The 57,671-nt window shown below is 72.2% G+C and carries 45 protein-coding genes (1 of these 45 cut by a window edge); 16 read left to right on the top strand and 29 right to left on the bottom strand.

Features of this window, described 5'->3' with window-relative positions; all coding sequences use genetic code 11:
- Nucleotides 1-550 carry the 5' portion of an AraC family transcriptional regulator gene (locus AB0B96_RS22590; protein ID WP_362901461.1) on the bottom strand. The gene continues 293 nt to the left of window position 1, outside the view, so the window shows 550 of its 843 coding nt (coding positions 1-550); the start codon lies at nucleotides 548-550; its stop codon lies off the left edge, out of view.
- A gap of 66 nt (nucleotides 551-616) precedes the next feature.
- On the opposite strand from AB0B96_RS22590, the gene AB0B96_RS22585 reads away from it, so the two are divergent.
- Nucleotides 617-1,027 carry a DUF2000 domain-containing protein gene (locus AB0B96_RS22585; RefSeq protein WP_362901459.1) on the top strand — a complete coding sequence of 137 codons (411 nt, stop codon included), beginning with the start codon at nucleotides 617-619 and terminating at the stop codon, nucleotides 1,025-1,027.
- Nucleotides 1,028-1,126: 99 nt separating this feature from the next.
- Here AB0B96_RS22585 and AB0B96_RS22580 read toward each other — a convergent pair whose 3' ends face one another.
- The 4 genes from AB0B96_RS22580 to AB0B96_RS22565 all read right to left on the bottom strand — a co-directional run bounded on the left by AB0B96_RS22580 (nucleotide 1,127) and on the right by AB0B96_RS22565 (nucleotide 16,687).
- Nucleotides 1,127-1,447 carry a hypothetical protein gene (locus AB0B96_RS22580; protein WP_362901457.1) on the bottom strand — a complete coding sequence of 107 codons (321 nt, stop codon included), beginning with the start codon at nucleotides 1,445-1,447 and terminating at the stop codon, nucleotides 1,127-1,129.
- Between the two features lie 123 nt (nucleotides 1,448-1,570).
- Nucleotides 1,571-2,845 (bottom strand): SidA/IucD/PvdA family monooxygenase, encoded by a 1,275-nt coding sequence (locus AB0B96_RS22575; protein WP_362901455.1) that lies wholly within the window; start codon nucleotides 2,843-2,845, stop codon nucleotides 1,571-1,573.
- A 76-nt stretch (nucleotides 2,846-2,921) separates the two neighbouring features.
- Nucleotides 2,922-3,953 carry an iron-siderophore ABC transporter substrate-binding protein gene (locus AB0B96_RS22570; protein ID WP_362901453.1) on the bottom strand — a complete coding sequence of 344 codons (1,032 nt, stop codon included), beginning with the start codon at nucleotides 3,951-3,953 and terminating at the stop codon, nucleotides 2,922-2,924.
- Between the two features lie 92 nt (nucleotides 3,954-4,045).
- On the bottom strand, nucleotides 4,046-16,687 hold the full coding sequence (locus tag AB0B96_RS22565; RefSeq protein WP_362901451.1) for an amino acid adenylation domain-containing protein: 12,642 nt from the start codon (nucleotides 16,685-16,687) through the stop codon (nucleotides 4,046-4,048).
- A 94-nt stretch (nucleotides 16,688-16,781) separates the two neighbouring features.
- On the opposite strand from AB0B96_RS22565, the gene AB0B96_RS22560 reads away from it, so the two are divergent.
- Nucleotides 16,782-18,185, top strand: coding sequence for a salicylate synthase (locus AB0B96_RS22560; RefSeq protein WP_362901449.1), 1,404 nt, complete (start codon nucleotides 16,782-16,784; stop codon nucleotides 18,183-18,185).
- A 13-nt stretch (nucleotides 18,186-18,198) separates the two neighbouring features.
- Here AB0B96_RS22560 and AB0B96_RS22555 read toward each other — a convergent pair whose 3' ends face one another.
- Nucleotides 18,199-19,842, bottom strand: a complete 1,644-nt coding sequence (locus AB0B96_RS22555) for an AMP-binding protein (RefSeq protein WP_362901447.1) — start codon at nucleotides 19,840-19,842, stop codon at nucleotides 18,199-18,201.
- Between the two features lie 3 nt (nucleotides 19,843-19,845).
- Nucleotides 19,846-20,253 carry an aspartate 1-decarboxylase gene (gene panD, locus AB0B96_RS22550; protein ID WP_362901445.1) on the bottom strand — a complete coding sequence of 136 codons (408 nt, stop codon included), beginning with the start codon at nucleotides 20,251-20,253 and terminating at the stop codon, nucleotides 19,846-19,848.
- A 60-nt stretch (nucleotides 20,254-20,313) separates the two neighbouring features.
- On the opposite strand from panD, the gene entS reads away from it, so the two are divergent.
- Together entS and AB0B96_RS22540 are read left to right on the top strand one after the other, a co-directional pair.
- Entirely contained in the window at nucleotides 20,314-21,621 is a 1,308-nt protein-coding gene (gene entS, locus AB0B96_RS22545; RefSeq protein WP_362901443.1) for an enterobactin transporter EntS, read from the top strand.
- 181 nt (nucleotides 21,622-21,802) lie between these two features.
- Complete coding sequence (locus AB0B96_RS22540; RefSeq protein ID WP_362901441.1) at nucleotides 21,803-22,231, top strand: hypothetical protein; 429 nt, start codon at nucleotides 21,803-21,805, stop codon at nucleotides 22,229-22,231.
- A gap of 124 nt (nucleotides 22,232-22,355) precedes the next feature.
- Here the strand turns inward: AB0B96_RS22540 and AB0B96_RS22535 are convergent, their stop codons facing one another.
- From AB0B96_RS22535 to AB0B96_RS22525, 3 genes are all read right to left on the bottom strand, one after another.
- A complete protein-coding gene (locus AB0B96_RS22535; protein WP_362901439.1) occupies nucleotides 22,356-26,024 on the bottom strand; it encodes an amino acid adenylation domain-containing protein in 3,669 nt (1,222 codons plus the stop codon).
- 149 nt (nucleotides 26,025-26,173) lie between these two features.
- The gene (locus tag AB0B96_RS22530; protein ID WP_362901437.1) at nucleotides 26,174-27,202 is read right to left on the bottom strand and encodes an iron chelate uptake ABC transporter family permease subunit; all 1,029 of its coding nucleotides are present in this window, start codon (nucleotides 27,200-27,202) and stop codon (nucleotides 26,174-26,176) included.
- Nucleotides 27,199-28,218: an iron chelate uptake ABC transporter family permease subunit gene (locus tag AB0B96_RS22525; RefSeq protein ID WP_362901435.1), complete on the bottom strand. Its 1,020-nt coding sequence runs from the start codon at nucleotides 28,216-28,218 to the stop codon at nucleotides 27,199-27,201. The genes AB0B96_RS22530 and AB0B96_RS22525 overlap by 4 nt, the downstream gene beginning before the upstream one ends.
- 173 nt (nucleotides 28,219-28,391) lie before the next feature.
- Between AB0B96_RS22525 and AB0B96_RS22520 the strand changes: the two genes are divergently transcribed.
- Nucleotides 28,392-29,033, top strand: a complete 642-nt coding sequence (locus AB0B96_RS22520) for a response regulator transcription factor (protein ID WP_350947273.1) — start codon at nucleotides 28,392-28,394, stop codon at nucleotides 29,031-29,033.
- A 150-nt stretch (nucleotides 29,034-29,183) separates the two neighbouring features.
- Here AB0B96_RS22520 and AB0B96_RS22515 read toward each other — a convergent pair whose 3' ends face one another.
- The 5 genes from AB0B96_RS22515 to AB0B96_RS22495 all read right to left on the bottom strand — a co-directional run bounded on the left by AB0B96_RS22515 (nucleotide 29,184) and on the right by AB0B96_RS22495 (nucleotide 33,752).
- Nucleotides 29,184-30,002, bottom strand: a complete 819-nt coding sequence (locus tag AB0B96_RS22515) for a maleylpyruvate isomerase family mycothiol-dependent enzyme (RefSeq protein WP_362901520.1) — start codon at nucleotides 30,000-30,002, stop codon at nucleotides 29,184-29,186.
- Nucleotides 29,884-30,588: a hypothetical protein gene (locus tag AB0B96_RS22510; protein WP_362901433.1), complete on the bottom strand. Its 705-nt coding sequence runs from the start codon at nucleotides 30,586-30,588 to the stop codon at nucleotides 29,884-29,886. Before AB0B96_RS22510 ends, AB0B96_RS22515 begins: the two co-directional genes overlap by 119 nt.
- 497 nt (nucleotides 30,589-31,085) lie before the next feature.
- Nucleotides 31,086-32,489, bottom strand: a complete 1,404-nt coding sequence (locus tag AB0B96_RS22505; RefSeq protein ID WP_362901431.1) for a helix-turn-helix transcriptional regulator — start codon at nucleotides 32,487-32,489, stop codon at nucleotides 31,086-31,088.
- A gap of 270 nt (nucleotides 32,490-32,759) precedes the next feature.
- Nucleotides 32,760-33,188 carry a nitroreductase family deazaflavin-dependent oxidoreductase gene (locus AB0B96_RS22500; protein WP_350947270.1) on the bottom strand — a complete coding sequence of 143 codons (429 nt, stop codon included), beginning with the start codon at nucleotides 33,186-33,188 and terminating at the stop codon, nucleotides 32,760-32,762.
- Nucleotides 33,189-33,335: 147 nt separating this feature from the next.
- Nucleotides 33,336-33,752 (bottom strand): helix-turn-helix domain-containing protein, encoded by a 417-nt coding sequence (locus tag AB0B96_RS22495; protein WP_362901428.1) that lies wholly within the window; start codon nucleotides 33,750-33,752, stop codon nucleotides 33,336-33,338.
- A 115-nt stretch (nucleotides 33,753-33,867) separates the two neighbouring features.
- Here AB0B96_RS22495 and AB0B96_RS22490 point away from each other — a divergent pair, with 115 nt between their 5' ends.
- Nucleotides 33,868-34,725: an NAD(P)H-binding protein gene (locus AB0B96_RS22490; RefSeq protein ID WP_362901426.1), complete on the top strand. Its 858-nt coding sequence runs from the start codon at nucleotides 33,868-33,870 to the stop codon at nucleotides 34,723-34,725.
- 93 nt (nucleotides 34,726-34,818) lie between these two features.
- Here AB0B96_RS22490 and AB0B96_RS22485 read toward each other — a convergent pair whose 3' ends face one another.
- Complete coding sequence (locus AB0B96_RS22485; RefSeq protein WP_362901424.1) at nucleotides 34,819-36,273, bottom strand: PLP-dependent aminotransferase family protein; 1,455 nt, start codon at nucleotides 36,271-36,273, stop codon at nucleotides 34,819-34,821.
- Between the two features lie 46 nt (nucleotides 36,274-36,319).
- On the opposite strand from AB0B96_RS22485, the gene AB0B96_RS22480 reads away from it, so the two are divergent.
- Together AB0B96_RS22480 and AB0B96_RS22475 are read left to right on the top strand one after the other, a co-directional pair.
- The gene (locus tag AB0B96_RS22480) at nucleotides 36,320-37,741 is read left to right on the top strand and encodes an MFS transporter (protein WP_362901422.1); all 1,422 of its coding nucleotides are present in this window, start codon (nucleotides 36,320-36,322) and stop codon (nucleotides 37,739-37,741) included.
- Nucleotides 37,742-37,808: 67 nt separating this feature from the next.
- A complete protein-coding gene (locus AB0B96_RS22475) occupies nucleotides 37,809-38,384 on the top strand; it encodes a dihydrofolate reductase family protein (RefSeq protein WP_362901518.1) in 576 nt (191 codons plus the stop codon).
- Nucleotides 38,385-38,424: 40 nt separating this feature from the next.
- On the opposite strand, the gene AB0B96_RS22470 is transcribed toward AB0B96_RS22475, so the two are convergent.
- From AB0B96_RS22470 to AB0B96_RS22460, 3 genes are all read right to left on the bottom strand, one after another.
- Complete coding sequence (locus tag AB0B96_RS22470) at nucleotides 38,425-39,186, bottom strand: SRPBCC domain-containing protein (protein WP_362901420.1); 762 nt, start codon at nucleotides 39,184-39,186, stop codon at nucleotides 38,425-38,427.
- A 49-nt stretch (nucleotides 39,187-39,235) separates the two neighbouring features.
- Nucleotides 39,236-39,979 (bottom strand): helix-turn-helix domain-containing protein, encoded by a 744-nt coding sequence (locus AB0B96_RS22465; RefSeq protein WP_362901418.1) that lies wholly within the window; start codon nucleotides 39,977-39,979, stop codon nucleotides 39,236-39,238.
- A gap of 115 nt (nucleotides 39,980-40,094) precedes the next feature.
- Nucleotides 40,095-40,451, bottom strand: coding sequence for a metalloregulator ArsR/SmtB family transcription factor (locus tag AB0B96_RS22460; RefSeq protein WP_362901416.1), 357 nt, complete (start codon nucleotides 40,449-40,451; stop codon nucleotides 40,095-40,097).
- A 48-nt stretch (nucleotides 40,452-40,499) separates the two neighbouring features.
- On the opposite strand from AB0B96_RS22460, the gene AB0B96_RS22455 reads away from it, so the two are divergent.
- The 5 genes from AB0B96_RS22455 to AB0B96_RS22435 all read left to right on the top strand — a co-directional run bounded on the left by AB0B96_RS22455 (nucleotide 40,500) and on the right by AB0B96_RS22435 (nucleotide 44,257).
- Nucleotides 40,500-41,663 carry a cation diffusion facilitator family transporter gene (locus AB0B96_RS22455; RefSeq protein WP_362901414.1) on the top strand — a complete coding sequence of 388 codons (1,164 nt, stop codon included), beginning with the start codon at nucleotides 40,500-40,502 and terminating at the stop codon, nucleotides 41,661-41,663.
- Nucleotides 41,664-41,922: 259 nt separating this feature from the next.
- The gene (locus tag AB0B96_RS22450) at nucleotides 41,923-42,522 is read left to right on the top strand and encodes a hypothetical protein (protein WP_362901412.1); all 600 of its coding nucleotides are present in this window, start codon (nucleotides 41,923-41,925) and stop codon (nucleotides 42,520-42,522) included.
- 74 nt (nucleotides 42,523-42,596) lie between these two features.
- The gene (locus tag AB0B96_RS22445; protein WP_350947260.1) at nucleotides 42,597-42,824 is read left to right on the top strand and encodes a hypothetical protein; all 228 of its coding nucleotides are present in this window, start codon (nucleotides 42,597-42,599) and stop codon (nucleotides 42,822-42,824) included.
- A 22-nt stretch (nucleotides 42,825-42,846) separates the two neighbouring features.
- Nucleotides 42,847-43,440 carry a hypothetical protein gene (locus AB0B96_RS22440; RefSeq protein WP_362901410.1) on the top strand — a complete coding sequence of 198 codons (594 nt, stop codon included), beginning with the start codon at nucleotides 42,847-42,849 and terminating at the stop codon, nucleotides 43,438-43,440.
- Between the two features lie 238 nt (nucleotides 43,441-43,678).
- The gene (locus tag AB0B96_RS22435; RefSeq protein ID WP_362901408.1) at nucleotides 43,679-44,257 is read left to right on the top strand and encodes an HAD-IA family hydrolase; all 579 of its coding nucleotides are present in this window, start codon (nucleotides 43,679-43,681) and stop codon (nucleotides 44,255-44,257) included.
- A 78-nt stretch (nucleotides 44,258-44,335) separates the two neighbouring features.
- Here AB0B96_RS22435 and AB0B96_RS22430 read toward each other — a convergent pair whose 3' ends face one another.
- From AB0B96_RS22430 to AB0B96_RS22390, 9 genes are read right to left on the bottom strand one after another with little or no spacing between them, the layout of a single operon-like run.
- Nucleotides 44,336-45,571 carry an MSMEG_0565 family glycosyltransferase gene (locus tag AB0B96_RS22430; protein ID WP_362901406.1) on the bottom strand — a complete coding sequence of 412 codons (1,236 nt, stop codon included), beginning with the start codon at nucleotides 45,569-45,571 and terminating at the stop codon, nucleotides 44,336-44,338.
- Entirely contained in the window at nucleotides 45,568-46,395 is an 828-nt protein-coding gene (locus AB0B96_RS22425) for a carbon-nitrogen hydrolase family protein (protein WP_362901404.1), read from the bottom strand. Before AB0B96_RS22425 ends, AB0B96_RS22430 begins: the two co-directional genes overlap by 4 nt.
- 3 nt (nucleotides 46,396-46,398) lie before the next feature.
- Complete coding sequence (locus AB0B96_RS22420; RefSeq protein WP_350947255.1) at nucleotides 46,399-47,241, bottom strand: carbon-nitrogen hydrolase family protein; 843 nt, start codon at nucleotides 47,239-47,241, stop codon at nucleotides 46,399-46,401.
- Nucleotides 47,238-48,767, bottom strand: a complete 1,530-nt coding sequence (locus tag AB0B96_RS22415; RefSeq protein ID WP_362901402.1) for an MSMEG_0567/sll0787 family protein — start codon at nucleotides 48,765-48,767, stop codon at nucleotides 47,238-47,240. Before AB0B96_RS22415 ends, AB0B96_RS22420 begins: the two co-directional genes overlap by 4 nt.
- Before the next feature lie 7 nt (nucleotides 48,768-48,774).
- Nucleotides 48,775-49,827: an MSMEG_0568 family radical SAM protein gene (locus AB0B96_RS22410; RefSeq protein ID WP_350947253.1), complete on the bottom strand. Its 1,053-nt coding sequence runs from the start codon at nucleotides 49,825-49,827 to the stop codon at nucleotides 48,775-48,777.
- 10 nt (nucleotides 49,828-49,837) lie between these two features.
- Nucleotides 49,838-50,350, bottom strand: coding sequence for an MSMEG_0572/Sll0783 family nitrogen starvation response protein (locus AB0B96_RS22405; RefSeq protein WP_350947252.1), 513 nt, complete (start codon nucleotides 50,348-50,350; stop codon nucleotides 49,838-49,840).
- 13 nt (nucleotides 50,351-50,363) lie between these two features.
- On the bottom strand, nucleotides 50,364-51,179 hold the full coding sequence (locus tag AB0B96_RS22400) for an amidohydrolase family protein (protein ID WP_362901399.1): 816 nt from the start codon (nucleotides 51,177-51,179) through the stop codon (nucleotides 50,364-50,366).
- A 1-nt stretch (nucleotide 51,180) separates the two neighbouring features.
- Nucleotides 51,181-52,527 (bottom strand): MSMEG_0569 family flavin-dependent oxidoreductase, encoded by a 1,347-nt coding sequence (locus tag AB0B96_RS22395; RefSeq protein ID WP_362901397.1) that lies wholly within the window; start codon nucleotides 52,525-52,527, stop codon nucleotides 51,181-51,183.
- Nucleotides 52,524-52,805 (bottom strand): MSMEG_0570 family nitrogen starvation response protein, encoded by a 282-nt coding sequence (locus AB0B96_RS22390; RefSeq protein ID WP_362901395.1) that lies wholly within the window; start codon nucleotides 52,803-52,805, stop codon nucleotides 52,524-52,526. Before AB0B96_RS22390 ends, AB0B96_RS22395 begins: the two co-directional genes overlap by 4 nt.
- Before the next feature lie 310 nt (nucleotides 52,806-53,115).
- Between AB0B96_RS22390 and AB0B96_RS22385 the strand changes: the two genes are divergently transcribed.
- Together AB0B96_RS22385 and AB0B96_RS22380 are read left to right on the top strand one after the other, a co-directional pair.
- A complete protein-coding gene (locus tag AB0B96_RS22385) occupies nucleotides 53,116-53,613 on the top strand; it encodes a pyridoxamine 5'-phosphate oxidase family protein (protein ID WP_362901393.1) in 498 nt (165 codons plus the stop codon).
- Between the two features lie 80 nt (nucleotides 53,614-53,693).
- Nucleotides 53,694-54,764, top strand: a complete 1,071-nt coding sequence (locus AB0B96_RS22380) for a zinc-binding alcohol dehydrogenase family protein (RefSeq protein ID WP_362901391.1) — start codon at nucleotides 53,694-53,696, stop codon at nucleotides 54,762-54,764.
- A 78-nt stretch (nucleotides 54,765-54,842) separates the two neighbouring features.
- Here the strand turns inward: AB0B96_RS22380 and rox are convergent, their stop codons facing one another.
- Complete coding sequence (gene rox, locus AB0B96_RS22375) at nucleotides 54,843-56,390, bottom strand: rifampin monooxygenase (RefSeq protein ID WP_362901389.1); 1,548 nt, start codon at nucleotides 56,388-56,390, stop codon at nucleotides 54,843-54,845.
- Between the two features lie 287 nt (nucleotides 56,391-56,677).
- Here rox and AB0B96_RS22370 point away from each other — a divergent pair, with 287 nt between their 5' ends.
- Entirely contained in the window at nucleotides 56,678-57,538 is an 861-nt protein-coding gene (locus AB0B96_RS22370; RefSeq protein ID WP_362901387.1) for an aldo/keto reductase, read from the top strand.
- The last annotated feature ends 133 nt before the right edge of the window (nucleotides 57,539-57,671 follow it).

Below are 57,671 nucleotides of genomic sequence, written 5' to 3'. Positions count from 1 at the left end.
GTTCCGCCGCGCGCCTCGCGAGGCCCGCCGTGCCCCGGCCTCCCGCCCGGAACCTCGGGCTTCTCGTGACGGGACCGCTGAGGGCCGCGCGGCGGACCAGGGCGGGGACGACCGCGTCCAGCAGCTCGTCCGCGACCAGGGCCGGGGCTCCGCCGAGGATCGCTGTGTGCAGACGGCCCAGCCCTCCTACGAGCACCGGGTCGTGGACGACCGGCTCTGCGAACAGCGGCAGCCCGACCGCGCGGTCCGCGACCCCGGCCAGCGCGGCGGAGACGAGCTCGGGGCCGATGTGCACGATCCGGTAGGTGAAACCCAGCTCGTCGGCCGCCCAGCCGTCGTGCGGGTCGTCCGGGTTGAACGCCATCACCATCCCCGGCGTGCTCGTGTGGCCCGCCCCCCGGCAGGTGAACGCCTGCCTGCCGTCGTCGGTGATCCCGAAGGAGTAGGTCTCGTGACTGTGCCGGTGGTAGGTGTGCCGCTCGAAGTGGGCGTGCATCGCCTCCAGCCCCAGCCGGGGCGAGCGCCAGTAGCGCGACCAGTCACCGGACATGGACCCATTCTCGCGCCGCACGAGCGTTCAAGCCCCGGCGAGGCGGTTGCGGCGATGCTGCCTGGCATGCGTTTCGACACGAAGATCGGCATTGTGGTGCGTGCGGACCTCGCCGTCTGGCAGAAGCTCAACGTCACCGCGTTCCTGGCCAGCGGTGTGGCGGGCGGCGGGCCCGAGGTGATGGGCGAACCGTACGCCGACGGGTCAGGCAACCGTTATCTGGCGATGTTCCGACAGCCCGTCCTGGTCTACGCCGCGGACGAACCCGGCCTCGCCGCGGCGCACGCCCGCGCGCTGGCACGCGGGCTGGAGGTGGCCCTGTACACGGAGGAACTGTTCAAGACCGACCACGACGAGGACAACCGGGCCGCGGTGCGCGCTGTGCCCTCCGACAGGCTTCGCCTGGTCGGGCTCGCGGTGCACGGGCCGCGCAACGGGGTCGACAAGGTGCTCAAGGGGCTCGCCCTGCACCCCTGAGCCAAGGCGGAGCCTCCGTCCACACCGCGAGCCCTCGCGGTGTGGACGGCACGGCCACGCGGATCCGGTCCACGGTCCGCCGCCGCGCGGCTCACCCGGTCAGGGCCTGGTGATCTGTGTGGGAGGTTTCCCCTCGGGCTTGGGAACACGGACGGTCTCGGAAGGCTTCTCCCCCATGTTGCGCGCGGTCAGGGTCGGATAGCAGTCGTAATAGCAGTAATAGCTGTCGCAGTAGCGTAGAAAGCAGATCCAGCGATCGTCACCCGTGTCCGAGCAGACCGCCGCCGCCGGTGTGACCTGGGGCGACACGGCGGGCGACCCGGCGTGGGCGGCGGTCATGGGAAGCAGGCCGAACAGGCCGGTGCCGGCCAGAACCGCCCCTGCCAGGCCGATACCGGCACTGCGGATCAAGGTATTCATGACTCTCCCCGGTTACCTATGGAACACAACGCCACCAAAGGTAGTCAAATAAATACACAGAGTCACGTAGCCGCTCACCCTCGTGTCGGGACGCCCCTGAGACCGCAGGCCACATACGGGCGGTCACGACTCGGCTCCCTGGGGGACCTGCGCCGAGCGCCGGGCGATGGAGCGCACGATCTCCCCGGTGCGGACGGCGGTCATGGACAGCAGCGAGGAGGCGATCCCGTGGGTGCCCTCGGTCGCCCCCTGGAGGTAGACACCCCAGGTCCACCCGGGAGCGGTGGCGACCCGGTAGTCGCGCTCCACTCTCAGTTCGCCCTTCTCCCCCGTGAGGCAGTGCTCGCCCGCCTCGCCGAGCAGGTCTCGCGGGTCGCGCTCGCGGTAGCCGGTGGCGCAGACGACCGCGTCGGCCTCGATCGCGCTCACCTCGCCCGTGGGCAGGAAGCACACCCGGACGCGGGCGGTGTCGCCGTCGTCGTGCACACCGAGCAGGCGGGAGGCGTTCAGCATGCGCAGCCGCTGGACCCCGGCGACCTTCTCGGCGTAGGAGCGCCGGTAGAGCTCGTCGATGAGATCGAGGTCCACCACCGAGTAGTTGGTGTTGCGGGAGTAGGCGAGCAGCATGTGCTTCACCTCCTCGGGCGCGGTGAAGAAGTGGTCGACGGCCTGCGGGTCGAAGATGCGGTTGGCGAAGGGGCTGTCGTCGGCCGGCGAGTAGCCGTACCGGGTGAAGACCGCGCAGACCTCCGCCGACGGGTAGGTCCGGTGCAGGTGCTCGACGGCCTCGGCCGCGCTCTGCCCGGCACCGACCACGACGAACCGTGTGGGCTCGCGCCCGCCGAGGGTTTCGAGCCGGGTCAGCAGTTCCTCGGTGTGCCAGATCCGCTCGCCCTGCCGTACCCCTTCGGGGAGTACGGGGTCGAGTCCGACCGCGATCACGAGGTTGCGGGCCAGGCAGGTGTGCAGCTCGTCGCCGTGTTGCACGACGACCTCAAGGGTGTCGTCGTCGTGCGGACGCACCGCGACGACCTCGGAGTCGTAGCGCACCAGGCCGGCGAAGGAGGCCGCGGTCCACTCCAGGTAGTCATGGAACTCCAGCCGGGTGGGGAACATGGTCTTGTGGTTGATGAAGTCGACCAGTCTCCCCTTCTCCTGGAGATAGGATAGGAAGGAGTAGGGGCTGGCGGGGTTGCGCAGGGTGACCAGGTCCTTGAGGAAGTGGACCTGCATCGTGGCGCCCTCGATGAGCATGTCGCGGTGCCAGCCGAACCTCGGCTGCCTCTCGAAGAAGACCGCGTTCACGCCGGAGCCGTACTCCTCCTCCAGGGCCACCGCGAGCGCGAGGTTGGAAGGGCCGAAACCGATGCCCACGACGTCATAGACCGGGCTCGACATGTTCGCCTCTCACGTGCTGAAGGGGTGGTCCCCCGCGGCCGGGACGGCGGCGGGGGCGGTGTGGAACGGGGGTGTTTCAGGCGGCGTCCGCGGCCTTGGCCGCCTTGGCGAGCTGGGGCACGACCTGGTCGATCACGTAGGGGACCGCGAGCGGCGTCGGTGTGCGCAGCGGCCAGAACGCCTTGAGGTCCAGCGGCACGTACGAGCCGCGCCTGACCACGTCGAGGCCGGCGAACAGCTTGCCGGCCTCGATCTTCCGCTGCGTGGCGGCGTCGTCGTTGTAGTGGCTGAGCAGCAGGTCGACGTCGAGGACCTTCACCTTCTCCATGCTCAGCTCGGCCGCGAAGCCCTCCCCGGGAAGCGCCTTGATCTCTTCGGGCAGCGCGAGCCCGAACTGGCCCAGCAGCTTGACGCTGATGTCGGTGTCGGACTTCATCACGCCGATGTTCCCCGAAGGGAAGACGCTGGTCAGCGCGAACTTCTTACCGGCCAGCTCGGGGTGGGCGGTCTTCACCGAGGCGATCTTCGCCTCGACGTCGGCGACGAGCCTCTCCCCCTCGTCCGTCCTGCCGACCGCCTTGGCGACCTGGCGGGCCACCGTCTGCCAGGAGTCCTCCGCGGGACCGGTCTCGTAGGCGGTGGTCGGCGCGAGCTGGGAGAGGTTGGCGTACTCCTTGTCGATGTAGTAGTCGCCGCCCGCGAGGATCAGGTCGGGTTCGAGCGCGGCGATCTGCTCCAGCGAGAAGCCCGCCTCCCCGGCCTTCAGCAGCGTCGGCGCGGTGCCGGAGAGCTTCGGGGCGCTCCAGGGGGTGAGCCCGTCGTCCTGGATACCGGTGAGCTCCGCCATGGCGACGGGCTGCACGCCCAGGGCGAGCAGGGTGTCCTGGTCGGCCTCGCCGAGGGCGACGATGCGCTGGGGGGCGGATTCGATCGTGGTGGTTCCGAGTTTGTGCGTGATGGTGACCGGGAATCCGGGGGCGGCCTGGGCCGCGGGGGCGTTCGCGGCGGGCTGTCCGGCTCCGCCGCTCTCACCGGCGCACGCGCCCACCAGGCCGAGGCCGAGCAGCAGCGTTCCGGTCGCGGCCAGGCGGCGCATCGTGTCGCGCATGGGTATGGGTGTCCTTCCGAGGCCCGAGAGGGCACTAAGAGTTAGGTTAGCCTCGCCTAAGTTAACAAGCTTTGGCGATTGGGGGAAGCGCCTCATTCCAGGTGATTCAGGAGTTCCGCGACGGTCTGGGCCGTCATGAGCGTCGCGACCTTCACTCCGCCGCATCCCGGCTCCCGCCGGATGCGGCGCACCAACCCCATGACGAGCAGCGAGTGCCCGCCCAGGTCGAAGAAGTTGTCGTGCGGGCCGACCGCGTCCACCTCCAGGACCTCGGCGAACGCCCTGCACAGCATCGCCTCGCGGTCGTCGTCGCGCCGAGTCGCGCCACCGCCACCGTCGGCGCCGCCGTGTCCGTGGCCGGTGACCGTACGGGCCGTGAGCGTCACGGGCAGGTCGCTCAGACGCGTCCCGGGGTCGGCCGCGACGGTCTCCAGCACGCCGACGAGCGCCTCGATCATCGTGTCGATCGTGGCCCGGTCGAACAGGTCGGCCGAGTAGTCGACGACCAGATGGAGCCCCTCCCCCCTCTCCCGGAAGATGAAGTCGAGATCGAACTTCGCCGCGGGCGGGCTGAAGAGCGCCTCCCGCTGCCGCAGCCCGGGAAAGCGCACGTCGCCCATCGACTGGTTCTCATAGCCGACCATCACCTGGAACAGCGGGTTGCGGCCGGGGACCCGAGGTGGCCGCAGGGCCTCGACGAGCACCTCGAACGGCAGGTCCTGGTTGGCGAGCCCGGCCAGGTCGGTGTCACGGACCCGGGCGAGCAGTTCGGCGAAGGAGGGGTCCCCCGAGGTGTCGGCGCGCAGTACGAGCGTGTTGACGAAGAAGCCGACCAAATCACCGGCCGCCTCGTCGGTACGACCCGCGACCGGGCTGCCCAGCGGGATGTCCTCCCCCGCTCCCGTGCGGTGCAACAGCGCGGCGACCGCGCTCTGGCAGACCATGAACATGCTCACCTGGGCATCGCGCGCCAGCTCGCGGAGCCGCCCGACCAGCGGAGGCGGCAGCCGCCTGGTCGTGGACCCGCCGCGCTGGCCGACGGTGGCGGGCCTGGGCCGGTCCACCGGCAGCGGGATCTCCTCCGGCATGCCCGCCAGGGCCCCGGTCCAGTAGGCGAGCTGGCGGGCGTGCGGGCTGCCCGGGTCGGCGGGGTCACCGAGCAGCTCACGCTGCCAGAGCGTGTAGTCGGCGTACTGCACGGCGGGCGGCTTCCACCCCGGCGTGCCGTCCGGCCCCTCGTCCGGCGCCCTTCCCTCCAGCCTCGCGGCGTAGGCGCGCGCCACATCCCTGGCGAACGGCCCGAACGACCACTCGTCGAACGCGATGTGATGGAAGACGGCGAGCAGTAGGTGCTCCTCCTCCCCGTCCGATTCCGCGGTTCCCCCGAACACCTCGGCCCTCGTGAGCTCTTCGGTTTCCGTGAACTCGGCGGACCTCGCGGCCTCCACAGCCTCCACGGCCTCGGCGGACCTCGCGGACCTCGCGGACCTCGCGGGAATGAGCGCGACTCGCAACGGGATCTCGGTGGCGAGGTCGAACGGCCGCGCGATCACCTCCTCGGGCGAGCAGGTGGTGATCTCCAAGACGGGACGCGCGGCCTCGGGCGGCAGGATCCGCTGGTAGGGCACCCCCTCGTGCTCGGCGAAGACGGTACGCAGGCTCTCGTGCCGCGCCGTCACGTCGCCGATCGCGGCCCGCAGCGCGTCCACGTCCAGCTCGCCGCTCAGGTGCACGGCCAGCGGCAGGTGGTACGCCTCGCGCGGCCCGTCGTCCTCGCGCAGGATCTGGTCGAGCAGCCAGAGCCTGCGCTGCGCGTACGACAGCGGGACGCGCTCCGGCCGTTTTCCCGGCACCAGCGGGGGCCTGAGCGTGACACCGGCCCTGTCGTGCAGCCGGGTGGTCAGCTCGGCGACGTTCGGCGCCTCGAACAGGTCACGGATCGCGAGCTCGGTGCGCAGCACCGCGCGGACCCTGCCGACGAGCCGGGTCGCCAGCAGCGAGTGCCCGCCCAGGTCGAAGAAGTCGTCGTCCACGCCGACGCCGGGGACGTCGAGCACCTCACCGAACAGGGTGCACAGCAGGTGTTCCACGGCGGTCCTGGCCGCGCGCCCCGACCCGCGCGGCCCCTGCCGGTCGGGGGCGGGCAGCGCCCGCCGGTCCAGCTTGCCGTTGACGGTGAGCGGCAGCGCGTCCAGCGTGACGACCGCGCTCGGCACCATGTAGCCGGGCAGCCGCCTCCTGAGTCCTTCGCGCACTCGCGCGGCGAGCGCCCCGTGGTCGCGGGCCGCCGCCGGGTTGTTCGCGTAGGACGCGGGCCCGCGCTCCGGGTCCGCGGGGAGAAAGGCGGCCCCTCCGCCGAAGACGGCGTCGTAGTGGCCGATCTCGTCCGACGGGGTGGTCACCACACCGGCATCGAGCGCGTACATCAGTTCGGGCTCGATCCCTCTCGGGGGGTCCTGGAGCAGCTCGCGCGCCTCCCGGTGCGGGGCGCCGCCCTCCAGCGCGCGCAGCGCGGCGAGTTCGGCCGAAAGCCTGGGGTCGGGGATGGCACGCACCCGCAGCGGCCCGGAGCGAGCGGCGAGGCGGGCCGTCAGGTCCTCCATCCCCGCCCAGTCCACGACCGTGGTCCCCGCGGGCGACGCGACCGGACGCGCACCGGTCCGCGGGTCGGTCTGTAGGTCGAGCGGTGCGCCGGTCCGCGCGGCGAGGTTCGCGGCGGGGTTCACGGCAAGGTTCGCGGTGGGGTTCGCGGCGGGTGACTTCCAGAGGGTCACGTCGTAGCGGTGCCTGCTGAGCTCGTTGTGGTGGACGCCCCGCTTGGTGCGGATCTCCACCCGCGTGGCCAGGCCGAGGGCGGTGAAGAACGCGGGGTCGAGCAGGAGCTCCTTCTCCATCCGCACGGCCCGGTCGATCGCCGCCGTACCGACACCGGAACCGTCGTCGTCGCCCCGGCCGAGCCGGATCGCCGCGTGCAGGCAGCGCACCGACCGCAGGTCACGCACGTCGCCCACGAACAACGCGCCACCGGGGGCGAGCAGGTCCATCGCGGCGGCGATCACGTCGGCGAGGTATCCGGCGCTCGGGAAGTACTGGACCACGGAGTTGACGACGATCGTGTCGAAGTGGCCCGCGGGCAGGCCGGTGGTGTCGTGCGCGGCCTGGCAGCTCAGGCGTACCGGCGAGCCGGGGCCGAGGTCGGCCCGGAGCTTGGCGATGACGGGCGCCGCGAAGTCGGTGCCCCAGTACTCGTCGCAGCCGGGGGCGAGCCGCGACAGCAGCAGGCCGGTGCCGACGCCGATCTCCAGCACCCGCCGAGGGCCGAGGGCCTCGACACGGGCCACGGTGGTGTCACGCCACTCGCGCATGTGCTCCAGCGGGATCGGTGACCCGTCGTAGCTGCTGTCCCAGCCCGCGAAGTCCTCGGTGTGGACGGCGGTGCCGATCTCGGTGTACTCGGCGTCGTAGATCTGCCGCCACTCGGCCAGGTGCTCGCGCTCGGCGTCGGGCCGCGCGGCTCCGTCGGGCACCACGTAGCCGATGAGGCGCTTCACGCCGGGCACCTCGGTACCGACAGCGACAACGGCGGCCTGCCCCACACCCGGCTCGGCGGCGAGCGCGGTCTCGACCTCCTCCAGCTCGACCCGGTAACCGCGGATCTTCACCTGCTCGTCGGTACGGCCGAGGAAGTCGATGTTGCCGTCCCGGCGCACCCGTACGAGGTCTCCGGTGCGATACATCCGGCCGCCGCCGAACGGGTCGGCGACGAACCGCTCGGCGGTCAGGCCCGGCCGGTCGAGGTAGCCCCTGGCCAGACCCGCCCCGGAGATGTAGAGCTCTCCCGGCGTGCCGGGCGGTACCGGGCGCAGCCAGCCGTCGAGCACGTAGCCCCGGGTGTTCCAGATCGGCCTGCCGACCGTGGGGGTGGCGCTGTCCTCGGTCCCGCCGCCCAGCGTGTTGATGGTGTACTCGGTCGGGCCGTAGAGGTTGTAGCCCAGCACCCCCTCGGCCTCCGCGAGCCGGTCCCACACGGCGGCCGGGACGGCCTCGCCGCCCAGCAGCACGAGCGGCGGGCGGTGCTCGCCGTCCAGCAGCCCCTCCTCCAGGAGCTGCTGGGCGTAGGTCGGCGTCACGTTGACGACGTCGACGCGGTGACGCCGCAGGTATTCGGTGAGCGCCTCGGCGTCGCGCCGCAGCTCCTCGTCGCAGACGTGCACCTCGTGGCCCTCGATGAGCCAGAGGAGTTCCTCCCACGACATGTCGAAGGAGAACGACACGGTGTGCGCGATCCGCAGCCGCCGTCCGGCCGAGGCCACCACCGGGTCGAAGATGTTGGCCCGGTGGTTGAACTGCATGTTGGTCAGACCTCGGTAGGGGGTGACCACCCCCTTGGGACGTCCGGTCGACCCCGAGGTGTAGATCACATATGCCGGGTGCTCCAGCCGTCCCGGCGCGTCCCTGCCGAAGCCGGGCAGTTCCTCGTCCGTCAGCCCGGTGCCGGGCAGGCCCGCCAGCGTCTCCCGTACGGCGGGGTCGTCGAGCGGGATCGAGGCGCCGGGGTTCGCCAGCCCGGCGGCGATGTCGCGGTGCGAGACCAGGCAGACCGGGGCGGCGTCGGCCAGCATGAAGTCGAGCCGCTCGGCCGGGTAGTCCAGCTCCAGGGGAAGGTAGGCGGCGCCCGTCTTGAGCACCGCGAACAGCGCGACGACCATCTCGGCGGAGCGGGGCAGGGCGAGGGCGACCACCCGTTCCGGGCCCGCGCCGTGCGCCTTCAGCAGCCGGGCGAGGCGGTTGGCGGCGGCGTCCAGCTCGGCGTAGGTGAGTCGCGTGTCCGGCTGGGAGACCAGGGCGAGCTCGTCCGGGGTGCGCGTGGCCTGCTCGGCGAGGAGTTCGGCGATGGTGAGGTCGGGGACGGACCGTTCGGCCTCGGCCCAGTCGCGGCGCAGCCGGTCGTGCTCGTCGGGCAGGAGCGGGTCGAGCCGGTGGCAGGGGGTGTCGGGTTCGGCGGCGACGGTCTCCAGGAGGCGTACGTACCGGTCGGTGAGACGCCTCGCCTCGGTCTCGGTGAAGGCGTCGCCCCGATACATGACCCGCAGGCCGGCGCCGGGCTCGACGACCATGGTGAGCGGGTAGTGGGTCGCGTCGCGCACCTGACGGCCGGTCACCCGCACGTCGCCGCCGGGGCCGAAGCCGCGTCCGGTGGGCATGCCGGGGAAGTTCTGGAACACGAAGAGGGTGTCGAAGAGGGTCCCGAGGCCCGCCACCCGCTGCACGTCGGCGAGCGCGACGTAGGAATGGTCGAACAGCTCCGAGGTGAACGTCTGCACCCGTTCCAGGACGGTGCGCAGCGGATCGGCCGCCGAGGCGCGCATCCGGACCGGGACGGTGTTGAACAGCAGGCCGACGACGGACTCGACGCCGTCGACGTCGGGGTGGCGGCCGGACACCGAGACGCCGAAGACCACGTCGTCGCGGCCGGTGAGCGCGGTCAGGAGCAGCCCCCAGGCGCTCTCGTACAGGGTGCCGAGGGTGAGGCCGGACTCGCGGGCGCGGGCGTCGAGCCGGGCGGCGAGGCCGTCGGGAAGCGCACGGTGGATCTCCCCCGCGGTGGTGAGGTCGGCGGGCCGGTCGATCAGGTCCGGCCGCAGCAGGGTCGGCTCGTCGAGCCCTTCGAGGGCACGGCCCCACGTCTTGATCGTGGCCTGCCGGTCCTGCCCGTTCACCCAGTCGAGGTAGGCGTGGAAGGGGGTCACGGGCCGGGCGCGCTCGGCGCCGGCGTCGGTGTAGAACTCCAGCAGCGAGGTGACGAGCAGGCCGCCCGACCAGCCGTCCAGCAGGATCAGCTCGGAGGTGAGCACCAGCCGGAAGTCGTCCTCGCCCACCCTGGCCAGCGCGAAGCGGATCAGCGGCGGCTCGCCGGGGACGAACGGCCGGGCGCGCTGGGCCTCGACGAACTCCTCCAGCGCCCGCTGGTCACCGGTCTCGGCGTAGGTCCAGTCGACCTCGAAGCGTTCGGGGACGAACTGCACGCTGCGGCCGCCGTCGGTGCGGAATCCGGCCCGCAGGTTGGGGAACTTCAGCAGCACCTCGCGCGCGGCTCCGGCCAGCCGGTCGGGATCGACCGGCCCCGCCAGGGTCACCACGGCCTGCTGGACGTAGATGTCGCGGTCCCCACCGGCCAGCATCAGGTGGAAGAGCAGTCCTTCCTGCAAAGGCGAGAGCGGCAGCTCGGCCCGCGCCCGCACCGGACCGTCCGCCACGACCTCGGCGGGCGGTCGGGAAAGGTCCGCGACCTTGGCCAGGGCCTCGACGGTACGCAGCCGGAAGACGTCACGGACGGCGAAGGGGAACCCGGCCCGGCGGGCACGTCCCACCAGCAGGGCCGCGCTGATGCTGTCGCCACCGGTGCGGAAGAAGTCGTCGTCGGCGTTGACGCCGTCCCGCCCGAGGGTCTCGGCGACGAGCCGGGCGACGGCGCGCTCGGTGCCGGTTCGCGGCGCCCTGCCCTCGCGGACGGCGGGCTCGGGCAGCGCGCGGCGGTCGAGCTTGCCGTTGGGAGTGCGCGGCAGCCGGTCGAGGCCGACGAGCACGGCGGGGACGAGGTGATCCGGCAGGATCTCTTCGAGCCGGAGCCGCAGCGCGTCGAGGTCGGGTTCGGAACCGGGGTCACCCACGACGTAGCCGACGAGGCGCGGCCCCGAGCGGGCCGCCACGGCCGCCTGGCGCACGCCGGGCTGTGCGGCGAGCACCGCCTCGACCTCTCCCGGTTCGACGCGGAAGCCTCGGATCTTGACCTGGTCGTCGGCCCGGCCCAGGAAGTCCAGGCCGCCGTCGCGGCGGCGGCGCACCCGGTCGCCGGTGCGGTAGAGCCGCGATCCCGGCGGGCCGAAGGGGCTGGCCACGAACCGCTCGGCGGTGCGGGCCGGGTCCTTGAGATACCCGCGCGCCAGGCCGTCCCCGGCGAGGTAGAGCTCACCGACCGCGACCTCGCGGAGCCCGGCGTCCAGGACGTACGCCACGGTGTTGGCGATCGGGACCAGTCCGCCGCCGCCCTCGGCGATCAGGCTGTCCCCGGCCGCCTCCGAGCAGCCGTACAGGTTGACCAGCCGGGCGGGGACCCGCCGGGCCAGGGTGGCGGGCAGCGCCTCGCCGCTGCTCACCCAGGTGGTCACCGAGCCGAGCCTCCCGCTCGGCGCGCTCTTCCCGGGCTCCCGATACTCCCGAGGCTCCTCGGCTTCTCCGACTTCCCCGTTGCGCGCGCTCTCCCCGGGCTCACCGTTTTCTCCGGGCCGTTCGTCGCGTGCGGCCTCCCCCGTCTTCTCCCTCTCCTCGTTCTCCATGAGCGCGGCCAGCAGGCTCGGCACGACCGTCACCAGGTTCACACCGTGGCGATGGATCAGCTCGGCGAGGGCGACCGCGTCGGTGGCGGTGTCGTCGTCCGCGACGACGACGGTGTCGCCGGCGACGAGGCCGCCGAGCAGCTCGGTGCTGCCGTCGATGAAGGCCGGTGAGCTCTTGGCGACCCGCACGCCGACGGTGGCGAGGTCCGCACCCCAGGCGAGCCGGTTGGCCAGGGCCCGCTGGGTGCCGACGACGGCCTTCGGGGTCCCGGTGGACCCCGAGGTGAAGATCACGTACGCGGGGTGGTCGGGGAGGATCGGAGTCCTCGCGCGAGGCGGGGCGTCCGATGGTGGCTCGTCTGCGCCGAGGACGAGCAGGGGCCCGGCGGTGTCGAGCATCAGGTCGATCCTGGAGCGTGGGTAGGTCGTGTCGATCGGCAGGTAGGCCGCGCCGGTCTTGAGCACGGCGAGCAGGGCGACGACGAACTCGGCCGAGCGGGGCAGCGCGATCGCGACGATCTCCTCGGGACCCGCCCCCGCCGCGGCGAGCCGGTCGGCGAGGGCCTCGGCGCGCTCGTCGAGCTCGGCGTAGCTGAGCGTGATCCCGCCGTCGCCACAGACATCACTGCGGACGTCACCGCAGACGACGGCGGTGGCGTGCGGGGTGCGCGCCACCTGCGCCTCGATCCGCTGGGCGACGGTGAGCGGGGCGAACTCGTCCACGGGGCCGGGTCCCGCGAGTGGCCCGAGCGGGGCGCGGAGCGACGACAGGCGCCGCGCCGGATCCTCGGTGACTCGGTCGAGCAGTTCGCCGAGGTCGGCGATCATGCCGGTGACGGTCTCGGCGTCGAAGAGGTCCGTGGCGTAGGCGACGAACCCCTCGATCAGTTCCTCGCCCTCGGCGAAGTAGACGTCCAGGTCGAACTTGACGCCGCCGGTCTCGGGAAGGAACGGTTCCGCGCGCACGCCGGGCAGCCGCAGCCGGACGTCCTCCAGCCGCTGATGGACGATCATCACCTGGAACAGCGGGCTGCGGGCGAGCGAGCGTTCGGGGGCGAGCCGCTCCACCACCTGCTCGAACGGCACGTCCGCGTTGGAGAACGCGGCCAGGTCGGTGCGGCGGACCCGCTCCAGGAGTTCGGTGAAGGTGGGGTCGCCGGTCAGGTCGGTGCGCAGCACGACGAGGTTGACGAACACGCCGACCAGGTCCGCGAGGTCCGCGTCGGTACGGCCCGCGACGGGCGAGCCGAGCGCCACGTCGTCGCCCGCTCCGGCCCGGTGCAGGAGCGCGGCGACGGCGGCGTGCAGGACCATGAAGACGCTGGTGCCGGTCTCCAGGGCGAGCCGTCGCGCCCCGGCCGAAGGCAGCCGGAACGGTACCAGCCCGCCCCGGTGGCTCGCCTCGGCGGGGCGGGGCCGGTCGGCAGGTGGCGTGCTCTCCTCGGGCAGCCCGCGCAGTGTCCGTTCCCAGAAGTCGAGCCGGTCCGCGGGAGCCGGGGACTCGTTCCGCCAGACGGCGTAGTCGGCGTACCGCACGGGCAGCGGCGCCCAGTCGGGCGCGGTGCCCGTCCTGCGGGCGGCGTAGGCGCGTGACAGGTCGGCGAGCAGCGGGGTGAACGACCACTCGTCGGCGGCGGCGTGGTGCTGGAGTATCACCAGCACGGACTCCTCGGCACGGACCCGCAGCAGGGTGGCCCGGATGGGCAGGTCGGTCCCGAGGTCGAAGACGTGCGAGGCGGCCCTCGTCTCGGCCGCGCGCACCCGTTCCTCCGGCCGGCCGCGCGCGTCCACCACGTCGAAGGCGACCTCGAAGGTGTCGAGGACGCGCTGGACCGGCAGCCCGTCGGGGCCCTCCTCCAGCAGGGTGCGCAGCGCCTCGTGCCGGGTGACGACGTCGGCGAACGCGGCGCGCAGCGCGTCGACGTCAACCGGCCCGTACAGGCGCAGGCCCAGCGGCAGCGCGTCGGCGGCCGAGGGGCCGCGCAGGCGTTCCTCGAACCAGAAGCCGCGCTGGGCGGGAGAGGCGGGCACGATCTCGGGCCTGCTCACGTCGCGGACCCTCGGCCGGGTCCCCCGTACCAGCCTGGGCGCGAGCGTGGCGACCGTGGGCGCCTCGAAGACGTCGGCGATGGTGAGCTCGGCGTCGAGCGCGGCGCGCACCCGCCCGGCGAGGCGGGTGGCCAGCAGGGAGTGGCCGCCCAGGGCGAAGAAGTCGTCGTCGATGCCCACGGTGCGCAGGCCGAGGGTCTCGGCGAAGACCGCGCACAGCGCCGCCTCTCGGTCGTCGCGCGGACCTCGGCTCGACACCCGCGCCTCGGGCGCGGGCAGCGCGGCCCGGTCGAGCTTGCCGTTGACGGTACGAGGCAGTGCCTCAAGCCGGACGATCGCCGAGGGAAGCATGTACTCGGGCAGCGCCTCGGCCGCCGTCGCCCGAAGGTCCGCCTCCTCGAGGTCATCGAGGTCTCCGTCCGGCACCACGTACGCGACGAGCCGCTTCTCGCCGGGCGCGTCCTCGCGGACCACGACGGCGGCCTGGACGACGCCGGGGTGGGCGGCGAGCACGGCCTGCACCTCGGCGGGCTCGATGCGGAACCCGCGGATCTTCACCTGGTCGTCGGTGCGTCCCAGGTATTCCAGCGATCCGTCGCGGCACCGGCGTGCCAGGTCGCCGGTGCGGTACATGCGCTCGCCCGGCGGGCCGAAGGGGTCGGCGAGGAAGCGTTCCGCGGTGAGGTCCGGCCTGCCCGCGTAGCCGCGCGCCAGCTGCGTCCCGGCGAGGTAGAGCTCGCCGGGGACACCGATCGGGGCGGGGCGCAGCGCGGCGTCCAGGACGTAGGCGCGGGTGTTGGGGAACGGCCTGCCGATCCCCGAGGACGGCAGCTCGGCGGAGGTCGCCCAGATCGTCGCCTCGGTCGGCCCGTACACGTTGACGGCCGACGCCGCCACCGCGCGGAGGGTGCCGGCGAGCGCCGCCGGAAGGGCCTCACCGCCGACGAGCACCCGCAGCCCGCGCAGCGCGGCCGGGTCCAGCGAGCCCAGCAGTGACGGGGTGCCCTGGACGATCGTCGCCCCGGTGAGCAGCGCGCCCAGCGCCGCCGGGTCACGCACGCTCTCGCGACCGGCGAGCACGACGGTCGCGCCGCTGATCAGCGGCACGTACAGCTCCAGCGCGGCGATGTCGAACGCGATCGTGGTCACCGCGACCAGCCGGTCGGCGGCGTCCAGGGCGAGACGCTCCCTCATGGTGAGCAGGAACGCGGTGAGCGCGGTGTGCGGGACGGCCACGCCCTTGGGCCGGCCGGTCGAACCCGAGGTGTAGATGACGTACGCCAGGTCGCCGCCTCGGACCGGATACGGCTCCTGGCCTGCGGTCGGCTCGGAGGATGTTCCGGGGGGCGCGTCGGGGAACGTGTCGTCCGGTGTCGGCGCCTCGGCGCGGGGGGCGGCGAGCACCGGGGGGACATGGGCGGGGCCGAGCGCGCCGCCCGGCGTCAGAGTCTCGGTTGTCAGCGTCTGGGGTGTCAGCGTCTCGGTTCCCCGTGGGATGAGGGCGGCCGTCTCCGGGGTCGCGATCGCGCAGAGCGGGGCGGCGTCCCGGATCATGTAGGCGATCCGGTCGGCCGGGTGCTCCAGGTCCAGCGGCAGGTAGGCGGCGCCGGACTTCAGCACGGCGAGCAGCGCGACCACCAGGTCGGGGGTGCGGGGCAGGGCCAGGGCGACGACCCGGCCGGGTCCCGCGCCGCGCTCGCGCAGCACCCGGGCGAGGGCCGAGGCCCGCAGGTCCAGCTCGGCGTAGGTGAGCGTGGCCCCGCCAGTGCCATCGCCAGTGCCCTCGACGGCGACCGCGCCGGGAGTGCGGGCGGCCTGCTCCTCGAACAGGGAGGTCACCGTCGTGTCCTCGACGGGCCGCGCGGTGTCGTTCCACTCCTCCAGCAGGGCCGCCTCGGCCGCACCGAGCAGCTTCAGGTCGGCGATCCGCCGGTCCGGGCGGCTCACCGCGTCGCCGAGCAGCGTCTCCAGATGGCCGAGGAGCGCGTCGATGCGCTCGTCGTCGAACAGCTCGCGACGGAAGGTGGCCTCGACGGTCATCCCCTGGGGCCTGACGAATGCCTCCAGCGACAGGTCGAAGTGGGTGGTGCCGTTGTGGATGTGCGTCCAGCTCGTGGTGACGCCCGGTAGGTCCAGGTCACCGATCTCCTGGGCGAGAAAGAGCAGCATGGTGTCGAAGAACGGCGAGCCGCCGCGCCTGCGGGCGGGCCGCAGCTCCCGCACGATCGTGTCGTAGGGCAGTGTCCGGTGCGCGAACCCCTCGGTGCAGGTGTCGCGGACCCGGCGCAGGACCTCGCGGAAGGTGGGCGCGCCGGACAGGTCGGTGCGCAGCACGAGGGTGTTGCCGAAGTTCCCGGCCAGCCGCTCGATCTCGGTGTGCTCGCGGTTCATAACCGCCGAACCGATCGCGATGTCGGTCGCGCCGGTGTAGCGGTGCAGGAGCACGGCGTGGGCGGCGAGCATCACCATGTACGGGGTGAGGTTCTCCCCGGCGGCCAGTTTCCGCATGCCGTCGGTGACGGTGTCGTCGAAGCGGCGGGCCCTGCGTCCGCCGCGCTCGGAGGCGGTCGCGCCGCGCGGGCGGTCGGCGGGCAGGTCCAGGGGCGCGGGCGGCGGGTCGAGGCGCCGCCGCCAGTAGTCCATCTCCTCGGCCGGGTGCGGGCGGTTCTGCTCCCAGTCGGCGTAGTCGGGATAGTGGACGGTGAGCGTGGGCAGGCCGTCCGGCTCACCGGAGACGGCCGCGCGGTACAGGGCCGACAGGTCCCGTGAGAGCGAACCCCAGGTCATGCCGTCCCAGGCGATGTGGTGCACGACCAGGACCAGGGCGTAATCGTCGATGCCGAGCCTGAGCAGTTCGAGCCGGATCGGCCGCTCTGCGCGCAGGTCGAAGGGGAGCGCCGCGAGCCGCTCGGCGTACGCCTCGGCGTCGTCCTCCACGTGGTCACGCACCGGCAGGTCGAGGGAGTCGTCGGCGAGGACGCACTGCATCGGCGTACCGTCGTCGTTCTCGTCGTAGACGGTGCGCAGCACGGCGTGCCTGCGCAGGAGCGCGCGCAGCGCCTCGCGGAGCGCCTCGGGGTCGAGCTCGCCCGACATGCGTACCAGCAGGCAGACGTTGTAGGCGGGGCTGGAGGGGAACGTCCGGTGGTGCAGCCACATGCTCTGCTGCGCGTACGACAGCGGGGCGGGGCCGTCACCGGCGCGTGGGGTGATCCGGTCCCTGCCGGGTCCGAGCCCCGCCTCGGTCATCATCCGCCGCATCAGTTCGCGCCGCTGCGCGACGTCCTGCCGCTGTTCCCGCACGCTCAACGTCCTTAGTGGCCGGGGGTCGGGCACTCTGTCCCGCATCGCGACTTAGGTTAGCCTTGCCTCTTAAATCCACACAAGGTTAGCCTTACCTAAATTGCTGGAAGTTGTCCGGTTTCATAAAGGGGTGGGTTCCTTGTCCTCTGGTGTCCGCACGGATCAGACGCGCACGGAGATAGTCGTCGAGAGCGCGGCCGACCCGTTGCGCCTGGTCACCCACCTGGCCCGGTCCGGGCTGTTCGACGACTACGTCGTGTACGAGCGGCCGGGCCTGTGGACCTTCGCGGGCGGGGTGGCGGGTGAGGTGATCCTCGAACCCGGAGTCGTCCGCAGCCGCTGGCTGGACGCCCCCTCCCCGGCCTCCGCCGGCCCCGGGCACGCGCCGGACCCCCTGGACCCGCTGGACCCGTTGCACGCACTGGACCCGCTCGATCCGGTGGACCGGTTCGACGAGCCGTGGTCGGGCCGACCGGCCGCGGCGCTGGAGGCGGCGCTGCGGACCGCCCCGTGGCCGGTGTGGAACGCCTACGGCTGGATCGCGTTCGAGTTCGCCGCGCTCGCCCCGGCGGGCAGGCTCGCCCACCTGGTCGTGCCGCGCACCGAGGTGCGCGTCGAGGCGGGGCGCGCGCTGGTGGTGAGCACGGACGCCGAGGAGGCCGAGCGGGTCGCCGAGCTGCTGTCCGGCCAGGTCGTCCCCGGATCGCCGTCGTCGCCGTCGCCGGTCGACGTACGCACCGGCGGCGACCTCTACAGGTCGCGGGTCGCCCAGGCGATCTCCGAGATCGACGCCGGGCTCTACGAGAAGGTCATCGTCTCCCGGCGGCTGCCGATCCCGTTCCCCGTCGACGTCGTCGCGACGTACGCGTGCGGCCGTGCCGCCAACACCCCGGCCCGCTCGTTCCTCCTCGACCTGGAAGGCTTCCAGGCCGCCGGGTTCAGTCCCGAGGTGCTGGCGAGCGTCGACGGGCACGGCACGGTGACGACCCAGCCACTCGCCGGCACGCGCGCCTTCGGCCAAGGTGAGAACGTGGACTCGCGGACCCGCCGCGAGCTGGAGAACGACCCCAAGGAGATCTTCGAGCACGCGGTATCCGTACGCGCGTCGCAGGACGAGCTGTACCGGGTGTGCGTGCCCGGCACGGTCCGGGTCACCGGCTTCATGGCGGTGAAGGAACGCGGCAGCGTGCAGCACCTGGGATCAAGTGTCAGCGGTGAGCTGGCGCCCGGCCGCACCGGCTGGGACGCGCTCGACGCGCTGTTTCCCGGCGTGACCGCCTCCGGCATCCCCAAGCCGGCGGCCGTCGACGCGATCGCCAGACTTGAGGAGCCCCGAGGGCTCTACGCCGGAGCCGTCCTCGCTGTCTCACACGACGGGGCGATGGACGCCGCCTTGGTGCTGCGCGCCGTCTACAGCGAGAACGGCCGGGCCTGGCTGCGGGCCGGCGCCGGCATCGTGTCCGGTTCGACGCCGGAACGGGAGTACGAGGAGACCTGCGAGAAGCTCTCCAGCATCGCCCCGTACGTGGTCCCGCGCACCTGAGAAGCGGAGGAGCTCAGCGCAGGCTCGCGGCGAGCTCCTTCTTGCTGATCTTGCCGACCGGAGTGCGGGGGAACGCCTCGACCGGCTCGACGCGGTCGGGCCACTTGTATCCGGCCACACCGCGCTCCCTGAGGAACCGCTTGATCTCCCTGAGGGTCGGCGCCTGGTCCCGCACGATCAGGAAGGCGCAGGTCCGCTCCCCCATCACCGGGTCCGGGATGCCGACCACCGCGACGTCGTGCACCGCCGGATGGGCGAGCAGGTGGTTCTCCAGCTCCTCCGCCGAGATCTTGTCACCGCCCCGGTTGATCTGGTCCTTGTCGCGGCCCTCCACGACGAGGTGTCCCGAGGGGAGCACCCGCACCAGGTCTCCGGTCCGGTAGAAGCCGTCGGCGGTGAAGGAGCGTGCGTTGTGCTCCGGTGCGCGGTAGTAGCCGCGCAGGGTGTACGGACCGCGGGTGAGCAGCTCCCCGACCTCGCCGGGGGCGACCTCCGCACCGTCGGAGTCGACCACGAGGATCTCGTCGGCCGGGGACAGCGGCCTGCCCTGCGTGGTGTCGACCAGTTCGCGGGGATCGTCCAGCCGGGTGTAGTTGAGCAACCCCTCGGCCATTCCGAACACCTGCTGCACCGCGCAACCCAGCACGTCGGGAACCCGCTCGGCCCGCTCGGCGGCGAACTTGGCCCCGCCCACCTGCAGCAGCCGGAGCGACGACAGGTCCTCCCGCGACCAGGATGCCGCCTCAAGCCAGAGCAGCGCGATGGGCGGCACCACCGCGCACACCGTCACCCGCTCCCGCTCGATGAGGGGGAACGCCTCGTCGGGTGACCCGGAGGGAGCGAGGACGACGGTGCCGCCCTTGGCGAACACCCCCAGCACCCCGGGGCAGGCGAGCGCGAAGTTGTGCGCGACCGGGAGCACCACGAGGTAGACGGTCTCGCGGGTGAAGCCGCAGACCTCGGCGCTCGCCTCCAGGTTGTAGACGTAGTCGCGGTGGGTGCGCGGGATCAGCTTCGGAAGTCCCGTGGTGCCGCCGGAGAGCAGGAACACCCCCACGTCGGCCGGATCCGGCCGCTCGTACGACACGGGTCCGGAGACGAGGCCGTGATCGGGGGCGGTGTCGCGACCGGGAGCTCGGTCGGAGTCAAGGGCGGAGCCACGGTCGAGGTCGGTGTCGAGGTCGGCGAAGGCGAGGAACTCCTGGGCATCCCCGTCCACCACGACGTGCTCCACGGCCAGCGAGCGGGCCAGGTCACGGTAGTCGAATCCGCCGTGCGCGTCCGGGATGACATACGCCCTCGCCTCGCTCAGCTCGCACAGGTAACCGATCTCGCTGCTGCGGTGCGCGGGCAGGGCGAGCACCGGGGCGGCGCCAATCCGGACGAGGGCGAGAAAGACGACGACGAAGGAGGTGGTGTTGGGCAACTGCACCACGACGCGGTCACCGCGCCGGATGCCCAGTCGCGCGAAACCCGCGGCGGTGCGCTCGGCCCGGCGGTCCAGCTCGGCGTAGGTGAGCCGCTCGTCCCCGGCCACGAGCGCGGTCCGCTCGGGGTCGCCCCCGTTCAGCACGTCACCGAGCGGCCGGTCGCTCCAGTAGCCCTCCGCCAGGTAGCGCGCCGCGACCTCCTGTGGCCAGGGGGTGAATCCCTCCACGGGTCACCTCCCCGCGATCTGGGCCACCGCGCCAGCGACCGGCTCGGCCGGGTCGCCGCCGAGCGCGACGACGCGGTTGGCTCCGTCCACGTGCACGACCTTGGGCCGGTGCGCCCGCACCTCCGCGTCGTCGAAGTTCCCGTACGAGATGATGATGACCAGGTGTCCGGGGTGGACCAGGTGGGCCGCCGCGCCGTTGACGCCGATCACCCCGCTGCCCGCCTCGCCGGTGATCGCGTAGGTGACCAGGCGGGCGCCGTTGTCGATGTCGACGACATGGACCTGCTCACCTTCGACGATGTCGGCGGCGGCCATCAGGTCGGCGTCGATCGTCAGGGAACCCACGTAGTGCAAATCCGCCTGGGTCACGGTGGCACGGTGGATTTTTCCGTTCATAAGGACCCGCTGCACTGGTCTGTCCTCTTTCCCTAAGGTCAACTAAGGTTAGCCTCACCTTATCCACTGTGTTCGGTGAGGAGAACCCCGAAGATGCTGCGCCGTCTGGCCATGGACATCAGCCCGCTCCGGACCAGCAGAGCCTTCCGCGACGTGTTCGTGGCGCGCACCGTGTCGGTCTTCGGGATCGGCATGCTGATGGTCGGGGTACCCGTGCAGGTCTACGCGATGACCGGATCGACCGTGCACGTCGGCGCGGTCTCCTCGGCCGAGGGCTTCGCGCTGCTCGCGGGATTCCTGTGGGGCGGCGTGCTCGCCGACCGGCACGACCGGCGCCGGTTGATGCTCCTCGCGCGCACCGCCGCCGGTATCGGCTTCGCGCTGCTGATGCTGAACGCCTTCCTGCCCTCCCCCTCGCTCGCGGCGATCTACGTGCTCGCCGCCTGGGACGGGCTCGCGACCGGCGTCAGCGTGACCGCGCTGCTCGCCGCGACCCCCGCCCTCGTTCCTCCCGACAAGCTGGTCGCGGCGGGCGCGCTCAACGCGCTGACCGTACGGCTCGGTTCGATGCTCTCCCCCGCGCTCGGCGGCCTGACCGTGTCGGCGTTCGGCGTCGGGTGGAACTACGCGGCAGCGGCCGTGGGAACGCTCGCCACCCTCGGCCTGCTGACGAGGTTGCCCGCGCTCAGACCGGCCGTCGAGGTCACGGAGAACCCGCTCAGAGCGATCGGCTCGGGGCTGCGGTTCGTGGCCTCGCACCGCGTGGTCGGCTCGCTCATGCTGCTCGGCCTGCTGTTCATGGTGGCGGGCGGTATCCCGGTGCTCATGCCCGCGTTCGCCACCCTGCGGCTGGGCGGCGGCCCGGCCACGATCGGCCTGCTCTACGCCGCGCCCGCCTGCGGCGCGGTGCTCGGCTCGGTCACCAGTGGCTGGGCCGGACGGTCACGTGCGCCGGGCAAGGCGCTGCTCGTCGCCTCGGTCTGCGGCTTCGCGCTGCTCGCCTGCCTCGGGCTCGCGACCCACCCGGCGTTCGCCGTCGCGATCCTCTTCGGGTACGGCCTCGTCGCGTCCGTCGAGGAGATCCTCCGCTACGGCCTCATCCAGGCGCACACCCCCGACGGTTACCTCGGACGGGTGAACGCCCTGTGGGCCGCCCAGGAGACCGGCGGCGAGGCCGTCGGCGCGCTCGGCGCGGGCGTCCTCGGCCGCTACCTCGCACCCGGCACCGCGATCGTCGTGTACGGCGCGGCCAGCGCCGCCCTCGCCCTCGGCCTCGCCCTCACGCTCACCGGCCTGCGCGGCGCGACCCTGAAGACCGACCCGCAGGACACCGAACCGGGAAAGGCCCGGTCCGGGGACGCCGAGCCGCGCCGGCCGGGGTGAGAACCGTCCAGGCAAAGGCACCGCGAAGAAACGACTGGAAAAACGACCGCTCTTGCCAGATCGTGAGAAGCGACAGCAAACCCCTCATGTCCCGTGCCGACGCAGGACCGCCGGTGACGCCCGCCCGACGAACCACGGCCCGGCCTCTGGGGGAAACCGCAGGAACGACGAGAGGAAGAACATGGCTCAGACGACCGCCGCCCTCCTGCTGCTCGTCGCCCTGACCGGCGGCACCGCACCGGCGCAGTCCGGCCTGACCCCGGCGGAAACGCCAACGGTCGCCCTCGCACCGGTTTCGGCCGCCGCCCCGGCGACGGGCGCCGTCGCGCGAGGGAGGGCCACCGGTCCGAACCTCCGAGCGTGTTACGACGGAAGGTGCAAGCTCACCATCTCGAAGGCGGTGCGGTTCCGGGTCAGCCCTCGATTCGGCGTCACCCGGCTGTCCGTCTCCTTCGGCCGGGATTTCGTGCGGGTGCGGGCCACCGGTCCCGGTGTCACCTCGCAGGCGGTGCTCGGCCTCCGTTCGACGGGGTCGGTCAACGGCATCGGCGTACGGGTGGTCTCGCTCTCCCGGAACAAGGCGGTGCTGAGGCTTTCCCCCGTCCGCTGACCGCGACGACCATCCCCTCCGCTCGCGAGCGGAGGGGATGGTCGCACCGGAGGCGCGGTCCCGGGCGACCGGCACCGGTTACCGCGCCCCCGGGCGGTCATATCTCGCCTGGGGGCGCGGACCGTCAGCCGGACTCCCTCACGCCCAGGCGCTCGGTGAGCTCGTCCTCGGACATGTCCTCGACCATGAGCCAGATCTCGGCGACCGCCTCCAGCCTGCCGGGGACCTCCTCCATCTCGACGAACCGGCGGGCGACGCGCGACACGGTCCGCTCGGTGAACAGCGCCCGCAGCGGGAGCGAGGAGGCGTCGAGTGCCTCGCGCAGTCGTGCGATGACGGTGGTGGCCAGCACCGAGTCACCGCCGAGCGCGAAGATGTCGTCGTGCGCGCCGACCCTCGGCACGCCGAGCACCTCGCCGACGACCCGGGCGAGCACCCGCTCCAGCGCCGTGCCCGGCGCCGTGTAGGGCGTGCCCGTCTCCCCTGCCGCCGCTGCGACGAGGGCGGCGAGCGCTTTGCGGTCCACCTTGTTGTTCGCGGTGAGCGGGAGCGCCGCCAGGGGCACCAGGAGGTCGGGAACCATGTGCGGGGGCAGCAGTTTTCGCACGTGGGCGAGCAGTTCCCGTGTCGCGCTCTCCTCGGGCCCCGCCTTTCCCTGCCCGGTCTTCTCCAGGCCCGCCCCTTCCCGCCCCGTCTCCTCCGTCCTTGCCTTCTCCTGCCCCGTCCTCCGCGGCTCCGCCTCCTGGTCCGCCTCCCCGGCGAGCACGACCGCGGCGGCCAGGCGCGAGTCGGCGAGGAACGCGACGGCGCGGCGCACCCGGGGGTGGCTCTCCAACGCGGTCTCGACCTCGCCGAGTTCGATCCGGAACCCGCGCACCTTCACCTGGTGGTCGCGCCGTCCCAGGAACTCCAGCGTGCCGTCGGGCCGGTAGCGGGCCATGTCCCCGGTCCGGTACCAGCGGATGCCCTCGTGGACGACGAACCGGTCGGCGGTGCGCTCGGCGTCGCCGCTGTAGCCGTCCGCGACCCCCGCGCCGCCGATCCACAGCTCGCCCTGCGCCCAGTCGGGGCGGTCGTGCCCGGCCTCGTCGACGACCCGGCAGGCCACCCCACGCAACGGGACGCCGTACGGGACCGATGTCCAGTCCGCGGGCACCTCGCCGTCGACCTCGATCACGGTCGAGTGGATGGCGGTCTCCGTCGTACCGCCGAGCGCGACGAACCGTGCCCCCGGCGAGCGTTCCCGCAGCAGCGCGGGCAGGTGCGTGCCGACCCGGTCGCCGCCGAGCAGCACCAGCCGCAGGCTGGGCGCGGGGCCGGTGCGCAGCAGCATCTCCAGCACCGACGGCACGCAGTTCAGCACGGTCACCGACCACCGCTCGACCAGATCGGCCCAGCGAGTGGCGTCGCGACGGTCGTCCTCCAGCGGGATCGCCACGGCGCCGCCGGCCGACCACAGAGCGAACAGGTCGAACACCGACAGGTCGAAGTCGAGGGCCGACACGGCGAGCGACACGTCCGCCTCGCCGACCGAGAACCGCTCGACCAGATCGCCGATCGTGTTCATCGCGGCCCGGTGCGAGACCTCGACGCCCTTGGGCTCCCCGGTGGAGCCGGAGGTGAACAGCACGTAGCCGACCTGGTCGGGCGGGACGGGCACCGGCCCGTCCAGCGGCGCGGGGTGCGTCACGGCCGAGGTGAGCGAGACCACGACCCCGGCCGTCCTGAGGATCCTCTCCCGCCGGACGGCGGGCTGCCCCGTTCCGACGGGCACGTACGCGGCCCCGGCCGCCAGCACGCCGAGCACCGCCACGGCCTGGTCCGGCCCCTTGGGCAGCTCGACCGAGACCCGGTCACCCGGCCGCACCCCTCGCTCCACGAGATGGGCGGCGACGCGCAGGGCACGGTCGGCCAGCTCGCCGTACGTGAGCGTGCCGCCATCGCCACCGACGTCGTCGGCGCCACGAGTGCCGCCCGTGCCATCGCCGCCCCAGTGCAGCGCGGGGAGGCCGGGGGTGCGGCGCGCCCGCGCGAAGAACTCCTCGTGCAGCGTCCGCGCGGGCGGCGGCGGCTGGGCGTTGAGCTCGTGCCGCAGGCGCACCTGGTGCGGCGAGGCTCCGATGCGCAGCGGCTCACTCCAGTCGGCGTCCGGCGCGCCCAGGCGGGTGATCGCCCCCATGTAGGCGGCGAACATCGCGTCGGCGACGCCTTCGGGGAAGGCGGGGTCGCGTACGTCCCAGTTCAGCAGCAGTCCGCCGGAGACCTCGGTGACCTGGGCGTCCAGGAGCACCTGCGGCCCCTGCGAGATGATCCACCCCGGCTCTCCGAAGCTGCGCCGCGCCCGGTCGCCGAACAGCTCGCCGAGGTTGAGCGCGCTGGTGTAGACGATCGGCGCGAGCACCTGCTCGCCCCGCGACCTCGACAGGTCCCGCAGCACCTCCAGGCCGGAGTAGTCGCTGTGCTCACCGGCCGTGTGCATCAGCGTCTGAACCTCGCGGGCGCGCTCGGTGAACGGCAGTTCCCTCGACAGGTCGGCCTCAAGCAGGATGGAGCCGGTGAAGTCTCCGACCACGGCGTCCACGTCGGGGTGGATCGGCTCGCGGTGGAACAGCGGCAGGTTCAGCAGGAAGCGCGGGGTCGCCGACCAGGCGCCCATCACCTCGGCGAAGACGGCGGCGAGCGCCATCGCGGGGGTGACGCCCTCGCGGTGGGCGCGGGCGATGAGCCGCCGCCTGTCCTCGGGAGGCAGCCAGTGGTGCTTGCGGACGACGCGGTCGCCCGGTTGCGGCACGACCGGCAGCTCGGGTGGCCCGGACATCTCGCCGAGCCGCTCACCCCACCAGCGCCGGTCGCGGTCGCGTGCCTCGGCGCGCGGGTCGGCGGCGAGGTAGCGCGCGTAGCCGTAGCCGATCGGCGGCAGGTTCTCGCCCTCGTACAGCGCCGCGAGGTCGGCCAGCAGCGTGCGGTAGCTCATCGCGTCGGCGGCGACCATGTCGACGTCCAGATGCAGCCGCGTCGCGCCGGAAGGCAGCAGGCTCAGCCGCACGTCGAAGACCCGGCCCGTCTCGATGGGGAGCCGCTGGGTGGACATCTCGGCGCGCAGCCGTTCCAGCTTTTCTGCGGGATCCGGCACGGCGCGCAGGTCGTGCACCGTGACGGCGGGGCCCGGCCGCTCCGGCAGGATGCGCTGGGTTCCCTCGTCGGAGATCGCGACCCTCAGCATCGGATGCCGCTCGGCGAGTGCCACGACGGCCGCCTCCAACCGGGCGGGGTCGATCTCGCGGCCGTCGAGTTCCACGTAGAGGTGCGCGGCGACGGAGCCGAGCGACTGGCCGGAGTCCCGGCCGATCCAGTAGGCGTGCTGCATGAGCGCGAGAGGGAACGGCCCGTCAGGTTCCGCGTCCTCCCGTTCCGCGGCAGGGGCGGGAACGCCGTCGAGGGCGGCACCGGAGCCGAACCTGGAGCCGTAGCCGGACTCGATCCCGGAATCCGAAGCGGAACCGGCCTTGGTCCCGGGAGCGGACCCGGAAACAGACTCGGAAGCGGAGTTCGGGGACGGAAGCGGGTGCGGCGCGATGGCGCCGCGCTCGGCGAGCAGTTCCCACCACTCGGCCAGCGTGGGCCGCCGCGCGAGTTCGGCGAAGCCGACCTCGACTCCAAGGCGGCGCAGGCGGCCGGTCAGTCCCATCAGCTGGATCGAGTCCATGCCCAGCTCGATGAGATTGTCGTGTGCCTCCACCCGCTCTCCGAGCAGGTCCGTCAGCGAACGGCGCAGTTCTTCCCTGGTCAGCACGAAGCTCCCCTTAAGTCAGGTAAGGCTAACCTAATTTAGAGGCGTTCGGCCGTCAACGCGCGTCTCATCACGACTCGCGGATCCAGGACGCGCGGCCTCTCCGAGCGCCACGGCCCTCAGCACGCCGTCACCTCGAAACACCCGGCCGCTCACGCCCGTCCTCGCACTCCCTCGGTCGAGAGCAGCCAGACCAGATAGACGCCGCCGAGGACCCCGGTGACCACGCCGACCGGCACCGCGACCGGCAGGTGCAACGTCACCAGGTCGCTGAGCACGAGCAGCGTCGCGCCCATCAGCGCGGCCGGTACGAGCTGCGTACCGGGCTTGCGGGTGAGTCCGCGCGCCAGTTGCGGCGCGGCGAGCGCGACGAACGGGACCGGCCCCACCGCCGCGGTCGCCACCGCCACCAGCCCCACCCCGATCACCACGAGCGCGGCCCGCGTCCGCTGGACGGGCACGCCGAGCGCCTGGGCCGCGTCGTCCCCGAGCTCTCCCATGCGCAGCCGGCCCCCGAAGGCCAGCGCGGCCGGTACGAGGACGGCCATCGCCAGGGCGAGTGGCCACGCGTGCTGCCACCCCCTGCCGTTCAGGCTGCCGGTGAGCCAGAACGCCGCCTCGTACGCCTCGCGCAACTCGGCGCGGGTGACGAGATAGGCGTTGAACGCCTCGAGCATCGCGGCTGCGGCGACCCCGACCAGGACCAGCCGGTAACCGTGCACCCCGCCCCGGTAGGCGACCAGGTAGACGGCGAGCGCGGTCAGCACCGCGCCGAGAACGGAGCCGGCCGCGACGGCGACGGCGCCGCCACCGATGACCAGGATCTGCAGCAGCGCGCCGGTCGCCGACCCCGTCGTGAACCCGATGATGTCCGGGCTGCCCAGCGGGTTGCGCGTGATGCTCTGGAAGACGGCCCCGCTCAGGCCGAGCGCCGCGCCGGCGAGCAGGCCGGTGAGCGCCCTGGGCAGGCGCAACGTGAGCACGATGAACTCCGTGGCCCGCTCCCCCCGACCGGTCAGCGCCCCCACCACCTCGGCGGCGGAGACGGGGAAGTCACCGCTGCCGACCACCGCCACCGCCGTCCCCAGCGCGAGGGCCACCAGCGCGGCACACACCACGACGACGCGCGGCTCCCATCGCAGGGACATCGTCCCGACGCGCAGGACACGATTCGTGCTCACAGCTGCGGAACCCTTCCGCGACGGACCATCAGTGCCAGGAGGGGAGCGCCGAGGAACGCGGTGACGAGGCCCGTCTCCAGTTCGCCGGGCGCAGCGACCACGCGCCCCAGGACGTCGGCGGCGAGCATCAGCACCGGCGCCAGCAGCAGCGAGTACGGCAGCACCCAGCGCTGGTCGGGGCCGACCAGCGCCCTGACCATGAAGGGCACCGCCAGCCCGACGAACGCGATCGGGCCCACCGCCGCCGTGGCGGCACCGCACAGCATCACGATCGCGAGCGCCCCCAGCGCGCGGGTCCTGCCCGGCCTGGCACCCAGCGCGCGCCCGGCGTCCTCCCCCAGGGCGAGGGCGTTGAGCGGGCGCGCCAGGAGAAGCGCCAGCACCGTTCCCGCCAGCAGGAACGGGCCGATCCGCACGAAGAGGGCGAGGTCACGCCCGGACAGCGAGCCCACCTGCCAGAAGCGGAAGCCGTTGAAGCTGCGCGGGCTGAGCAGCATCATCCCCGCCGTCAGCGAGCTGAACACCGCGTTGATCCCGGCGCCCGCGAGGACGAGCCGCGCGGGTGTGGCGCCGGAACGGCCGCGCGCCCCGATCAGGTAGACGAGCAGCGCGGCTCCGGCGGCTCCGAGGAACGCCGCCCACACGTAGACGAGGACGTCGTCCACCCGGAAGAGGCCGATCACCGTCACGACCGCCACCGCGGCGCCGCCGTTGACACCGAGCAGTCCCGGCTCGGCCAGCGGGTTGCGGGTCAGCGCCTGCATGAGCGCGCCCGCCAGTCCGAGCGCCGCCCCGACGGCGACCCCGAGCAGGGTGCGCGGCAGCCGCAACTCCTGGATGATCAGCGCGTTCTCCGAGCCGTCCGGGGAGAACACTCCGGCCAATGCCTGGCCTGGCGGGATGTGCTTGGCGCCGATCACGATTCCGGCCAGCACGGCGAGCAGCAGCAGGCCGCCCAGCAGGAACAGACCGGCGAGCCTTTTGGCGAGGTACGCGCTCTTTACGGGAGGAGGCACGCGATTAAAGTTAGCCTAACCTAACTCAGGTGGCGAGGGAAAGATCCCGCTCCCCGGGGAGCCCGGCCGGTGACCCGCGAGATCGTACGGCGGCGGCGCTGAGGACCCGCTGAGGATCCGCTGAGGACCTAGGTCCCTACAGGCGAGGTCGTGAGAGGACTACCATCCGAGGCATGATTCGCGTGTTCCTGGTCGACGATCACGAAGTGGTACGGCGGGGCGTGGCCGCGCTGCTGGAGTCCGAGGGCGACATCGAGGTGATCGGCGAGGCGGGGACCGCCGAGTCGGCGGTGGCCCGCATTCCGGCGCTGCGGCCCGACGTCGCCGTCCTGGACGTACGCCTGCCCGACGGCAACGGGGTGGACGTGTGCCGGGAGGTCCGCTCCAGGGTCCCGGATCTGGCCTGTCTGATGCTCACCTCCTTCGCCGACGACGACGCCCTGTTCAACGCGGTGATGGCGGGCGCGTCCGGCTACGTGCTCAAGCAGATCCACGGCTCGGATCTGGTGGGCGCCGTGCGTACGGTGGCGGGCGGCCAGTCGCTGCTCGACCCGCAGACGACCTCGGCCATGCTGGCGCGGCTGCGCGAGCAGGCCGCCCGCAAGGACCCCCTGGAGGCGCTGACGGACCAGGAGCGGCACATCCTGGAACTCATCGGCGAGGGCCTGACCAACCGGCAGATCGGCGAGCGGATGCACCTCGCCGAGAAGACCGTCAAGAACTACGTCTCCAACATGCTGTCCAAGCTCAGCATGGAGCGCCGCACCCAGGCGGCGGCCTTGTCGGCGCGGCTGAAGTCCCGCAGGCAGGATTGACAGGATCTCCGCCCGACGCCGAGGTCACCGGCATCGGGCGGATCGTCACCGCTTCGGTCGTCGCCACCACTCCGGTCGCGCGGGACGCTCCACCCCGGCCGGGTGCCACGCCGTTCGGGTGTCTCGGTGACGAAGGACCCGCCGTGCGGGTTACCGGACGACCGCGAGGAGAGTGGTGGCGGCCGAGGTGAGGCCGAGGTCGCCGCGTGTGCCCGAGCGTCGTCGCGCCTCCTCGACGGTGATTCCCCGGCCGGCGAGACGCCAGAGCACATCCTGATCCATCGTGACGTGCGCGACGGGTTCGTCCACCGTGTCGCCAGGAGCCATCTGCCATCGACCGGCCTGTCGTGCGACAAACCAGACACCGCCCGCCGAGCCGGTGACGTCGAATCGCATGACCGTGCCCTCGGGACGGGTCTCGGCCCGCAGGGTGTGGGGCAGCGCGCGCAGGAACGTGTCGATGACGGGGCCCAGCAGATCCGGGTCGTCGGCGCCCGGGCGGGAGACGGCATCGCGTATCTGCTGCTGGTGGACCCAGAACTCCGTGTATTCGCGGGCGATGTCGAGCCAGGCGGGACTGGTCAGATCGGTGGCGGCCCAGGACACGTTCAGATCGGCGGGGGCGTCCAAGTTGCGGACCGACCACAGGGCGTCGAGCTCGGGGCCCAGGTGGGCCAGCAGCTCGATCATCACCTGCGGGCTGCATTGACGAAACGCCCGGACGAACTCCTCGTTGACACGTGCCAGGTAGGCGGGCAACGTCTCATCGTCGGCGAAAACGGCGCCGCGGTACCCGTCCCGACCGCCCGAGAGCCGACGCAGGTAGTCGTTGAGGACGTGTCCGACGACGTCATGGACATTCCACCCCGGGCAGACCGTCGGCCGCTCCCAGTCCTGCGGATCCAGTGATCCGAGCAGGTCGAGCAGCGCGCGACGTTCGCGTGGGAACAGAGGCCGGGTGTCGATCACGGGACCGAAGATCGTCATGCCGTGACAGTGAACCGTCTCGGCACGACACCTGGCCACAGGTTTTCGCGCCGAGGGCTTCGAGCAGGTTCTCGGCCTCGTCGGGGGCGACCCCGTCGAGCACCGTACCGAGGTGGGCGGCGAGCGCCTCGGTCGCGCTCGCGCCGACGAACACGCCGCCGTCGGTCATGGGGAACGCGATCCCGGCCGCGTTCGCGTCGCCCGGTGCGGCCAGGTAGTCGCTCTCGACCACCCAGGAACGTTCCAACGCCTCGTCCCTGCGGCGCGTCACCAGCCACCGGTTCGGCACGGCGGGCACCCGCGTCTTCCCGTCCTCCTGGACGAGCCGGGTCAGCGCGTCCGGAAGCGACCAGTGCAGGTGCACTCCCGGCCCGAGCAGGAAGTCCTGCCTCTCGAAGGGGTCCGGGAGGATCTCCTCGCTGATGTACGGGGTTCCCGGCCGGACGTCCCGTTTCGTCATGAGATCGACATACGGCAACCGGGTGAAATCCACCGGCTCGACGACTCCGACCTCGTCCTTCGAATAGAGCGCCGCCAGACGCACCGGAACCACGAGCACATCAGCCATTACGCCCCTCTCGCCCCACCATCAGACCGACCGCCACACAATAACGATATGTGCGACATTCCAGGAAGGCCGAATTTCGGGGCTGTAACACGGAGAGAGTTTATCCGCAATTACCGAGAAGCCTCATTCACCTATCCAACTCCGAGGACCTGAGCCCGCGACACGTCTCGCCACCCCCCTGAGCTGCATTGACAATTCAGTGTCACCGATTTTTACGGATCCGCCATTCGCCGATCCACCCTCTACCCATTCATCCACTACAAAAGAGACGAAAGGCCGACCCGCCTTTTATTGCCACTTTTTTCGCACGGCGTTACGCATCGCCCCGCGGTTCACCTTCGAGCCCGCCGCCCAGGGCATGACAAAGCCCTCGCACCCCATTTCGCGAACGCGCCGGAAATCCCGGCGAACGAGGCGCACCCGCCCATGCGTCATCGACGCGCGCCCACCCCAAAGAGGCCGGAGGGGCACGGCGTCAATGCGTCAGGGCGAAAACGTCACCCGGCTCTCGACTCGTGCGACACCCCGAGGTGCGCGGGGATCGCCGGACTCGCCGGGATCGCCACCTCACGCCACTTCGAACCGGACGGTGCTTCCGTGCGTGGACCGATCCCCACCGTTTCGAGCGCCCTGCGATAGGCGTTCATCTGCTCCTCGGCCGCCCCGGCCCGGCCCCAGAGGTCACCGATCTCACGCCAGAGCCTGGCCGACTCCCGGTCGACGACGGGAGCCCCGGAGGCGTCCGGATCGGTGAGCAGCTCCTGCGCCTTCACCAGTGCCGGGCCCCCGTTTTTGGAGCGTGCCAGAGCCAGTTCGGCCAAAACCACGTGTGCCATCGCCGGCACCGTCCCCCGCACGTCGGCGAGCAGGCCGAGAGCCTGCTCGGCCAGACCGGTGGCGGCCTCCACGTCCCCGGAGCGCAGCCGCACGCGGGAGAGCACGACCAGGCCACGGGCGTGCTCGATCGTCCCGGCCGACAGGCGCGAGAGAATCTCGACCGCCGAGGCGGCGAACTCACCCGCCCGGTCGAGGTCGGCGTCCTCGGGACGCACGGTGGCGATCCATGCCCAGCGCATCGCGCTCTGGACGTGGCGGATGGCCATCCGCGCGGGCCGGCCCGCGGCGACGGCCTCCGCCGCGAGCCGCGCGGCGAGCGACGAGTCCTCCTCCTCCGCCGCGGCCGTACTGGCCCGCCACAGGCTGAGAACCTCCGAGTCGCGGTCAACGGCGTCGGGCAGCGGGGAGATCGCCAGCACGCGCTCGACGTACGCGAAGTCGATCTCGGTCTCGGCGAGCACCGCGGCGAGGTCGAGGGCGAGCTCGCCCCGGTCGAGCCCGAACCGCTCGGCCTGGGCCAGGGCCTCCAGCCCGAGATCCCGGGCACGCATCGTGTCACCGGCACGGTGGTAGCAGCGGCAGAGCGCCACGGCGACGGGAAGGACGGCGAGACGCTCGGGATGCGTCACGGCCTCGTGGCGAAGCCGCTCGTAGACCTCGACCGCCCCCGCCGTGTCCCCCTGGGCCTCCAGCGCGCGAGCATGACCGAAACGCGCCTGCGCCGCGAGCACGGCGCTGTCGTCACTCGCCGCCTTGGCCGTGTCGGCGAAGAGCTCGGCCGCGGCGGCCGGGTCCCCGTGACACAGTTCGAGTTCGGCCTGACGCAGGGCGAGCCCGGTGTCTACGCGCTGGTGCGGCTCGATCCCGTGGAGGAGGAACTCCATGCCGCAGCCGAGCCGGTCGGCGAGCAGGCGCGTGACGACCGGTGTGGGGGTCCGTTTTCCTGACTCGATGAGCGAAACATAACTGTCAGACAGGTCTGGCCCGGCCAACTGCGCCTGGGACATGTGCCTGCTCAACCGCAATCCGCGGATGCGGTCACCGATGGTTGCTTGACCGGCCATCACCAGAGCCGTTCCGTCGGCGGCACGATAAGATCCACGCCCCACTCCTTACGCACGGTTTACTGTCAATTACAGTAGATCGTACTGCTCTTCCTGGCTAGCGGAGCCGTAGCAACTGACCGTTTCGCACAGGTTTCGCAGCGAGTGTCACCGGGGCGAGCGGCACGCCCGCTCGCCCCGGTGCCGGCTCGGTCGAGATCGCACACCGCGCACTCCACGTGACAACCACCCCGACGAGGCCGCCCGGCGGTGCGCACACCGGATCAAGCCTCAGGCACGGGTGAGAATCACCACCGGGATGTCGCGAGCCGTCTTGCGCCGGTAGTCGGCGTACTCGCCGTGGATTCCCACCATCTGCTCCCACAGGGCGGCCTTCTCCCGCGCGGTCGCGGTCCGCGCGACGGCGGTGAACACCTCGGCCTGCACCTGCACCTCGACCTGCGGCAGAGCCACCACGTTGTGGTACCACAGCGGGTGCTCGTCGGCCCCGCCGTTGGAGGCGACGACCACGTAGGCGTCGCCGTCGCGACCGTAGATGAGCGGGGTGCGCCGCTTCAGCCCAGACCTGCGCCCGACGGTGGTGAGCAGCAGGGTGGGCCTGCCGTAGTAGAGGTGCCCCTCCGCGCCGTTCGACTCGACATAGGTGCGAAGGTGCGCGGAGACCCAGTCGGTGGGGGAATCAATGATCTTGTCGCTCATGCCGGACACGCTATCGACCCTCGGCGACATTTCTTGATCCACGCTTCCGGCCGCACACCGATCCGGCCTCGCCCTCCTCGCCGCCTCGTTCCGCGATGAGGGTCGCCGGCCGCCGGACCGACGCGCACGACGCGACGGGGGGCCCGCCTACGTCGTCCGGTGATCGCCTCTGGCCTGGTCGTGACGCGCACGGGCCTCCATCACCGCGGGCATCTCACCCTCCAGCCATTCGATGAGGTCGAGCAGGCGCGTGGCCGCCTGGGCACCGAGCGGCGTGAGACTGTACTCGACCTTCGGGGGGATGGTCGGCTCGGCCTCGCGGTGGACCAGGCCGTCGCGCTCCAGTGCCTGCAGGGTCTGGGCGAGCATCTTCTCGCTCACTCCGTCGACCCGGCGGCGCAGGGCGTTGAAGCGGTAGGTCCCCTCGTGGAGCGCGACCATGACCAGGATGCCCCAGCGGCCGGTGATGTGCTCCATCGTCTCGCGCGAGACGCATCCGCGCATGAAGACGTCGAAGGTGAGCTGACTGAACTCGTCCTGCGGGATCGCGACCCGGTCGTCCATCCTTCCACCCTACTTTCTCGCCACACCACCCCAAAGAGAGTACTAACTTTTAGTTGGCGCTATCTATTAGTTAGTACTAACCTGGCGGCGAACCCTTCGAGCGAGGAGAAGTGAAATGATCGTTGTCACCGGTGCCACCGGCCGGCTCGGCCGCCTGGTGGTGGACGGACTGCTGGAGAGCGTGCCCGCCGACCATGTCGTGGCCGCCGTGCGGAATCCCGGCAAGGCGGCCGATCTGGCCGCGCGCGGCGTCAAGATCAAGGAGGCCGACTACGAGCGGCCGGAGACGCTCAAGGGAGTCTTCGCGCCCGGCGACACGGTCCTGTTCATCTCCGGCGACGCCGTCGGACGACGACTCGGACAACACCGCGCCGTGGTGGACGCCGCCAGAGCGGCCGAGGTCGCCCGCATCGTCTACACCAGCGTGCTGCACGCCGACACCACGCCCCTCGCACTGGCCGCCGACCACCGAGGCACCGAGGAACACATCCGCGCCTCCGGGATCCCGTTCACCTTCCTGCGCAACGGCTTCTACACCGAGGTCTACGCGGCGTCCGTCCTTCAGGGCGTCGAGCACGGTGTGATCTTCGGCGCCGCCGGTGAGGGCCGCGTCGCCGGCGCGGCCCGAGCTGACTTCGCGGCCGCGGCCGTCGCCGTGCTCACCCGCGAGGAGGACGGCGACAAGATCTACGAACTCTCCGGCGACACCGCGTGGAGCCTGCCCGAACTGGCCGCCGAGGTGTCGGCGGCCACCGGCAGGCCGGTCGTCTACCAGGACCTGCCGCACGCCGACTACCGCCAGGCGCTGATCGACGCGGGCCTGCCCGAGCCGGCGGCGACCATGTACGCCGACATCGACCTCGACATCGTCCGCGGAGCCCTCTCCCCCACCCCGGGCGAGCTCAGCGCCCTCATCGGCCGCCCCACCACACCGCTGCGCGAGTCGGTGGCCGCCATCCTCAGGGAGGCGTGAGCCCTCGCGACGAAGCCGCCGTTCCGACGTGGGCGGTGGGTCCTGCGAGAAGACGGCACCGGCACCGTTGAGCCATCGGGGCCTTCCGGAGGCTCAACAACCCCGCAGCAGGTCCGCGACGGTGGCGATGCCGTCGGAGACGGCGTCCGAGGTCAGGTTGCCGAATCCGAGGACGAGCCGCGCGGGAGACGGCCGCCCTTCCGGGGGACCGAGGAGATAACCACTCATCCCGTACAACCCAACGGACCGGCGGCGGGCGGCCTCGACCACGGCACGCTCGTCCGCGCCCGGCGGCAACTGGGCGACCGCGTGGAAACCGGCGGCCAGCCCGCGCAGCTCGACCTCGGGCGCGTGCCGACCCAGCACCTCGACGAGGGCCGCGCGCCGGGCGGCGTAACGTGGCCGCATATGGCGCAGGTGGCGGTCGTATTGACCTGAGCTCAACAGATCGGCGAGCGCGAGCTGGTCGAAGGCCGGCGAGCCCCGGTCGGCGAACCGCTTCTGGTCCGCGACGTCGGCGGACAGGCGAGGCGGGCAGAGGATCCATCCGAGACGCAGAGCCGGGGCGAGCGACTTGCTCACCGAACCGATGAGCGCCACCCGGTCGGGGGCGAGTCCCTGCAGGGCACCGACCGGTTCGCGGTCGTAGCGGAACTCGGCGTCGTAGTCGTCCTCGACGATCGTCGCGTCGCGGGCGACGGCCCAGGCGATCAGCGCCTGTCTCCGGTCGGGAGCCAGTACGACACCGGTGGGCGACTGATGTGCGGGGGTGAGGAGCACGGCGCGCGCACCGGAGGTCGCGAGCGTGCCGACGTCGATACCGCGCTCGTCGACGGGCACCGCGACGAGGTCGAAACCCAGCGCCGTGGCGACGGCGCGGCAGTCGGGGTCACCGGGATCCTCCACGGCCACGACGCGCACCCCCTCCCCCGCCAACACCCGCAGAACGAGTTGCAGTCCCTGCGCGTACCCCGCGCACACGACGGTGTGGGACGGGTCGGCGGCCGCGGCGCGGACCCGCCGCAGGTAGGCGGCGAGCACATCGCGCAGCACCGGGTCACCGTAAGGATCGCCGTAGCCGAGCAGGTCACCGGGCGCATCGCGGCAGGCGCGCCGCAGGGCCCGGCTCCACCGCTCGCGGGGGAAGCTCGACAGGTCGGGCACACCGGGCCGGAAGTCGATCCGAACGGGCCCGGTGAACGCGGTGGACTCGGGCGGCAAGGAGAGGGAGGACGGCACGGCGGGCACGGGCTGTGGCTCGGCCACCGGCGGGCGGGCCTCGGCCGCCACGCGGGTGGCCGAGCCGCCACGTGTGACGAGGTAGCCCTCGGCCTGTAGCTGCGCGTAGCACTCGGTCACCAGGCCTCGGGAGACGCCGAGGTCGCGGGCCAGGACGCGTGAGGAGGGGAGCCGCTCCCCTGCTGCCAGCCGGCCGGCGCGGATGCTCTCGCGCAGCGCGCGTTCGAGCTGCACACGCAGTGGTTCCGGCCGGTTCCTGTCGACACGCAACAGGAGTTCGGGCCCCGAACCGGTCCACTCGATCGACATGAAAGCGGACCTTACCGCTGAGCCGGTTCCGCTCTAGGGTCGGCCCATGGATCACCAGAAGGGCGCCTCCGCGGAGACTCCCGGCGGCATGGGGCCCGCGGGGAGCGACGGGGAGACCCGCAGGAGCGGCAGGGATCTCCAGAGGGTCTGCGAGGAGACATCGAAGGACGCGGGAAAGAGGCCGCGGGACGGCACCGGCATCCTGAACCGCCCGATGGTCCTGTTGCTGACCGCCTCGCTCGGTGCCCTCGGCGGCTTCTACCTGCTGGCGCCCGTCGTCCCCCTGTACGCGGCCACATCCGGCGCGGGCGGTGTGGGAGCGGGCCTGTCGACCGGCGCCATGATGCTGGGGACCGTGCTGACGGAGTTCGCGGTGCCCGCGCTGCTGCGTGCGCACGGCTACCGGACGGTCATGGGACTGGGCCTGTTCCTGCTCGGAGCACCCGCCCTCCTGTTGCCCGCGTCGGCGTCGATGCCCCCGCTGCTGGGGATCTGCCTGGCACGGGGTGCCGGGCTCGGGCTCGTGGTGGTGGCCGGTGCGGCCCTGATCGCCGAACTGGTTCCCGCCGATCGGCGCGGCGAGGGACTGGGACTGTACGGGGTGGCCGTCGGGGTCCCCTCCATCGCCTGCCTGCCGCTGGGACTCTGGCTGAGCGAGCACGTCGGCTACGGGCCCGTCTTCGCCGCAGGGGCGGCGCTGTCACTGCTCGCGCTGGCCGCCGTTCCCGGTCTGCCCTCCCGTCGAGCGCGGCCCCAGCGGCACGAGGAGGGGCACGAGGGCAACGGCCGAACTCGGCGCGGGCCCGCCGTCCTCCGCGACGGCGGGATCGCCAGGCCCGCGCTCGTCTTCGCCCTGGTGACACCGGCGGCCGGTGTCCTGCTCACCTTCCTCCCGCTGGCCGCACCGGGGCGGTCACGCGATCTGGTCGCGGTGGCCCTGCTCGTGCAGTCCTGTGCCACGCCGTTCGCGCGCTGGGCGGCGGGCCGGTACGGCGACCGCCACGGTTCCGCCCGTCTGCTGGCCCCCGCCGTCCTGGCCGCCGCTCTCGGCACGGCCGGGCTCTTCTGGGTGGACAACCCTGTCGCGATGATCGTCGGCATGGGGCTCTTCGGGGCGGGATACGGCATGGCCCAGAACGCGACCCTGGCGCTGATGTTCGAGCGTGCCCCCGAATCCGCCTTCGGCCAGGTGAGCGCGACCTGGAACCTCGCCTACGACGCCGGGCTCGGCGTCGGCGCGGTCGGGTTCGGGTTTTTGGCAGGACCGGTGGGCTACCCTGCGGGATTCGCCGTCACCGCCGGCGTGCTGCTCACCGCACTCGCACCCGCCCTGTACGACCGGGCGAGGCACATCCCGGTGAAAAAACACGAGACACGACGACATGACCCGCGTCAGGAGAGCGATGACCTCCCGCCCGCCACGGGAGACACGCGTCCATCGGCGAGGGTTTCAACACCCGAGCCCTGACGACCAAGGCGTGACAACGGGGGCCCGGCGACACGGGTTCCGGCGACAAAGGGGAAATCTCGTGGGAATGGTTCTGCTGAACATCACGATGTCGATCGACGGCTTCGTCGCCGGCCCCGACGTCAGCGTCGAGCGCCCCATGGGTGAGGGCGGCGAACGGCTCCACGAATGGCTGTTCAACGACGACGCCGACCGGGAGGTGGACGCCGGGGTGCATCGGGACCTGTCCGCCTCGACGGGTGCGGTGGTGTTGGGCAGGCGGACCTTCGACGTGGGCGTGGGCCTGTGGAAGGACACACCGTTCCCCAAGCCGTCCTTCGTGCTCACCCACGAGGATCGGGAGGAGCTGCCCATGACGAGCGGGACCTTCACCTTCGTCTCCGACGGCCTCGAGAGCGCGATCCGGCGGGCTCGGGAGGCGGCGAGGGAGAAGAACGTCCTCGTGATGGGCGGGGCGGACATCGCCGAACAGCTCGTGAGAGCCGGACTCGTGGACGAGATCCAGCTCCAGCTCGCACCGATGCTGCTCGGGACGGGCGTCCGGCTCTTCGACCGTCTGGCCGGTGACCACGTCGAACTGGAGAGGACCTTTGTGGCCGGGTCGGCACGCGTCACGCATCTGCGGTTCCGCGTGCTGAGATAAAGGAGGGCGCCGCTGGAACCTTCCGTCCATCAGGGCTCCGTTACACGTCAGGCTCCTGCTTCGCGCCGGTGGGAGCCTCCCCGTCGTTCGCGGGCACCTCGGGGAAGTTACGTCCCCACCACGCGTTCCAGCGGGATTCGAGATCGGCGAACGCGCCGTCGTCGAGGCCGTATGTGGTGAGCACCATCATGGCGGCGCCGCCCGGATTGGCGGGCGAGGGCGGGTTCTGCGCGGCGACCAGCAGGCCGTCGCCCCAGCCGTCGACGGTGAGACCGAGCTGGTTGGCCGAACGGAACCGGACCTGACCGCGCAACGTCTCCCCGGCGGGGGCCCGCAACTCGTACGGGCTCGCCGGAGGCAGCCCGGCGACCGCAGCGAGGCCGGTGGCCTCCAGCACCGGTGTGGCCGCCGCACCGGAGAGGAAGACCGTGCGCCGGTCGGCGTCCGGGTGCCGTTCCAGGGCGAACGCGAGCTGGTGGACGAAGGTGATCCAGCCCTCGCTGATGTCGTCGTAGTAGTCGTCCCACTCGGGGTTGTCACCTCGCGGAGCGCGGGTCATCCGCAGGTGCGTACGGCCGCCGAGGTCGGCCAGTTCGAACAGGTCGCCGCCCTGGACCTCCATGCGGCGCTCGGCGGCCGACTCCACGACGTTCTGGTGGTAGATGACCTCGATCTCCTCGTCGAGACCCTCGAAGTGCCAGCCGTGCCAGCGTCGGATCAGCTTGGGGTCGCGCAGCGCGTTCCACACGTCGTCGACAGGTGCGGCGATGGTGACCTCAAGGGAGAACGGCTCGTCTGTCATGGGATGTCTCCAACGTGGGAACCCCGGGCCATGGGCCGGGGAGGGGATGTCAGCTGCCGGTTTCCGGGCCCTCGGGGACCGAGGGCCCGTCTCTTTCCGGCGTGTCCGAGGTGTCGTGCCCGCCGGTTTCCCGCGGGCCGGGCGCCGGATGTCCACCGGCGACGAGACGGTAGGGCCGCCCGCCGGGAGTGTCGAAGCGTGCCGCCACCTGTGAGAGAGCGTCGGCGAGCGCGTCGGTGAAGTCGTGCACGTCGCCGGGCTCGGCGAAGCGCACCCGCGCCTCAAGGGTGAACGTCAGCAGCCGGACGCCCTTCCGGTCGGCGGCGGCGGCCATGCGAGTGACGTCGCGCACGGTGTCGGCGGCCACCTCGACGAGATGCTCGGCGGCGTACTGGTCGGCGACCCGGCAGAACCCCTCGGCCACCTCGGCGCCCCCGTCGTCCCCCCCCTCACCGCCGCCGGTTCCGTCCGCCTTACCGGCTTCGTCGGCTCCGTCGGCTCCGTTTGGTGAGGTGAGCACGCCGGGATCGACGAGGAAGGCGTTCGCGGTGACCCTCATGACGCGCTCGACGAAACCGCGCCGTGGGCGCTCTTCCACCAACTCGATCAGCCCGGCCTCCTCCAGCACCCTGAGGTGGTATCCGACCCGCTGGCGCGGCAGCTCCAGCTCGATCGCGAGCTGGACCGCGGAGGCGGGCTCGCGCAGGCGGGCGAGAAGCCGCCGGCGGATCGGGGTGAGCGCCACGCGCAGCCGGTCGGGCTCGTCCATGAGTGTCATCTCGGTCGGCGTCACGACCCCATGGAACCATTAGACAAATTAATCTGTCAATTGGCGGATCGGCCGGCCGCCACCACAAGGAGTCGCGATCACATCGGCGGCCGGCCCAGTCGTCGCCGCCCGGTGCACGTCAGTCGTGGCGCGGGATGCCGGAGACCTCGTGATCGGCGTGGAAAAGAGCCTCACCGATGAGCGCGCGGACATGGGCGTCGCGGGCCCGATAGAGCACGCGGCGGCCGTCCCTGCGGGTGCGCACCAGTCCGGCGAGGCGGAGTTTCGCCAGGTGCTGGGAGACCGAGGGGCGCGCGACCCCGACCGCCTCCGCGAGCGAGCCGACGTCGTACTCCCCTGACGACAGCAGCCACATCAGGCGCAGCCTGGTGGCGTCACTGAGCATCCGGAACGCCTCGACGGCGGTCTCCACCTGAGCGCCGGTGGGTTGCTCCTGCGACGACTTGTCACCTGATTCATTGTCGCGTGCATACATGACTACATATACTCCGGGAAAAGCGCATCGGCCGCAAACGAGGTAGCCATGTCCGACCAGCAGGACGCCGGTTCTCCGTCCCCCCGCGAGTCCACCGACTCCGGCTCTCCGCACGATCAGCGCCACGAGCCCGCGCACGGACATGGACATGGGCATGGGCATGGACACGGACACGGATCCGTCCATGAACACGGACACGAACGACAGGGCCCCGCCGGTCGCCGGTTCGTAAGGCTGCTCTCACGCGCCGGCCACGCCCTCACCCCGCACAGCCACGACAGCGCGGGCAGGACCGACTCCGCCCTGGAGTCCAGCAGTCGCGGGTTGCGCGTGCTGGCCGTCTCCTTCGCCGTGCTCATGGTGACCGCCGTCCTCCAGGCGGTGGTCGTGGCCTTCTCCGGTTCGGTCGCCCTCCTCGGTGACACACTGCACAACGTCACCGACGCGCTCACCGCGATCCCCCTCGCGATCGCCTTCTTCCTCGGGCGCCGGGCCGCCAGCCGCAGGTTCACCTACGGCTACGGCAGAGCCGAGGACCTGGCCGGGATCGTCATCGTTCTGATCATCGCCGCCTCCGCCGCGCTCGCCGGGTACGAGGCCGCGCGGCGCCTGGCGGATCCCCAGGAGGTGCGGGCGCTCGGCTGGGTCGCCGCGGCGGCGGTGATCGGCTTCGCGGGCAACGAGTGGGTGGCCCGCTACCGGATCAGGGTCGGGCGCCAGATCGGATCGGCCGCGCTCGTCGCCGACGGACTGCACGCCCGCAGCGACGCCCTCACCTCGCTGGCCGTGCTGCTCGGCGCGGGCGGTTCCGCGCTGGGCTACCCGATCGTCGACCCGATCGTCGGCCTGCTGATCACGGTAGCCATCTGCTTCGTCCTCAGGGACGCGGCCCGCGCGATCTACCACCGGCTGATGGACGCGGTCGATCCGGCCCTGGTCGATCACGCGGAGCGGATCCTGGCCGCCACCCGCGGCGTGCGGCGAGTGGGGTCGGTGCGGCTGCGCTGGGTGGGCCACACGCTGCGCGCCGAGGTCGACATCGTGGTCGGTGAGGACCTGTCACTGCTCCAGGCGCACACCGTGGCGGTGGAAGCCGAGCACCGGCTCATCCATCACCTGCCCCACCTGGGTGCCGCCACCGTGCACGCCGACCCGGACGACGGGGAAGGCGCCGATCACCACGCCGTCCTGGTCGGACACCGGCACCGGTAGGCGCTCCGTACGAGCGGCCCGCGGTTCCCGAGCCAAGCTCCCTCCCCGCGAAGGTGCGGGCGGGCCGATGGAGCCTTGCCCGCGCGAGCCCGGCGCGGGAGTGGTCCTCACCGGCTTCGGCATCGCGAAGGCGGACGTACCCATGCGAGCCCGGCGCGGGAGATGTAGTCTCACATGATCACCGTCGCGGCCCGTGGACCGGATCGGCCCGGCCGCAAGCCGTGGCGGCTCACCCCCCGATCCAGGAGAAGCGGCTGCGTTGGCCGATCACAGCAGAGGACGCCCCGGCTGGTTGCACGTCGGCCCGCTGGAGGCGCGGTTGACCCGCACCTGGGAGCCTGGCACGTTCCCACCGGCGGAAACGCTCCTCGCGATACTCACACTGGCGGCCGTGCCGCAGGCTCTCGCCACCCGCCTGACCACCCACCTGAGCGGCGGCATCGTGGTGGGTCCCGGGTCGGTGCCCGACCTTCCCGGCTTCGAGTGGCTGCGCGGTGTCGCGCTGCCCCTGCAGGCGGGCCACTGGGAGCGCAGCGCGGGTGTGTACGATCCCCGGCAGCGGCGGATCGGGGTGGGAAGCGCGCCTTCGCCCTCGGTGTCGGTGTGCGGGCACGAGATCGGCCACGCCACCGACCACATGGACCGGCTTCCCTCGCACTCGCCCTTCTGGACCGGCCTGCACGCCCGCACCCGTGACCGTCTTCGGCCGCCCTACCGCGACGACGTCACCGAACTGTTCGCCGAGGCCTTCGCCTGCGTGCTCACCCGCAGGGCCACCCGGCTGCTCCACCTGATCGGCGAGGAGACGGAGGCCGAGCAGGTGTACCACCGGCTGTCCGGGCAGTACGGCATCGGCTGACCGTGGGCGTGCCACGACCCCCGGAGCTATGCTGAGCGAACAGCGGTCAGGAGAGACGAAGGGAAGGCCACGCGATGAACGTGACCATGCTGCCGGGGGGCACCCTCCGCGTCCCCGCGACGACCACGCTGGACAACGGCACCAAGGTCGACGGCACCCGTGACATCGGCCGCGACGACCCCGAATACCCCGACTGGCTGCCCCTCGCTCAGGACGAGGACGAGCAGCGCCGCCGCGACGTCGAGGAGCGCGACTCCGACCGTGAGATCCTGACCCGCTGGCGCACCCGCCGGAGCGCGTGATCCCACCCATCGCTCGCCCCCTGTGCGCGAAACCGTGCGCGAACCGGCCTGCGGCACCTCCCGTGACTCCGCTGTGAACGGCCACGTGCCGCGGATCTCGCGCTGGTTGCGCACCCGCCCCGCCCGAGCGGGCCGTACCCGCGTCCTGGCGGTCGAGGGACGTTCGGGGTCGGGCAAGTCCACCCTCGCCACCGCCGTGGCCTTGGAGCTGGCCGCACCCGTCGTACGGATGGACGACCTCTATCCCGGATGGGACGGCCTGCGGGGAGGGGCCGGCGCGCTGGTCGAGTGGGTGCTGCGGCCGCTGAGCCTGGAGCGGCCCGCGCGATGGCGGCGCTACGACTGGGCGGACGGCGGCTACGCCGAGTGGCACGAGGTCCCGGTCACCGAGATCCTGGTTCTCGACGGCACCGGCTCCGGCGCTCTCGCCGCCGCGCCGTACCTGAGCGGCCTGCTGTGGCTGGAGGCGTCCGACGAGATACGCAAGGCCCGCGCGCTGGAGCGCGACGGCGATCTCTACGCTCCGCACTGGGACCGCTGGGCGGCCCAGGAGGAGCTTTTCCACGCCCGCGACGACGTCCGTGCCCGCGCGGACCTGACGATCGCCACCACCTGAGGCGCGGGGAAGCCGGACCGCCGCCCCCGCCGATGTTCGTCGGCCGGTGCGGGCCGAGATCCACACCTTGCAATCGCACACGAAGTACGATCGAATGAACACGAAAGGGTTCCGGAACGGCCCCGTGCGATCATTCGATCATCCCGGTCCCGCCGAGCGCGAGACGTGCGGGGGCTCATCCGCCGCATCGAGGCCGACACCGAGACCACCGGCGCAGGACCGTTACGAGGAGAACCTGGTGACCACGTGGATGCTGCTCGACTACGGCGAGGTCATCTCCACCTCGCAGCCGCCCGGCGCGACGGCCGCGATGGCCGAGCTCATCGGCCAGGACGAGGTGACCTTCCGCGACCGCTACTGGCGCCACCGCGACGCCTTCGATCGCGGTCAGGCCTCCCACTCGTACTGGAGCGGGGTCGCCGGCAGGACGCTCACCGAGGACGATCCGCTCGTCGCCAAGCTCGACGCGGCCGACGTCGAGAGCTGGCTGCACCTCAACCCGGAGAGCCTGCGCGCCATCGAGGAGCTCGCGGGACACCACGGACTCGCCCTGCTGTCCAACGCCCCCGAGCCGCTGGCGGCCGCGATCGACGACGCCCCCTGGGCCGCGGCGTTCACCCATCGCTTCTACAGCTGCCGCCTGTCGCTGTCCAAACCGGACCCCGCCATCTTCGGTGAGGTCCTGCGCCACCTCGGCGCCGCCCCCGGCGACGTCACCTTCATCGACGACCGCGCCGTCAACGTCAACGCCGCGGCGGCGCTCGGCATCAACGCCGTCCTCTACCCGGACTGGCCCCCCACCCCTCGCGCGAGCTGACGTCCGACCGCTCCCGTCCGACTTCGCCGTCCATGCCTCCCTCGCGAGCCGATGTCGGCCACACCTTCGACCTCGATCTCACCCCGGTCCGTCGCCGCCGCGCGAACCGGCGGGTTCGCGCAGGGCCTTGTACAGGGCGATGTGCCGCTCGGCGGCCGAGCGCCAGGTGTGCCGGGCGGCGAGCAGGCGGCCCGCGGCCAGGCGCGCGGGGTCGTCTCCGGCCAACGCCGCGCCGATCTGGTCGGCGAAGCCCGCGGGGTCGGCGGCGAAGCGCGCGGCACTCCCGAATACCTCGCGCAGGACCGGCAGGTCCCGGGTGACGAGTGGCACGCCCGCCGCCAGCGCCTCCATCGCCGCCAGGCCGAAGCCCTCCTTGAGCGAGGGGAAGGCGAAGACGGCCGCGGAGGCGACCAGCGACGGCAGCTCCTCGTGACCGACGGGCCCCAGGACGACCGGCTCCACGCCGAGGGCCGCGGCGCGCTCGGCCCACCGGACCCGGTAGTCGCGATAGTCGAACAGGGTCTCGCCCCCGGCGATCACCAGTTTCAGGCCGGGGTCTCCCGCGGCCAGCGACGCGTACGCCTCCAGCAGGTCCAGCGAGCCCTTGCGCGGCTCGATGCCGCCGACCGTGAGCACGTAGCGTCCCAGCCGGTCCCGCCAGTGTCCGTCGCCGCGCGCGGTGGCCTCGGCGAACCGGTCCGCCTCGACGCCGTTGGGGATGACCGTCGCGGTGATTCCCCATCCGGCGGCGAGCTCGGCGGCGACGGCGCGCGAGACGCAGACGTGCGCGCGGGGTTCGACGATGGCGCGCTCGTGGCAGGCGGCCAGCTCGGGGGTGGTGAAATGGTCCAGGTGGTGAACGGTCCGCACGCATCGTTCGACCGCGTTGGCGCTGATGCAGTCCTGCGCGTGCACGATGTCGTAGCCGCCGGGGGTGAACGCCTCGCGCAGCGCGGAGATCGAGCGCAGCACCCGCTCCCCCACCGTCTCGTCCACCACCTCGGGGAAAGGCACCACCACCGACCGCACCGCGGGCGCCACAGGCCGGAAGAACCCCGCGTCGCCGCCGCGGCCGAGCGTCCACACCGTCACGTCCTGACCCGCCTCCGCGAGCGCCTCGGCGAGGTTGAGGGTGTGCACGACTCCGCCGCGCGGCTTGGTGGAGTACGTCAGCAACGCGATCCTCAGCACGGAAGGCGACGCCACGGCGTTCGCCGACCCCGCCGACCCCACTGCCTCGGCCGGGTTCGCGCTGCTCCCGGTGGTGGCGGTGATGTCGGTGATGTCGGTGCCCGGCGTGCGCGTGCCGCTCACAAGGCTCCCCGGTAGCTGCCGGGCCTGCGCTCGTCGAGGTGGCTCAGCACCCGCCGCGCGGTGGCGATCTCGGCGGCGACGTCCACCTCGGCGACCGCCAGGCCCGCCTTGGACCAGGTGCGGGCGAGGATGTCACCCCCGGGACCGACCACCTTGGCCTGGCCGAGGAAGCGCATGCCGCCCATCGCGCCGGTCTGGTTCGACGAGGCCAGGATGACCTGGTTCTCGGCGGCGCGGGCGCAGTCGTAGAGGTCGAAGAGGCGCGACTGGCGGTCCTGGGCCATCCGGGGCGCCCGGTTGGTGATGCTGGTCGGCCAGGCCGACAGGCAGGCGACGATCTGCGCCCCGTCCAGGGCGAGACTCCGCGCCGACTCGGGGAAGGTCTTGTCGTAGTCGATGAGCATGCCCACCCGGCCGACCGGGGTGTCGAAGGCGTCGAAACGCTCGCCGGGCGCGTACGCCGCGATCTCCCCGGCGGGCAGGTGCACCTTGCGGTGGCGTCCCAGCACGCCGTCCCCACTGACGCACGCGGCGCTGTTGTACCTGCGGGTGCCGTCGGCCTCGCAGTAGCCGACGCACACCACCATCTCGGCGGCCAGCTCGCCCACCCGCTTGATCAACGGGTCGTCGGGGTCGAGCGCGGGGGGCAACGCGTCGGGGTCGGGGTGGCGCAGGTCGGCGAGGTAGCCGCCCAGCGCGGCGTCGGGCAGCACCAGCAGCCTCGCCCCCGCCCTGCGCGCGTCGTCGATGAGCTTCGCGATGCGCCGCAGATCGAACTCCAGGTCCCGGCCGAAGTGCGCGGAGGCCGCGGCTATGCGGATCACGGTTCAGGATCCTCCCACGGCGAGCGCGGGGCGGTAGGCGTCCGGACGGCGGTCGCGCAGGTGGCCCATGGAGCGGCGGGCGGTCTCCAGCGCCGCCCGCACGTCCAGTTCGGCGACCGCGACACCGCCCGGCACGCCGGTACGGGCCAGGATCTCCCCTCCGGGGCCGACGACCTTGGCGCTGCCGACGAACCTGAGGGCGCCGAAGACCCCCGACTGGTTGGCCGACAGCCACACCACCTGGTTCTCCAGGGCTCTGGCCTGGTCGAAGAGGTCGAACCTGCGGGTCCAGCGGTCGTCGGCGAGGTCGGGCGCGGGGTCGGTCCTGCTGGCCGGCCAGGCCGACGCGCACACCACGATCTCGGCACCGTCCAGGGCCAGCGCCCGCGCCGACTCGGGGAACGCCTTGTCGTAGCAGATCATCATGCCGAGACGGCCGATCGGGGTGTCGAAGGCGGAGAAGGAGTCACCGGCCGCGAACAGCGCGTCCTCGCTGAGCGGCTGGTGGACCTTGCGGTGATGGCCGAGCACCCCGTCGCCGTTGACGCAGACCACGCTGTTGTACCTGAGAGGGCCGTCGGCCTCGCAGTAGCCCGCACAGACGACCATGTCGCCCGCGAGCGCGGCGAGCCTGCGGATCTCGGGTCCTGCGGGGTCCAGGGCCGGCGGCACGTCCCGAGGGTCGCCGTCCATGCTGAGCAGGTAGCCGCCCAGGCAGGCCTCCGGCAGGGCGAGCAGCCCGATCCCCTCGGCCCGCGCGGCGGTGATCAGTTGCTCGATGCGGGCGAAGTCGCCCTCCAGGTCGCGGTCGAACGGCGCCGCGACGGCGCCCATGCGTAGCTTCACGTTTCTCCTTCACGGAGTTCTGCGGGTTCTGCGGGTTCTGCGTATCCCGCGGGTTCTGCGGCCGTACCCAGCCCGGTCACCGGGCCGGTGATCACTTCGATCAGCTCCCCGTCCGGCCAGCGCAGCCGTACTCCCCCGCCGGGAACGAACTCGCCGCACACGGCACCGGAGGCGGGACCGGCGTCGAGGCCGGGACGTCCTGGACGCTCGGCGGTGAGCATCGCGAAGCCGGGAAAGCAGGTCAGCCAGTCGCCCATGCTGACCGCGCCGGGCCTGGGCACGGCGGCGACGTCGAGGACGGCGCCGCAGCCCGAGGCCTCGGCGAGCATGCCGAGGGTGCCGGCGACTCCCGCCATGGACACGTCCTTGGCGGCGGCCGGGCGGGCGGCGGCGACGGCTCCCAGCATGGCCCGCAGCTGCGGGGTGCGGCGGTGCGTGGTGGAGTCCCACTGGCGGCCCGTGTAGCCGGGCCGCCACCCGCCGCCCAGGTCCGCGGTGAGCCACACCCGGTGTCCCGGCCGCGCCCCGCCGCCGGGAACCGGTTCCCTGGCGCGGCCCAGCGCGGTGACCGAGAGCGCCGCCGGCACGCCGAGCTGGGTGTGACCGCCGAGCACCGGCACCTCGTACGCGTCGGCGGCGCGGCGCAGGCCCGCCAGGACCCTCGCCACCGCCGAGGCGTCTCGCGCGCCGACCGCGTCCAGCAGCCCGACCGGCTGCGCGCCCATCGCCGCCAGGTCGTTGAGGTTGACCAGCACCGAACACCAGCCCGCCCACTCCGGGTCGCGCTCCACCATGGACGGCAGGATCGCGTCGCAGGCCGCCACCAGGTCGCTGCCCGGCACCGGGGCGCCGTCGTCGCCGACGAAGCCGGGGCCTCCGGGCGCGAGCCCGGCCAGCAGCGTCCCGAGGTCGCTCTTGGTGGCCGCGACCAGCGCGGCGATCCTGCCGACGGGCCAGCGCATCAGCACGTGCGGCAGGCCCGCGACGGCGAGGGGACGTACCCGCCGCCAGCCGAGGCGGGTGAACATGCGCTCGGCGCCGGCGCGTACGGTGGCCTCGAAGCGCAGCGCCCCGGCCGCCTCGGCCCGCGCACACGCGGCGCGCACCAGCGCGGGGCCGATGCCCGCGCCGTTGCGCTCGGCCGGATCGACGGCGAGCCGCCCGCCGCTCCACCACCCGATGTCGGGGCCGCCGGTGGCCGGCCCGAGCCGGACGCCGCCGACCACGGCGCCGCTCCCGTCCCTGGCGACCAGGACGACGGTGCGCGGGTCGTCGTCGCGGTCGTCCAGGTCGTGGCCGCTGAACACGTGCTGCTCGGTCACGAACACCCGGTGCCGCAGCGCCCGGTAGGCGGCCAGCCCGGCCGCGTCCGCCTCCTCCACGATGAAGGAGGGCGCGCGGCTGCCGAGCAGCACGTCGCAGACCGGCTCGGAAAGCCGCGATCCGCGGCCGGGAGCGGTACGGCCGCCCGGCCCCGAACCGCCGCTCAGGACGGGGGCGACCGCGAGATCGGAGACGAGGCTCACGGGCGCCTCACCCGCCCGCGGCCTGGAGCGCGCTGCACGCGCCGCACGCGGCGCAGCCCGCCCGCTGGTCGGCGCCCGACATGCCCGCCTCCCGCAGCAGCGCGGCGACGCTCTCGGTCACCCTGCCGACCACGGCCGGGTCGGGGCCAGGCACCCCCTCACGGCCCGCGAGGGTGTCGCGCATCGGGCGGAACGGCACGACGAACGGGTACACGCCGCGCTCGACGAGCCGCGCGGCCCCTGCCACCAGCTCGTCGGGATCCTCGCCGAGACCGACCAGCAGATAGGTGGAGACGCGGTTGCGGCCGAAGACGCGTACGGCCTCGTCCCACGCCTCCTCGTAGGCCGACATCGGCACCTCGGACTTACCGGGCATCCAGCGGCGGCGCACCTCCTCGTCGAGGGACTCCACGTGGATGCCGATCGCGGACGCGCCCGCCCGCCTGAGCTCGCCGATCCAGGCCAGATCGGCCGGCGGCTCGCACTGCACCTGGATCGGCAGGCCGGGTACGGCCTCCAGCACGGCCCGTACCGAACGGGCCAGGACGCGCGCTCCCCGGTCGGGGCCGCCGGTGGTGCCGGTGGTCATCACCATCTGCCGCACCCCGTCCAGGCGCACCGCCGCCTCGGCGACCTCGGCGAGCTGCGCCGGGGTCTTGGCGGCGACGGTGGCGCCCGAACGCAGGGACTCCTCGATCGCGCAGAACCGGCACCGCTCCGCCTCGCCGTAGCGGACGCAGGTCTGCACCACGGTGGTGGCGAGCACGTCGGCGCCGTGCAGCCGGGCGATCCTCTCGTACGGGACGCCGTCTGCGGTCACCAGGTCGTAGAAGCGAGGACGGCCGACCGCGCGGACGGAGGCGCCCAGATCGGTCTCGCCCAGCCACAGCCTGCCGTCCCTGACGGCGTACGGACTGGCCGGGTTGAGCGGGATCGCGGCGTTGGCCCCGTCGAGGACCAGGTGTCCGTCGTCGCTGGGTCCCGCACCGCCCGCGCGGCGCACCGGGGCGTCCACCCGGACGCCCATGATGGCCACGTCGACTCTCGTGCCGACACTCACCGCTGCCCCCTCAGAACATGTAGGTCGAGTTGATGATCGCGCCCTTGCGGCCGTAGTGGATCAGCGCGTCCTGCACGTCCAGCGGGTGCGTGGGGATGACGCCCTCGATGAGGTCCTCCTCGCGGGCGCCGTGCAGCGACAGGCCGAACCGGCAGCAGTAGACCTTGCCGCCCTCCTCGATGAACGTCTTGAGCGAGTTGTTGATGTTGTGCTCACCGGGGAAGGCGGAGTTGCCCGTGGTCGGGAAGCCCCGGGTGGCCAGGCAGTTCAGCGAGCCCGGTCCGTAGAAGTAGATCGCGGACTCGAAGCCCTTGCGCAGCGCCCTGGTCGCCTGCAGGATCGCCACGAAGCTCACCGACGACTCGTGGGCGATGCCGTGCACGAGCGTGAAGTACGACTCGCCGTTCTCCGCCTGGTAGTCGGGGAAGACCTTGGTGCCGCCGTAGAGGCTGGAGCCCTCCGGCAGGGAGGGGTGCGGGATCTCGGTGAGGCTCTGCTTCTCGAGGTCGGTCAGTTCGGTCATGGGTCTCTCCTTGTCAGCCGTACAGTTTCTCGAAGGTGTCGTGGAAGGCCAGGCGGGCCAGTTCGCCGTCGCCGGCGGCGGCGGCGAGGCGGGCGCGCTCGCCCGCGTAGTCGCCCCACGGTTCGTCGCTGGCGAACAGCACCCGGTCGTGGCCGATGCCGCGCCGGTCGATCTCCTGGGCCAGCCATCGGGGTGTGAACCCGATCGCCCAGGAGAGGTCGGTGTAGACGCGCTTGCCGGCGGCGATCCAGTCGAAGAACCGCGAACCGGCGAGCTTGATGTGGCCGCTCATGCCGCCGCCGAAGTGCACCAGGTGGATGGCGACCTCGTCGCCGTACCACTCGACCAGGTGGCCCACCTCGTCGATGTCGGAGGCGGCACCCGGTGAGGTGTGCACGTGCACCACCAGCCCGTGCAGCCGGGCGGTGGCGAAGACGCGGTCGAGCGCGGGTCTGCAGGCCGGGTCGGTGGGGCGCCCGCCCAGCAGGAAGCTGAGCTTCAGCGCGCGCACGCCGCTCTCGGCGGCCAGCGCCAGCGCCTCGGCCGTGCGACGCTCGTCCTCGGGGCGCGGCGAGACCCACAGGCCGCAGCGGATCCGGTCGTCGCGGCCCGCCGCCTCCAGGCAGAGCTCGTTGAAGGCGAACGCGATCCCCGGATCGGGCACCCCGTAGTTGGGCATCACCAGGGCGCGTTCGGTGCCCTCGGCGTCCAGGTCGGCCAGCAGTTGCGCGACGGTCGCGCGGGCGGTCGTGTCGGGGTTGACCGGCGGCCCCCCGTAGAACGGGTGGGCGGGCAGCATCCCGAGGTGGCGGTGGGCGTCGAAGACCATGTCAGGTTCCCAGCAGCTCGGGGTGGACGAAGTAGCCGAGCGACGCCGGTTCCGCGGCGCGCGGGGCGGGTACCGGCCTGCCGGCGGCGGCGATGTGCCCGGCCAGGTGCTCGGCGTCGGCCGCCACCCCGGAGAAACGGCCCGAGCCCCAGGTGTGCTGCCAGGGCAGCCCGAGGAAGTACAGACCGGGGACCCGGGTGACGCCGCGCTCGTGGGTGGGGTAGCCGGTGCCGTCGAAGACCGGCACCCTGATCCAGCCGTGGTCGCGGCGGAAGCCGGTGCACCAGACGACCGAGGTGATCCGCCCCAGGTCCAGGGAGTCGGGCTCGGAGGCGGGCTGCCAGGGCGGGGTGTAACGCCTCTCGCCGGGGGCGGAGATGCCGTGCGCGGCGATGAAGGCGTCGATGGAGTCCTTGACGCTCTCGCAGACCGCGTCGGCATGGTCGAGGTTGCGCCGTAGGTCGGGGGCGAACCGCGCCCTGCCGCCGGTCCTCTCCTCCGCGGCTTCGGCCGTTCCCGCGCCGGTCGCCGTGTCGTTCTCGACCGTGGTCAGCCTGCCGTACAGGCTCATCCCCTCCAGGGCGAAGGCCCGCAGGTCGATGTCGCGCCCGCCGTCGCGGCCGGTCACGTAGTGGTTGGCGCGGGCCCGGACGGCGTCGTGGTCGTCGAAGGAGTCGATGGGCCGGTCGTAGTAGCCCATCAGATCCAGCCAGGCCACCACGTCCCTGCCCCGGTAGAAGCGGGCGACCCGGGGCGCGCCGCCGACCGACAGGTGCACGCGCCGCCCGGCCAGGTGCAGGTCCTCGGCGATCTGGCACCCCGACTGGCCGGTACCGACGACCAGCACCTCACCCGGAGGCAGCAACTCGGGATTGCGGTAGTCGGCGGAGTGGATCTGCGTCACGTGCGCGGGGAACCGCTCGGCCACCCGGGGGATCACCGGGACCTGGTAGGGGCCGGTGGCGACCACGACCTGGCCCGCGGTGACCGTGCCCCGGTCGGTCTCCACCCGAAACCCCCGCCCGTCGGGAAGGAGCCGGGTGACGTTCACCCCCTCCAGCACCGGTGGGGAGAAGGAGGCCGCGTAGTCCTCCAGGTAGCCGACGATCTGGTCGCGGAGCATGAACCCGTCGTGGTCGTCGCCCGGGTAGGGGAACCCCGGCAGGCGGCACTGCCAGTTGGGCGTGACGAGGCAGAAGGAGTCCCAGCGCCGTGCGCGCCACTCGTGGCCCACGCGGTGACGCTCCAGCACCAGGTGGTCGACGCCGTCCCTGCGCAGGCAGTGGCTCATCGACAGGCCCGCCTGGCCCGCGCCGACGACGACCACCTCGTGGTGACGGCCGTTCACCGCTCGAACCTCTCGACCGTCACCATGCCGGCACCGGCGAAACCGGCCGCCTTCCTCTCGATCTCGGCGACCTGCCTCGCCGCGGCCGCGCACCCGAACCCGTACCTCTCGCGTACGCGCTCACCGGCCGCCTCCAGCGCCCTGCCGCTCAGCGAGACGAATTCGGCGATTGGGTACGATTGTTCGGGATGAAGAAAGTCCTCAATGATGAGCGATGGGGAATAACAGCGTTGTTGTGAACCATCGGGCCATCTGACCTGGAAATACATCTCAGGCATACGAGTCTCCACAGGGGAAAGCGGCCTTATCCGAATCGGTGCGCCTTTACCGCTGACGACAGTTCAACCGCTGGAAATTGCCGACCCGTTTCATCCGGAACAAAACGCGATGACCGTGGTCACACCAACTTCTCCACCGGTTAACAGTGAGGCGCCGGTCGGCATCGCGTCATGAGTCTCCACCGGCACCCTCACCCCCGATTAGCGGCGCGCCGGGAAGGGGAGGCCTCAGGTGATGCCGATCGGGGAGCGCGGAGCCGGAGGAGCCCCGGACTCGCAGCGACATCGATCTTCTCAGCGGGAGAATCCCATGACTGGACGCGTATCGGCCCCGGGCGACCTCGCCCGCCGGATCGCCAGGCGACGCGAGGATCTCGGCCTCACCCGGGACAGGCTGGAAACCCTGGACAGGGACGAGTGCCTGCGGCTCATCACCCCCGGCGGAGTGGGGCGTATCGCCTTCGAGGAGATCGGCGGGCCGGTGATCCTGCCGGTCGACTACGCCCTGCACGGCAGCTCGGTGATCTTCCGCACCGCTTTCGGCGGCCCGCTCGACGACGCCCTGCGCACCGGGGCCCAGGGGGTCGAGTCCAAGGTCGCCTTCGAGGTCGACCGGATCGACGACGCCGGCCGCGAGGGCTGGAGCGTGCTGGTGCGCGGCGGGATCCACCACGTCTCCTCGGAGGAGGACCGCGCCGCCCTGGCGGCGCTGGGCGTCCGGCCGTGGACGGGGGGCGAGCGGGAGCCGTACGTGAGGATCGCCGCCACCGAGGTCACCGGCCGTCGCATCCGGCGGCGCGACCCGTGACCCCCGCCGAGCCGGCCCCGCCGTCCCAGGAACCGCCCGTGACTCCCGCCGAGCCGGCCCCGCCGGCTCAGGAGCCGCCCGTGATCCCCGCCGGGTCCGGCCCTTCGGCTTACCGGCCGCCCGTGATCCCCTCGGAGATGGACGCCTGGGTCGTCACCCACCCGGGGCCGATCTCCTCGCGTCCCCTGCGGCCGGTGCGCGTCCCCGTCCCCTCCCCCGGACCCGGTGAGGTGCTGGTCCGCGTCGAGGCATGCGCGGTCTGCCGCACCGACCTGCACCTCGCCGAGGGCGATCTCCGGCCGCGACGCCCGAGGACCACGCCAGGCCACGAGGTCGTGGGGCGGGTGGTGTCCGCCGCCCCCGACGCCGTGCGGCTCGCGCCGGGCACCCGGGTGGGGGTGGCCTGGCTCCGCTCGACCTGCGGGCACTGCCGCTACTGCCTGCGGGGTGCGGAGAACCTCTGTCCCGGTTCGACCTACACCGGCTGGGACGCCGACGGCGGCTACGCCGAATACCTGACCGTTCCCGAGGACTTCGCCTACCCGCTCCCCGGCGACGTCCCCGCGGAGAAGCTCGCGCCGCTGCTGTGCGCGGGGATCATCGGCTACCGGGCCCTGCTCCGCAGCGACCTGCCACCCGGCGGACGGCTGGGCATCTACGGCTTCGGCGCCTCGGCGCACCTGACCGCGCAGCTCGCCCTCGCCCAGGGGGCGACCGTGCACGTGCTGACCCGCTCGGCCAAGGCCAGGGAGTTGGCCGTCGCCCTGGGCGCGGCCTCGGCGGGCGGCGCCGCGGACGCCCCGCCGGAACCGCTGGACTCGGCGATCCTGTTCGCCCCGGCGGGCGAACTGGTGCCGGTCGCGCTGGCCGCCCTGGAGCGGGGCGGAACCCTGGCGGTCGCGGGCATCCATCTCAGCGACATCCCGCCCCTGACCTATCAGCGGCACCTGTTCCAGGAGCGCACGCTGCGCAGCGTCACCGCCAACACCCGCGCCGACGGCCGCGCCTATCTGGAACTGGCGACGCTCCACCCACCCCGGGTGACGACGGTGCCCTATCGGCTGGCCGAGGCCGACCGGGCTCTGGCGGACCTGGCCGGGGATCGCGTCGAGGGCGCCGCCGTCCTGATGCCCTCCCACTCCGACCCCTGACGCGATGCTCACCCCCGTACGGGGGTGAGCATCGGCGCGAGCACTCCTCGCGGGTCTTTTCCGCCGCTCGGGCTAGATTCAGTCGGCGGGCCTGCCGAACCAGCGGGAGAGGTGGTCGTCCAGGTCCTGCTGGTCGTCGCCGATCCAGGCGACGTGGCCGTCGGGACGCAGCAGGACGCACGGGACGTCCAGTTCCGCGGTGGGGTCCGCGAGGTGATCGACCCGGTCCGACCAGCCGCCGACGGTGAGGCGTTCGGTACGGTCCAGCAGCAGGCCACGGCCACGATGCAGCAGACCGTAGAGGTGGCCCTGTTTCACGTCGAGGTCGTGCATGCGGCGGCCGAGCAGGTCGGGGCCTTCGCCGAAGTCGTAGCGGATGCCGGTCGCGGTGATCTTTTCGGTCAGGTGGCGGTTCACCTCGTCGAAGTCCATCAGTTCGGTGAGCAGCCTGCGCACGGCCTGCGGGCCCGGTTCGGCGGACAACAGTTCCGTCTGGGCACGGGTGTTGTCCAGCACGTCCTCGGCGACCGGACGACGTTCGGCCTGGTAGCTGTCCAGCAGCGCCTCCGGGGCCCACCCGCGGATCTGTGCGGCCAGTTTCCAGCCGAGGTTGAACGCGTCCTGAACGCCCAGGTTGAGGCCCTGCCCGCCGATGGGGGGATGGATGTGCGCCGCGTCGCCGGCCAGCAGCACCCGCCCGACCCGATATCGTTCGGCCAGCCGGGTGGCGTCTCCGAAGCGGGACATCCAGCGCGGGGAGTGCACGCCGAAATCGGTTCCGGCGATGGCGCGCAACCCCTGTTTGAAATCCTCAAGGGTGGGCGGTTGCGCGCGGTCGCCGACTCCCGGCGCGGGGACCACGACACTGTAGATCCCTTCGCCGAAGGGCCGGAGCCAGAATGGCCGATGGGTCTCGCGGACCTCGGCCATCCTGGCGGCGACCTCCTCCTGCGGCATGCCCACTGCCAGCTCGCCCATCAGGGTCTCGGTCCGCGAGGGCTCGCCGGGGAAGCCGACACCGAGCAGCTTGCGCACCGTGCTGCGCCCGCCGTCACAGCCGACGAGGTAGCGCGAACGCAGCCGCGTGCCGTCGGCCAGCTCGACGGTCACCCCCTCGTCGTCCTGCTCGAAACCGGCGACCGCGCACCCGCGCCGGACCTGCGCGCCCAGTTCGATCGCGTGCTCTGCGAGCAGGCGCTCGATGACCGGCTGTGGGATGCCCAGCAGGTAGGCGTACGCGGAATCCAGGCCCTTGGGCGCGGGTTTGGGGATGGCGGCGAAGAAACCGCCGGCCGGACGTCGTCTTCCGTGCTGGAGCATGCGCTCCAGCAGTCCGCGCATCGCCATCAGCTCGAGGCTGCGAACATGCAGACCGACTATGCGGACGAACGACGTGGGCTCGATCTCCTTCTCCAGGACGAGTACTCGCACATCGTGCAGTCGCAGTTCGGCGGCGAGCATCGCACCGGTCGGCCCGCACCCGGCAATGATCACATCGAAGGCGTGGGACGCGCGATCGGTGCCGGGGGCCGGCGACCGGAGAACTCCGGGAACGTCGCCCGCCGCGGAGTCACGCTCGGCACCGTCGTTCGGCTGCGGCTCGGCGGTGACCTGCTGAGAATGCATAGGTATTGCCTTTCGGGAGTGCCTTGTCCAAGCGGCGCTCCCGGCGACACCTACCTCGATCGCCCGGCCGTGACGGGAAGGGGGAGCACCCACGTCGATACAGCGTTCATGGGGCTCACCTCCTCAGGTGGTGTCACGGTCAGCCGTAAGTTACAAGCCCGAGCGTCATCCCGTCCATTCCTTATTTCTCACCGCCTCGCCATCACCTCACCGTCGGTAACTCTCATCGGATGGCTTAATCGGGGCAGGGTGGAGAGGTACCAACCGATTTTCAAGAAGGAGCTCCCATGCAGACACGCCGCATCGGCGATGTCCAGGTCAGTGAGATCGGTCTCGGCGGAATGCCGATGTCGATCGAAGGGCGCCCCGACGAGCAGCGTTCGATCGCGACGATCCACGCCGCGCTGGAGGCGGGCGTGACGCTGATCGACACCGCGGACGCCTATCACCTGGGCGCGGACGAGGTCGGCCACAACGAGTCCCTGATCGCCCGCGCGGTCGCCGGTTACGGGGGCGACACGTCCGACGTGCTGATCGCCACCAAGGGCGGCCATGCGCGCCCCGGTGACGGCTCGTGGACCCTGAACGGCTCGCCCGACCACCTGAAGAAGGCCTGCGACGCGTCGCTCGCGCGTCTCGGCGTCGAGGCCATCGGGCTCTACCAGTTCCACCGCCCCGACCCGAAGGTTCCGTACGCGGAGTCGGTCGGGGCGATCCGCGACCTGCTGGACGCGGGCAAGATCCGCTTCGCGGGCGTCTCGAACGCCGACCCGGACCAGATCCGGCTCGCCAACGAGATCCTCGGCGGGCGGCTGGTGAGCGTGCAGAACCAGTTCTCGCCGTCGTTCCGCTCCAGCGAGCCCGAGCTGGAGCTGTGCGCGGAGCTGGGCATCGCGTTCCTGCCGTGGAGCCCGCTGGGCGGGATCTCGCAGGCCGGCGAGCTGGGCTCGCGGTTCGCCGTGTTCGCGGACGTCGCGCGGGCGCACGGGGTGAGCCCGCAGCGGGTGTGCCTGGCGTGGATGCTCGCCAAGGCGCCGGTGGTGATCCCGATACCGGGTTCCTCTCGTCCGGAGACCATCCGCGACTCGGTCGGTGCGGCCGACGTGAAACTGTCCGCCGAGGAGCTGGCCCGCCTCGACGCGGCCTGACGAGACACGCTCGGGCGTCGGGAGCGGCACCCGCGTGTGCCGCTCCCCGCCCCCCCGCCCGAAGGACCGGGGGGCCGGTACGGGCCCGGGCGGGCGCGCGGCCCGAAGCGGCACACCACCGGTAGACACGGAT

It is taken from the genome of Streptosporangium sp. NPDC049046 (assembly GCF_040649155.1).
GTDB lineage: Bacteria > Actinomycetota > Actinomycetes > Streptosporangiales > Streptosporangiaceae > Streptosporangium.
Note: the sequence above shows the minus strand (reverse complement) of the source record. Positions and strands in the feature narration are given on the sequence as shown.

Coding starts and splice junctions, on each gene's coding strand:
- AB0B96_RS22500 (WP_350947270.1), bottom strand. CDS start 33,188: ATGAGCGACAAGATCATTGATTCCCCCACCGACTGGGTCTCCGCGCAC.
- AB0B96_RS22540 (WP_362901441.1), top strand. CDS start 21,803: ATGGCTCAGACGACCGCCGCCCTCCTGCTGCTCGTCGCCCTGACCGGC.
- AB0B96_RS22570 (WP_362901453.1), bottom strand. CDS start 3,953: ATGCGCGACACGATGCGCCGCCTGGCCGCGACCGGAACGCTGCTGCTC.
- AB0B96_RS22565 (WP_362901451.1), bottom strand. CDS start 16,687: ATGCGGGACAGAGTGCCCGACCCCCGGCCACTAAGGACGTTGAGCGTG.
- AB0B96_RS22460 (WP_362901416.1), bottom strand. CDS start 40,451: ATGTATGCACGCGACAATGAATCAGGTGACAAGTCGTCGCAGGAGCAA.
- AB0B96_RS22470 (WP_362901420.1), bottom strand. CDS start 39,186: ATGACAGACGAGCCGTTCTCCCTTGAGGTCACCATCGCCGCACCTGTC.
- AB0B96_RS22400 (WP_362901399.1), bottom strand. CDS start 51,179: ATGGTCTTCGACGCCCACCGCCACCTCGGGATGCTGCCCGCCCACCCG.
- AB0B96_RS22490 (WP_362901426.1), top strand. CDS start 33,868: ATGATCGTTGTCACCGGTGCCACCGGCCGGCTCGGCCGCCTGGTGGTG.
- AB0B96_RS22385 (WP_362901393.1), top strand. CDS start 53,116: ATGACTGGACGCGTATCGGCCCCGGGCGACCTCGCCCGCCGGATCGCC.
- AB0B96_RS22585 (WP_362901459.1), top strand. CDS start 617: ATGCGTTTCGACACGAAGATCGGCATTGTGGTGCGTGCGGACCTCGCC.
- AB0B96_RS22390 (WP_362901395.1), bottom strand. CDS start 52,805: ATGCCTGAGATGTATTTCCAGGTCAGATGGCCCGATGGTTCACAACAA.
- AB0B96_RS22520 (WP_350947273.1), top strand. CDS start 28,392: ATGATTCGCGTGTTCCTGGTCGACGATCACGAAGTGGTACGGCGGGGC.
- AB0B96_RS22475 (WP_362901518.1), top strand. CDS start 37,809: ATGGTTCTGCTGAACATCACGATGTCGATCGACGGCTTCGTCGCCGGC.
- AB0B96_RS22370 (WP_362901387.1), top strand. CDS start 56,678: ATGCAGACACGCCGCATCGGCGATGTCCAGGTCAGTGAGATCGGTCTC.
- rox (WP_362901389.1), bottom strand. CDS start 56,390: ATGCATTCTCAGCAGGTCACCGCCGAGCCGCAGCCGAACGACGGTGCC.
- AB0B96_RS22405 (WP_350947252.1), bottom strand. CDS start 50,350: ATGACCGAACTGACCGACCTCGAGAAGCAGAGCCTCACCGAGATCCCG.
- AB0B96_RS22510 (WP_362901433.1), bottom strand. CDS start 30,588: ATGGCTGATGTGCTCGTGGTTCCGGTGCGTCTGGCGGCGCTCTATTCG.
- AB0B96_RS22445 (WP_350947260.1), top strand. CDS start 42,597: ATGAACGTGACCATGCTGCCGGGGGGCACCCTCCGCGTCCCCGCGACG.
- AB0B96_RS22495 (WP_362901428.1), bottom strand. CDS start 33,752: ATGGACGACCGGGTCGCGATCCCGCAGGACGAGTTCAGTCAGCTCACC.
- AB0B96_RS22485 (WP_362901424.1), bottom strand. CDS start 36,273: ATGTCGATCGAGTGGACCGGTTCGGGGCCCGAACTCCTGTTGCGTGTC.
- AB0B96_RS22505 (WP_362901431.1), bottom strand. CDS start 32,489: ATGGCCGGTCAAGCAACCATCGGTGACCGCATCCGCGGATTGCGGTTG.
- AB0B96_RS22575 (WP_362901455.1), bottom strand. CDS start 2,845: ATGTCGAGCCCGGTCTATGACGTCGTGGGCATCGGTTTCGGCCCTTCC.
- AB0B96_RS22455 (WP_362901414.1), top strand. CDS start 40,500: ATGTCCGACCAGCAGGACGCCGGTTCTCCGTCCCCCCGCGAGTCCACC.
- AB0B96_RS22580 (WP_362901457.1), bottom strand. CDS start 1,447: ATGAATACCTTGATCCGCAGTGCCGGTATCGGCCTGGCAGGGGCGGTT.
- AB0B96_RS22480 (WP_362901422.1), top strand. CDS start 36,320: ATGGATCACCAGAAGGGCGCCTCCGCGGAGACTCCCGGCGGCATGGGG.